The sequence below is a fragment of the Streptoalloteichus hindustanus genome, assembly GCF_900129375.1.
GTDB lineage: Bacteria > Actinomycetota > Actinomycetes > Mycobacteriales > Pseudonocardiaceae > Streptoalloteichus > Streptoalloteichus hindustanus.
Map to the genome: position 1 here is coordinate 1 of NZ_FQVN01000005.1, position 55,675 is coordinate 55,675.

Genomic DNA, 55,675 nt, shown 5'->3' on the forward strand with positions numbered 1-55,675 from the left:
GGTCGGAGCCGGAGGAGCGTCCGACGATGGGTCAGGCGCGGGAGGCGTTGGCGGCGGTGGCCGCGGGTAAGCCGCTTCCGGCCGGGTTGGGTGAGGCGGTGGCGGTGGTGCCGCCGTGGCAGTCGGGTGCGCCGACCCAGGCCGTGGTCACCAAGGCGGTGCCGTCCCTCGCGTCGCCGGCCGAACCCCGGCCGGCCACCGCGCGACCGACCCCACCGCCGACCAGCGTGTCGCCGCTGCCCGCCACCGGCGCGGAGGAGCGGCCCGAGTCCCGGCCCTGGTACCGGCGCGCCGGCCTGCTCTACGGCACCTCGGTCGTGCTCGCCGTGGCCACCGGCATCGTCGTGACCAACCTGATCATGGCGCACAACCGGCAGACCGGCGACGCCAGCGCGTTCCCGACGTCCTCGGACGCGCGGCACACCGCCAGCGCGCCCGGCGGCCCGCCCGAGCAGTCGGCCGACGGACGGCCGCAGGCCCCGCCGAGGATCTCCTCGACCGGCCCGTCGTCGACTCCCACCTCGTCCTCGCCGAGCCCCACCCCCACCACCACGCCGAAGCACGACGGCGACGGCCAGGAGGACCGGGTCGAGGCGGTCAGCGACTACTACGAGCTGCTGCCCGGCAACACCGACGCCGCGTGGTCGCGGCTCACGCCGAACGCGCGGAACAAGACGCAGGGCCTCGCGAGCTACCGCTCGTGGTGGGCCGGGGTGAAGTCGATCGACGTGGCCGAGCACGCCGCAGCGGGCGGGGGCGTGCGGGCCAAGCTGGTCTACCACATGCGCGACGGCAGGGTCGTGGAGGACGACATGACCTTCACGCTGGTCCAGCAGGGCGAGTCCTACCTGATCGACGACTGGCAGCTCCTGGGCAGCCGGAAGGTGGGCTGAGCCCGCGAGGGTTACCCGGAGCGCGCCCGGGGTAGATCCAGGAACGTCACTGTTCGGACGCCCTGGCGTCGGGGAGCGCACGCCGCCGGCAGTGGGCGAACAGCGGGAGTACGCCGTGCCGGAGATGCGCGCACTGCTACGGACGGTCACCAGGGTGGCGGTGACACTGCGAGTCAGCGGTGTCCGGTTCGCCCTGACCGGCGGCTGCGCGATCTTCGCCAGGGGCGGCCCCGGCACCGAGCACGACGTCGACGTCCTGCTCCGGGAGCAGGACGGGCACCAGGCGCTGCAGGCGTTGGTCCAGGCGGACCTGCGGGCGGACAAGCCCCTGGTGGGCGACTGGCTGCTCAAGGCCTACGACGAGGGTCGCCTGGTCGACCTGTTGTTCCGCTCGGCCGGTCGGCCGGTGGACGACGAGATGCTGAACAGCGCCGAGGAGCTGCGCGTCGGCGCGGTGACCATGCCGGTGATGCCGGCCACCTTCCTCGTGGTGGAGAAGTTGCTGGTGCTCGACCTGCACTACTGCGACTTCGCCCAACTGCTGCCCGTGGTGCGGGCGCTGCGGGAACAGGTGGACTGGCGGCGCGTGCGGGCGGAGACGGCGCACTCGCCGTACGCCCAGTCGTTCCTGTTCCTCACCGAACGGCTGGGCATCACGCCCCCGCCCGAGGACGTCGCGGCGTAGGAGGGACGAGATGTCGAGCAGGACTCCCCAGTACGCGGCGGCCCGGCTGACCCAGGCGCTCGCGGAGGACCCGCGGACCGCGGAGCTCGGGGTGCGGGTGCAGCTGCGCGGCGACCACGTGTACCTCGTGGGCGAGGTCGCCAGCGAGGAGCGCCGACAGCACCTCACCGAGGTCGTGCGCGAGCTGGAGCCCGAGCTGACCGTGCACAACGAGGTCGGGGTGGTGGAGTGCCGGGAGCCCTCCACCGCCGAGGAACTGGACTGAGCTGGACGAACTGGGCTGCACCAACTGGGGTGCACCAACTGGGCTGGACCAACTGAGCTGGACCAGTTGGGTGGACCAGCTGGACTGGACCGGGCGAAGACGGACCCGGGTCGGCGACGGCCGGGGTCGACGAGGCGAGGAGGGGAGGACCGCCCCGTGATCCGGATCGCCGCCGTCGGGGACGTGCACCTCGGCGAGGACGCCAGGGGCCGGCTGCGGCCGGCCCTCGAACACCTGCCCGACCACGCCGACCTGCTGCTGCTCGCCGGCGACCTGACCAAGCACGGGACGTTGGCCGAGGCGAGGGTGGTCGCCGAGGAGTTCGCCGGGCTGCCGGTGCCGGTGGTCGCGGTGCTGGGCAACCACGACCACCACGCCGACGTGCCCGAGCAGATCGCCGCGCTGCTCACCGACCACGGCATCCACGTCCTGGAGGGCGAGTCCACGGTCCTGCGGCTCGACGGCGCCGCCGTGGGCGTGGCCGGGGTCAAGGGCTTCGGCGGCGGCTTCGCCGGCAAGTGCGGCAGCGCCTTCGGCGAGCCCGAGATGAAGTCCTTCGTCCGGCACACCGAGAAGGTCGCCGCCCGGCTGGCCGACGCGCTGCACGCGATCGACGTCCCGGTGCGCGTCGCGCTGACCCACTACTCCCCGGTCACCGACACCCTGCGCGGGGAGCCGCTGGAGATCTACCCGTTCCTGGGCTCCTACCTGCTGGCCGAGGCGATCGACGACGCCGGCGCGGCCCTGGCCGTGCACGGGCACGCGCACTTCGGCACCGAGCACGGCACCACACCCGGCGGGGTGCGCGTCCGCAACGTCGCCCAGCCCGTGATCAGGTGCGCCTACAAGGTCTACAACCTGCACGGCCCCGACGAGCGGGGCGATCAGTCCGCGTCGGCCACCGGCGGCCAGGCGTCGCCCCACTCCACGTCCCGCGCCTGACGGTAGAGCTCGCCGTGGCGCCGGGACACCGTCTCGGCCGTCAGCTCGCCCGCGGCCCCGCACACCCGAAGGGACACCAGGCCCTTGCGGCGCACCGGGTGGCGCACCACGCGACCGCCGGCCGGCGGCCACGGGTGCCGCGACGCCACGACGTAGGAGAACTTCTCGTCCTCGTACCCGAGCGAGCCCGCCTTCACCTGCCGGTGCAGCACGCTCCTGGTGACCCTGGCCGCGAAGTGGCACCAGTCCTGGCCCTCGGCGATCGGGCAAACGTTGTTGTGCGGGCAGGGCGCGAGGACGGTCATGCCCTGGCTGAGGAGCACGTCCCTGGCCGCCAGAACGCGCTGGTGCCCGGCGGGCGTGCCGGGCTCGAACACCGCCACCACCGCGCCCCGCGCGGCCATCTCCCGCACGATGCCGGCGCGGTGGGTCTCGGGCAGCTCGCCGAGCACGTAGGACATGGTGACCAGGTCCGCCTCCGGGAGCACCGGGCCGGCGCCCACCACGAACCGCCGCCACCGCGCGCCCCGCACCACGGGGGCGGCCGCGCCCTCGGCGAGCCGCCGGCCCAGCGCCATCACCTCGGGCACCTGTTCCAGGACCTCGGCGGACTCCAGCGACGGCCAGGTCTCGGCGGCGGCCCACACCGCGGCGCCGGTGCCGCCGCCGACGTCCACGTGGGTCCGGGGCAGGAAGTCCGGCGCGACCTCGGCGGAGCGGGCCAGCGCCGCCCGCACGGCCGCGAACGTGGCGGGCATCCGGTAGGCGGCGTAGGCGGCGACGTCGGTGGCCGATCGCAGGATGGGCTCGGTCGCGGCCGCGCCACCGCGGTAGCGCTCGATCAGCCGCTCGACCGACCGCGCGATCTCCTGGGTCGACGCCGGGCGGAGCACGTGCTCCAGGGAGGACCGGAGATCGTCGGGAAGGGCGGCCACGCATCCTCCGAGGGCTGACGGCGGGTGGGGAGATCCGGCCGCGCACGGGGAGCGACCGGCAGGCAGAATACCGGCCCGTCTCGGGCACCCGCCGCGCGAGCACCCCTGTGACCTGCGGCAACCCGTGTTCGAAGGTCGACGGGGTGTGACCTCGCCTGGTCCCGGGTCACTTCTCGGCCGCGCCCACCTGTTCTTCCAGCTTCCGCACGCGGCGCAGCGTCGACTCCCGCGCACGCCGGGCCTCCCGGAGAGCCCGGTCGCACGCTGCCATCGCGTCCTGGGCGACACGCAGTGCGTTCTCGGCGACATGCAGCGCGTCCTGGCGTCGACGCAGCTCGTCCTGGGCCGCCTGGTGGTCCCGCTGGGCGACGTCCCGGGCGCTCCTGGCGCCTTCGTGCTCGTGTTCGACGCGTTCCAGGTCGGCGGTGGCCTGATCGTGTTCGCGGCGTGCTTTCGTCAGCTCCGCGCGCAGCCGCTCCTGCTCCCGCTCCCGCGCCCGACGCGCGGCGGCGTCCGCGGCGTCGGTTCTGGGGCGGCGCGGGGCTGGGGCCGGCGCGTGCTCGGCACGCGGCCGGGCGACGGAGGGCACGGAAGGCAGCGGACCGAACCCGGAGTAGGCGGGCAGGGCCGAGGTGAGGCGACCGGAGCAGACCTGTGCGGCCGCCTCGGGGTCGGCCAGCGCGGCGGAGAGCGTCTCCTCCACCTGCCGCTCGGCCGTGCCGCCGAGCCGGTGCCCCTGCTCGGCGGCGAGGTCGCGCGCCCGGCGGGTGAGCGCCGCGAGCACCTGGTGCCGTTGCCGGTTGAGCTGCCGCAGCGCCTCACCCCGCAACTGCTCCTGCGCGGCGCGCAGCTCCGCGCCCACCGTGAGCAGCCGGTCGAGCAGCCCCCGCTCCTGACGGACCAGCAGGTTCACCGCCCACGCGGCGAGCGTGGGCCGGCGCAGGCGGCGGACGGCGCGGGCGAGCACGCGGTCACCCGCCTTCTCGACCGCGCCCGCCCGCGCGTCCCGCGTCGCCACGAACTCCGGCGGCGGCACCGCGTACAACTCGGCCGCGATCTCGGACACGGCCTCGGCAGCCTTGTCGGCTCCATCCGCATCGTCGGCAGCGCTGGCCTTCTTGGTCCGGCTCCTGTTCATCACGCGCACCGCCCGGCAGGTCAGCGGGACCAGTGCCCGACAGTGTGCGTCGCCGGTCGGCCCGGTGCCGGTCGACGCGACACCGCGCCGGTGGTCGGGCTCAGGAGCAGCGCGGCGCCGGGCCGAGATCCGGTGCGATCTCCCGCCACTCCTCCTCGCGTGCGCCGCGTCCGACCACCGCGCACAACCGCTTCCTGGCGGCTTCGGGTCGCGCCGTCCACAGGAACGCGAGCTTGTCGGCGCCGACGCTGGCCACCAGCCCGTCCGGGCCGAACGCCACCCGGTTCACGCTCATGCTGTGCCGGTGGAGGTTGGCCGCGATCTCCCGGCGGCCCACGTCGAGCAGCCGGACCGTGTTGTCCTCGCTGGCGGCGGCCAGCAGCGCGCCGTCGGGGCTGAACGCGAGGTCCCGCACGGCGGCGGTGAGCCGGAGCGTGCCGGAGACCTGTCGCGAGGCCAGGTCGGCGAAGGCCACCGTGTTGTCGCTGCCGCCGAAGGCGAGCACCCGGCCGTCCGGGCTGTAGGCCGTGGTGTAGACGGCCTGCCGCGGCCCCTGGATCTCGCCGTCCGGTCGCAGGTCGGCCGTGCGCCACAGCCGGACGCGACCGTCGACCAGGCCGGTCGCCAGGGTGCGCCCGTCGGGGGAGAACGCGAGCGACTCCGGCCCCTCCCCGCCGCCGGCGAGCCGGCCCCGCACCTGCCCGGAACCCACGTCCCAGACCACCGGCTCCGCGTCCTTGCCCGTGAGCGCGGTGCCGTCGGCGGTGATCCGGAACCGCAGGGCGACCAGCAGCCGGCCGTCCGGGCTGAACGCGACCCGGCCCAGCCCCCGGTTGTCCGGATCGCGCAACACCGCGCGCAGCGCGCCGGTTCTGGTGTCCCACAGGCGAACCGTGGCATCGGCCGAACTGGACGCGAGCAGCGAGCCGTCGGGGGTGAGGTCGAGCGCGTGCACCGCCGAGGTGTGCCCGCTCAGCACCCGGACGGGATCGCGCCGCTGGGCGTCCCAGAGCCGCACGGTGCGATCCGTGCTGCCGGTCGCCACGAGCTTGCCCTGCCCGTCGACGACGACGTCGGTGACCGCCTCGGTGTGCTCGGCGAGCACGACCTGCCGGAACTGCCACAGCTTCACCAGGCCGTCGCCGCCCGCGGTGGCGACGCGGTGCCCCGAGCGGGCGAAGGCCACCTGGAACTCGGCGTTGACCTGGGTGGCCAACTCCCCGAGCTGTTGCCGGGTCCCCAGGTCCCACACCTGGATGGACCGGATCGCGCCGCCGATCACCAGCCGACGGCTGTCGGGGCTCAACGCGATCCCGCCCGGGCGCGTCTGGGCGGCGAAGGTGATCGTGTCCTTGGCGGCCCCGGCCGCGGCGTCCCAGATCCGCACCGTGTTGTCCTTGGCTCCCGTGCTGACGACGGTGGAGCCGTCCTGGCTGTAGGCCACGTACCGCACGGCCCCCTTGTGACCGGTCAGCACGGCCGCCTGCCGCTGTCCGGCGACGTCCCAGAGCCGGACCGTGCCGTCCTCCCCGGCGGTGGCGACGCGGCGCCCGTCCCCGCTGAAGGCCACGTCCCAGATGTAGTTCTCGTGCCCGGACAGCGTCGCGCGGAGCTGACGGGTCGCCACGTCCCACAACTGCACGGTGTGGTCGGGAGCGGTCGCGACGAGCGTGGCTCCGTCCGGGCTGAACGCCACCGCCGTCGCGGGGGTGGGGAACACCGCGATCTGCTGTCGGGAGGCGACGTCCCAGAGCCGGAACCCGTCCACGGAGAACGCGGCGCTGGCCAACGTCCTGCCGTCGGGGCTGAACGCCACCTTGTTCACGGAGAGGATGCCCGGGTTGTCGCCGTCGGTGCGCGGCGTGCCCGCGGGCAGTTCGGCGAGCTGGTGGCCGGAGGCGGCGTCCCAGAGCCGGACCGTGCCGTCGGTGCCCCCGCCGCTGGCCACCAGCGACTCGTCGGGACTGAACGCCACGCTCTGCACCAGGCCGCGGTGGCCGCGCAACTCGCCGTCGTAGTTCTCCATCTGCGTGGTGAGCAGGCTGCCCCGTGACTCCGTGGTCTGCCCCGCCTCCCACGCCTTGAGCGCCAGCAGCATCGCCCGCCGGGGGTTGCTCGCCCGGCTCGCCTCCGCCTCCGCGGCCAGTTGCCGCGAGGTGGCGGTCTGCCGCTCGCGCTCGGCGACGCTCCGCTGCTCGTCGGCGGTCGCCCGCTGCTGCACGGCCACCAGGGTGGCCACCAGCGAGGCCACCAGGAACACGGTGAGCACGCCGATGAGCTGGCGCAGCCGCCGGGCGCGCTGCCGGGCCGCGGTGGCCTCCGCCTCCTCGGCGGCCGCGCTCGCGGTCAGGAAGTCCCGCTCCAGCGGGTTCAGGTCGGCCCAGTGCCGGCCGGCCCACTCGCGGCTGACCGCCAGCCGGGCGCCCCGGTAGAGGCTGCCGGCCTCGCGGTCCAGCGCCTGCCACGCCTGCGCGGCCTCGGTGAGCCGCCGGTGCACGAGCAGCCCCGCCCGGTCCTCGGCCAGCCAGTCGCGCAGCCGGGGCCACTCCCGCAGCAACGCCTCGTGGGTGATCTCCACCGTGTCGGCGTCGGCGGTCACCAGGCGATCCCGCACCAGCGCCTGCAACACGACGGACGCGGGTTCGCCGAGCTCGTCCAGTTCGCCCGCGCGCGCCCGGCGTCGGGTGTCGCCGGCGGCGTCTCCCGGCGTGACCAGGCGCAACAGGATGCGCCGTGCCGCGGCGCGCTGTTCCGAGTCGAACCGCGCGAAGACGCGTTCCGCCGTGGTGCGCAGCGCGTCGTGGATGCCGCCGGAGTCGCGGTAGGCGGCGACGGTCAGCCGCCACCCGTCGCTCTGCTTCCAGGTCTCCCGCAACGCGTGGGCGAGCAGGGGCAGGGCGCCCGCGTCGTGGCCGGCGTCGCCGCGCACCCGCAGGTCGCCGAGCAGCCGCTCGACCAGCTCGGGCTCGATGGTCAGGCCGACGGCCCCGGCCGGCCCCCGGATCGCCAGCCGCAGCTCCGCCTCGCTCATCGGCCCGACCAGCACCTGGTTGCCGTTGAGCAACTCGGCCAGCTCGGGCAGGGCCGCGCACATCGGGTAGAAGTCGGCGCGCACGGCGGCGACGACCGGGGTGCCCTCGGCGGCGACCCGCGTCAGCTCCGCGACGAAGGAGCGGCGTTGCCGCTGGTCGGCGGACTGCGTGAACAACTCCTCGAACTGGTCCACCACGAGCAGGGCGGGCTCGTCGACGTCCCGGAGCGCCGCGTCCAACGCCGCCGCCGGCGCCGTGCCCGGCGTGAACCGCACGCAGCGCCGCGCGGTCCCGCTGGGCAGCAGGCCGTGGGCGACGGCCGGCTGGAGCCCGGCCGCGAGCACCGAGGACTTGCCCGCGCCCGACGCGCCGACCAGGAACAGCGGCGGCCCGCCGCGTTCCCGCTTGCCCACCTCGCCCAACAGGTCGTTGACCAGCGCGGCGCGCCCGAAGAACAGGCCGGCCGTGGCGGCGGTGAACGAGGCCAGGCCGGGGTAGGGGCACGGGGGCGGCGTCCCGTCGCGCGGAGCGTCCGGCGGGTGCTCCTCGCGCGTGGTGACCTGCTGCCGGAGCTCGATCACCTCCAGGAGGGTGCGGCGCAGCAGGTGCGACTGGTGGTGCTGCTCGCGTTCCTGGTCGGACAGCCGTCGGTGCAGCGCGACGAGGGTGGCGTCCAGGTGGTGCGCCAGGCCGTGGAACTCGGTGAACCGGTCGCCCAGGGCGTGCAGGCCCTCGGTGATCTCCTTCGCCAACTCCCCGTGCGACACGGCGACGGCCTCGGTGAGGGCGGTCTCGGCGGCGCCCACCGCCTCCAGCAACCGGGCGACCTCGGCGCGCAGCGCCGGATCGTCCATGCGTTCCGCCAGGGCGTCGGCCAGCAGGTCGCGCAGCTGGTCCGCGTCCACCTCCCCGTCGCCCTCCCGGCGGAGCCGGTCCGCTGTGGTGGACAGGAAGTCGGCGACGAAGTTGCTGCCCATGCCGCCGAGCTGGGCGAACAGCGGGCCGAGCTCGGGGGAGCCCGCGCCGAGGAACGGCGCCGCGATCGGGGCGACCGCGGACGCGGTGAGGAAGGCGACGATCCCGACCGGGGTCAGCTTCCGCGCGCCGAACCCGGCAGCGCGCACCCAGCCGCGAATGCCGCGCCGGGCGCGTTCGGCCGGTTGTTGAAGCGATTCAGATCGTGGGATCGATTCAGTCGACGCCTCGGCGGGATCCTCGTTCGCCACCATCCCCCTGCCCCCCTGGTTCGCCCCTCCCCCAGGTGAGTGAACAGCCTCGCGGGACGCCATCTCGCGGGGCAATCCACTGCTCGGGTCACGGCGTTGGGCCGAAAAGGTGCGACCTGACCGGCCGGGGCGGGCGGACCCGCGCTCTGGGCGCCGCCGCACCGGTCCTCCCGGGGACGTCGTCCTGGACGCGCCCGCCACCCTCCCTCGACTGCGCCGGGAGGAACACCACCTGCTCGGCGGCGCGGAAGCACCTGGTCAGCCGCTGTCCGATTGGCGGGGCCGGGCCGACCATCGTGATCATGATGGGACGCTCGCACGCGGCGACCGGCTGGTGCGCCGGGCTCGCGCTGTCCGCGGTGGCGGACCGCCCGGCCCTGCCGGTGGTCGTGCTCATGGCCTGCGCGACCGCCGGGTTCGCGTTGCTGCCCGACCTGGACCACCGCTCGTCCACCGCGTCCCGCCTGCTCGGGCCGTTCACCCGGCTCGTGTCGTGGCTGCTGCGGCGGACCTCCTCGGCCGTCTACGAGTGGAGCCGCGCGCCCGGCGACCGACGCCGGGACGGGGAGCACCGCCACCTGGCGCACACGGCGCTCTTCGCCGTCGGCCTCGGCCTCGCCGTGACCGCGCTCGTCGCCGTGGGCGGCCCACCGGTGGCGGTCGCCGTCCTCGGCTTCGGGGTACTCCTCGCCGCGGCAGCGCTGGGGGCCTGGGTGCTGGGTGTGGTCGCCGCCGCGCTCGCGCTGGCCGTGCTGGCCGGCGGGGCGGTCCTCGTCCCCGTCGACTCCGGGCGGACGGCGCTCGTGGTGGGCGGGCTGGTGGCGGTCGGCTGCCTGGTGCACGACCTGGGCGACATGGTCACGCACTCCGGAGTGCCCCTGCTCTGGCCACTGCGTGTCCACGGACAGGCGTGGTACCGGGTCCGGCCGCCGGCGGCGCTCAGGTTCCGCGCCGGCGGCCCGTTCGAGTCCCTGTTGGTGTTTCCGGCTCTGGTCGTGGCGGGCGCGCTGCTCCTGTTCGGCGCGGTGTCCTCGGGCTCGACCGGATGACTCACGTCGAGGAGGCGGAAGTACCGGCAGGACACGGAAGTCGGGGAGAACTTCCGGTGACGGGACGGTGTTCTGGCTCTGCGCCCGGGAGACTGGCGGGATAGCGCCGCGATTCGGGGCGAAGCGGATGTCGGAACCGGACTGGGAAGAGGTGGTCTGTGGTGCGAAAAAAGATTGCTGTAGAGCGGTTTCCGGGCGATAGTTGACGCGACGACGACAGCGGTGGTGAGGAGATCACGATGGCGGGCACGGAGAAGCGGTCGATGTGGCGCCGCGGTTGCGGTGCCCCCGCCCGACTGTCGCTGTCGGCGCACTTCTCGCTCCGACCGCACGCGGCACACCGGGTTCTGCCGGACGGTGCGGACTCTACTCGATGACGCGGAAGCGACACGTGGGGAGCCGCCCGTCGGAGAAGCCGACCAGGGCGGCTTTTCTTTTGTCCCAACGCGTTAGTCGTCCTCTTCGGGAAACCGACGGTCATGCCCGGGATCTCGGGGTGAGCGACGCGGACCGGGTAACCGCGGCCTTCGCGCGAGAAGACGAGCGATCCTTTCCAAGTCCACAGTGGAGTGTGAAGATCCGTCGAGGGCGACGGCCGCCGTTCCGCGGTGGGAGCGGAGCGGATCTCGTGTCCTCGACGGGCACGGTGAGGAGGGGCTCGGGAGCCCGACCCGGTGGCGGACCGGGCGCCACGACCGGCACCGACGGTTCGACTCCGTCCCTCACCGCGGACCCCCGATGGCACCCGCTCGCCGGCCTCTCTCCCCGGCGACCAGGAACTCCGCGGGGGTTGGTCGGCGCGGCCCGGCGGACAACGGGCCGTGCCGGAGGGGGAAACGGCGAACCCGGCGTGGCGAACCGGGTTCGCCGCCCCGGCCCGTCGACGGCGGGGACCTCGACCCGGTGGCGGGCGGGGATCTCCCGCGCGGCGGACCGGCCCCGCCCGCCACCACACGCGGCCGTGGCCCAACTGGCAGAGGCGGCTGGTCGAGAGCCAGTCCACGTCGGGGTTCGACTCCCCGCGGCCGCACCGGTCCTCGCTCCGGCGAGGACGCCAGCCCTCGTAGCCCAACGGCAGAGGCACCGGATTCAGGATCCGGCCAGTGCGCGTTCGACTCGCGCCGAGGGCACCGGGCGGGGCCGATCCGGCTCCGCCGTCCGGTTCGGACACAGAAACCCCGATCACCACGAGGAAGGGAGGACCCGGTGGGTGTGCTCGTACTCAACGCTTCCTACGAGCCGTTGCACACGGTCAGCGTTCGGCACGCGATCCGCATGCTGGTCCGCCAGGTGGCGGTCGTGGAGGAGGCGATCGAGGGGCACACCCTCGGCGACTTCCCCGTGCCCCGCGTCCTGCGGCTGCTCCGCTACATCTCGATGCGCTGGCGCTACGGCAGGGCGCCCGGCTGGAGCCGGCGGGGCGTCCTGGTCCGCGACGGGAAGCGCTGCGCCTACTGCGGTCGGCCCGGCGACACCGTCGACCACGTCCTCCCGGTCTCCCGGGGCGGGCGCTCCGAGTGGTTGAACACCGTGTGCGCCTGCGCGCCGTGCAACGGCCGCAAGCGGGACCGCACGCCGCAGGAGGCGGGCATGCGGCTCCTGCGGCACCCGAAGGTCCCGAACTGGCAGGACCTGGTGCCCGCGTTGACGGGCACGGCGTGAGCGCGTCGTCAGAGTGAGCACGGGCCGATCGGGCGCTGGGGCGGGGAAATCGCCTCGGCGCCCGGTCGGCCCGTGTCCTACGGTGCCCGTCATGCCCGCGGAGACTCTCCTGCCAGCGGCCGACACGGTCGAGCGGTACGACGCCGTGCGCTCCGACGAGTCGCTTCTGCTGCCCGGTGTGACCGCGCTGTGCGATCGGCTCGGCCTTCTGGGTGCCACGCTCGAACGCTTCGAGGACGGCTCCCTGCCTGTCTACGCGGTGGGCGGGAACCAGGTGCTGAAGCTCTACCCCGCCGTGCACCGGCACGAAGCGGACGTCGAGAGCGGCGTCCTGCGCGCGGTGGAGGGCCGGCTTCCCGTTCCCACGCCGCGGGTTGACGCGGTCGGGGAGTTCGAGGGCTGGGGCTACGTCCTGATGGAGCGGCTGCGGGGGGAGAGCCTGACCTCGGTTTGGCCGCGGACCTCGCCCCGGCAACGGGATCGGCTGGCCGCGGAGCTCGGCGCCGCGCTCGCCGCGTTGCACGCCGTCGAGGACCCCGTTCTGGACCGGTTGGAGCCGGCGGACTGGGGGCGGTTCCTCGCCGAGCAGCGCGCCGGTTGCGTCGACCGGCAGCGCCGGGCGGGTCTCGGCGCGCCGTGGCTGGAGCAGATCCCGGCGTTCCTGAACGCTGTGCCGCTCGACCCGTCGCCTCGGCCGGTGCTCCTGCACACCGAGGTGATGAGCGACCACCTGCTCGTGACGCCGACCGACGACGGGTGGGCGCTGTCCGGGTTGTTCGACTTCGAGCCCGCGATGCGGGGAGCGAACGAGTACGAGTTCGTCGCGGTCGGCTTGTTCGTGGCGCGTGGTGACGCCGTGGTTCTGCGTCGCGTGCTCACGAGCTACGGCTTCGCGGCTGACGCGCTCGACGAGGAGCTGTCCCGCAGGTTCCTCGCCTACACCTTGCTGCACGTCTACAGCAATCTTCCGTGGTACCTGCGCGAGATGCCGAAGCCTCCGGAGTCGTCTCTCGATGCGCTCGCTACTGCGTGGTGGGGCCTCGACTGAATCTTCTCTGTTGTACGGGGAAAACTCGTGCTCGATGTCGCTCCACAGTGGACTGTCCTCTGGAGGTCCTCTGTGGACGAACGCTCTGTTGTGCCCGCACCGGGCCGGGCCGCTGTGGCTCCGGCCAGCCGCTGGTGTCGCTTCCTGCTGAGCGGGGGTTCGTTGGTCGACGCGGTGATGACCCCGCCGTGGGCTTCTGGCGGGTGAAATCAGGACCACCGACGGGTGAGAACGTCCGAGTTGTCCACAGTCACCCGAATTCCTCCACAGGGCGGCGCTGTTCACTTTGCCGGCGCTGGGTGGGCCGATAGGCTGGAGCAGGGCTCGCCCCCCAGGGCGGGTGGGGGTGTACCCCGAGGGCGGGGATCGTCGGCGGGGCAAGGGTTTCCGGTGGCGCGGCTCGTTCCGGTGCTAAGGCTCGGCGGGTGGGGGCCGCGCCGGCGCGGCCCCCACCGCCACGTCATGCCGCCGTCGGCGGGCGGCTGCCCAGGACGAACTCGCCCACGCTCGACTCCGCGTAGTAGTCCAGGCCCGTGGCTTCCGCGAAGAGGTCGGAGTCGCCGCCGCCCACCCCGCACGGCGCGAGGCCCATCGCGGTCGCGACCAGGTACATCGTCGTGTACAGCGCGCCCACGTTCTTCAGCGTCGCCGCGTAGGCCATGCTCTCGTACTTCCACATCATGCGGCCGAAGCGCGCCGTGATCACGATGAGCACCTGCGGGTCGCCCGGCATGAGCGTGATCCGCCGGGCCCACGACAGCAACCGGGGCGCGGCGTCGACCCGGTCCGGGACGCGCTCCAGCCGGTGGCCGAACGGGTCGTAGTGGTAGATCCCCGACGCGAGACCGTCCACATGGGACACCACGGGGTAGAGCTCCAGCTCGTAGATCGACCCGCCGGAGGGGTACGGCCGGTAGGTCAGCTCCTGGGTGTGCCCTGGGCGGTCCCCGCGCACCCGCGCGCAGCGGTAGAGGAACTCGCCGAGCTGCTCGGCGGTGATCGGGCGCGTGTCGTCGTGCTCGCGCACCGACTGCCGGCGCTCCAGGACGTCCGTGAAGGCGGGCGTTGGGGCGGCGGCCTGGCCGCCGTCCGGCCGCGCCAGGGGCACGGCGGGCCCGGGGAAGGGCTCGCGCGCCGAGGGCAGCGCCGGGAAGCGGTCCCGCGCCCAGTGCGTGCCCCCGTACGGGAGGTCGTGTCGCCCCAGCCGCGTCCGGCTGTGGAACCACAGCTCGTGCGGCCGCCACTGGCGCAGGGCGAAGTCGCGCTCCTCCTCGTCGCCGGGGACGACGAGGGAGTGCGCCCGCAGGATCTCCAGGACCGCCGCGGTCGCCTCGGCGGACAGCGGTCCGGTCAGGGAGGCTGCGGGACGCGGGATCCGGAGGCCGGTCAGGAGCGCGACGACCGCGTCGTCGTGCACCGCCACGACCGCCTTCGCCCGGGGCGACTCCAGCAGGATCCGGTCGCCGTCGCGCCGCAGGATCGCGAACCGGGACAGCACGAGCACGTCGGACTCGGCGACGGGTGTCCGCGCCCGGACCGGCGACCCGGTCGGGGTGACGGTGACGAGGGGGCGGTCGCCGTCGACGAGCGTGCTCTCCACCCACCCGTCCCGGTGGAGGCGGGTGAGCAGGTCGGACAGGCGGGCCGGGCTGTGCTCGCCGTCGTGCGCGCGGACCGCCCGCAGCAGTTCGGGCTCCGTCCGGGGCTCGCCGAGGAGGTTGTCCAGGGCGGCGAGTTGGCCTTCGCTGAGTCCGGCGAACCGTGCGACGTGCCCGTTCTCCGTCAGCTCGACCTCGTCCTCGGCGGCTCGTCGCACCGTGACCTGGGAACGGAGGTGGATCAGCTCGCGGTGCGGCGAGGACAGGTGTGCCATCAACGGGGCTCCTCGGGTTCGGAATGATCTTCCTTGCGGAAAGTAAGAGACCGGTTACTCCCCGCTCAAGTCGGGGGGTGGTTCGTCCCTCGTCTGGCGGACAGGGGCGAGTGTTCGCCCGTCGGGCCGCGCCCACCGGATCGACCGCGAGTGCCACCAGGAGTACTACGTCCCTCGGCGGTGTGTCCTCGCGGGAAAGGGGGGCGGCGACGGCGACGCTCCCGACGCGGGTCAGCGGCGACTCCGCCGTCGGGCACGGGCGGTGCGCGGTCCGCCTGGTGGGCGAACGGGCACGTCCGGCGCCGCTGGTGGCGGTCGGCGACGCCGCGTTGCTCGGGGCCGGCGGCGTGTCACGTCAGCAAGGGTCGCAAGCCCGGTCCCCAGAACGCCACCGAGATTTCCCCAGCCATCCCGCGGCGGCGCCCGCCACGACGACGAAGTGGACTGTCTACTGGGGAGAATTCCGGGAAGAACAGCGGCCGTGCGCGCGGACGGTCAGGTCCGCGCGCACGGCCGGCTTTCGGTTTTTCGCTCGCCTCAGGAGAAACGCGCTGGCTACCGTCCTTCGTGGAGGAAGTCGACCACGAGCGCGGAGACCTCTTCGGGCCGTTCCACGCTCGGCAGGTGGCCAGCCCACGGCAGCGTGACGTGTCGCGCGTTCGGGACGCGTTCGGCCAGAACTCCGGCGATGGCCCCGAAGTAGTCCAGGTCGTGCGCGCCCGAGACGACGAGGGTGGGCGCCGTGATCGCGGCCAGATCGACGTCCGCGAAGCGGCGGTCCATCGTGCCGTCGAGGGCGAACGCGACCTCGGCGGACCGGCGTCGCATCGTCCTCAGGGCGGCGCGTGCCCGCTCGTCGGCCTCCGGCCCCAACCACGTCCCCGTGTCGAGCTCGACCAGCGCGTCGAGATCCCGGGCCGCGACCAGCTTCTCCTTCCGCTCCCGGTAGGCGGTCGCGTCCGGTGTCTCGGCGGCGCCTCTCATACCGGCGCACAGCAGGACGAGCTTGGTGACGCGGTCCGGCCACCGGGCGGCGAACTCCTGCGCGACCGACCCGCCGAACGAGGCGCCCACCACCGCTGCCGGGCCGACACCCAGCTCGTCCAGGAGATCCCGCACGTCCTCGGCGTCGCTGAACGCCGGCGCCGGCGGCGTGTCGCCGAACCCGCGGAAGTCCGGACGCACCACCCGGTGTCCGGCGGCGACCAGCGCGTCCACCTGGGGGTCCCACATCCGCCGGTCGGCCGCCGAGGAGTGCAGCAACACCACGGGCCGACCGGAACCGGTCACGTCATGGGCGAGTGTCATGGGCCGAGCCTAGGTTCAGGTCGCGACGCTCACGCCGACCGCTCGCCGGGCGGGGAGACCTCGGCCCTCGGCGTCCGGTCCCCGTCGGCGCGGCGGGCGTCCGCGCGCCGGTTCGCCCACAGGCTGGTGAGGGTGACGGTCAGCAGGATCAGCACGACGCCCGCGAGCGAGAGCAGCGTGGGAATCTCGGGAACCCACGGCCAGACGTCGTGCGCCCAGTGCAGCACGAGCTTGCCGCCGATGAGGAGGAGGATCATCGCGAGGCCGAAGTCCAGGTGCGCCAACTTGGTCAGCGCCGCCTGCAGCACGAAGTACAGCGCCCTGAGCCCGAGCAGGGCGAAGGCGTTGGTGGCGAAGACGAGGAACGGGTCCTCGGTGATCCCGTAGACGGCCGGCACCGAGTCGACGGCGAAGACGATGTCGGTGGCGAAGACCGCGACCACGGCCAGCGCCAGCGGGGTCAGCGTGCGGCGGCCGGCCACCCGCACCACCATGCGCGTGCCGTGGTACTCGCGGGTCACCGGCATCAGTCGGCGGAGCAGCCGGACCGAGCGCATCTGGGTGATGTCGACCTCGTGCTCCCGCCCGGCGACCGTGTCGCGGAGCAGACGTGCCGCCGTCACCAGCAGGACCGCCCCGAACACCAGGAAGGCCCAGGTGCCCGCCTGGAGCATGGCGGCGCCGAGCGCGATGAACACGCCCCTGAGCACCAGGGCGCCGACGATGCCGTACAGCAGCACGCGTTGGGCGAGCGCGGGTGGGACGGCGAAGGTGGACAGCAGCAGGATGAAGACGAACAGGTTGTCCACCGACAGCGACTTCTCCACCAGGTAGCCGGTGAGGAACTCGACCGACTGGCCGGAGCCGAAGGAGAACCACAGGTACGCCCCGAAGGCGAGGGGCAGCACGAGGTAGAAGGCGGACCAGGCCACGGCCTCGCGCATCGACACCTCGTGCGGGCGGTGCGTCAGCGCGAAGTCCAGCGCCAGCAGGAGAACCAGGCCGAGGATCGTGACGGCCCACAACAGGGGAGAGGCCACCGACTGTGGACCGGTCAGCGCGACGGGTTGGGCCAACGCGGGTTCGGCCATCGGGGCCAGCGGGGAGGCCAGGGGGAGGACGAAGGGCACGGGACTCCTCGAACACGTCGAAACGGTTCGAGGTCTCCTTCACCCGGCTGTCCTGCCGAGCGGCCGCCCGAGAACGCCTCCGGTGCGTTCGTACTGACCGGTACGACCCGTGGGAAGTACTCCCCTCGTTTGGTCAGGGTAGGCGATCGGTCCGGAGCAGAGCCAGGCGGTGGTCGTGTGCGGCCCCGTCGCCCCGGCACTTGCCGGCGTCCGGCCCAATCAGGTGATCACGGGGCTGGCGGACCTCGCGCGGGCTCCGTGCCCGGTCAGGCGTGGGTTTCGATTTTGTACCTACTAGTATGTACGCTGCGGTCATGACCACTGCGGACCGCCTCGTGGAGAGCACCAGGGAACTGCTCTGGGAACGGGGCTACGTGGGCACCAGCCCGAAGGCGATCCAACGCCGCGCCGGCGTCGGCCAGGGCAGCATGTACCACCACTTCGCCGGCAAGGCCGAGCTCGCGCTGGCCGCCGTGCGCGCCACCGCCGAGGACATGCGCGCGAAGGCGGACGCCCAGCTCTCGGCCCCGGGCACCGCGTACGAGCGGATCTCGGCCTACCTGCTCCGCGAGCGGGACGTGCTGCGGGGCTGCCCCATCGGTCGGCTGACGCAGGACCCCGACGTCGTGTCCGACCCGGGCCTGCGGCAGCCGCTGGACGAGACCTTCGCGTGGCTGCGGGGCCGGCTGGCCGAGGTCCTCGCCGAGGGGCGGGCCCGGGGCGAGCTGGCCGAGGACCTGGACGTCACCACGACCGCGGCCACGCTCGTCGCCGTGTTGCAGGGCGGCTACGTGCTGGCGCGGTCGGCGGAGTCCGTCGAGCCGTTCCAACACGCCGTCCGGGGCGTCCTCGGCCTGCTGGCGGCCCAGCGGCGGGACGTCTCCGACGAGGAGCGTGCCTGAGCGTGTGGACCAGCAGGGAACACCAGGACGCCGAGCCCGCGCCGCCGGGCTGGGTCACCGGAGACGTGTGGCTGCACGAGGTGGTGGTGGCCGAACCGCCGTCCCGGCTCCGCGCGCACAGCGTCCGCTTCGCGCCCGGCGCCCGCACCTGCTGGCACCGCCATCCGCACGGCCAGCTTCTCCACGTCACCGAGGGCGTCGGCCTGGTGCAGCGGGCGGGCGGCCCGGTCGAGGAGATCCACGCGGGACACACCGTGTGGATCGAGCCCGGCGAGTGGCACTGGCACGGTGCGACGCCCCACTCGTCCATGACGCACCTCGCGGTGCAGGAGGCCGGTGACGACGGCGTCGAGGCCGAGCGGGGCGCACCCGTCGGCGACGCCGAGTACCCAGCCCACGAACTCTGAGAACCCCGAACGGAGAACAGTCCCGTGCACGCGATGCAGTACGAGATCTCCCTGCCCACCGACTACGACATGGACATCATTCGTCGTCGGGTGGAGACCAAGGGCCACCTCCTCGACTCCTTCCCCGGGATGGGGCTCAAGGCGTACCTGATCCGGGAGGCGGGGGTCGCCGGGTCGACCGTCAACCAGTACGCGCCGTTCTACCTGTGGCAGTCCCTGAGCGGCATGAACCACTTCCTGTGGGGCGGCGGCGGTTTCCGCAACATCCTCGGTTCCTTCGGCCGGCCCGCCGTGCGGAACTGGACCGGCGTGGCGTTCGAACCGGGGCCGGCCCGGGCCGCCATCCCGCGTGCCGCGACCCGGCACACTGAGCCGCTGCCCGCCGAGGTGGACCCGACCGATTTCGTCGCCCAGGCGCTGGACGAGCTGCGTCAGCACGCGGGACGCGAGGGGGTGCACTCCACGGCCCTCGCCGTTGACCCGCGACACTGGGAAATGGTGCGCTTCACGCTGTGGGCCGACGTCGAGCCCGACGCCACCGGAATCCGTTACCAGGTGCTCCACCTGTCCACGCCGCACCTGGACGACGTCCGCCAGGGCCGTCAGTGGTGACCGCGCCTCTTGCTGTCCACTGAGGACGTTCTCGACTGTCGGGTCGGGTCGCGTCCAACAGTCAAATATGTCCACTGTGGACGGTCGGGTTCGCTCCAACGATGGCGGCCCCGGCCGTCCGCGTGGAGGGGGTCACGGCACCGTGACGACGCTCGGCCGGGGCGGGGCGGGAGTCGACCGCTGCCGCCGGGCGCGGTAGATGGCGTAGCCGATCACCATGAGGAGCTGGGTCATCGGGCCGGGCAGCCCGAGCCCGTGGTCCACGAACGGCAACACGAGCACGACGGCCAGCAGTCGGGGATCGGGCTGCGGCTCGGCCTCGCGGCCGACCCGTCCGCCCTGCCGGATGCGGCCGCCAGGCTTGGCGACCGACAACCACGTGGAGACCACCAACGCCGTGAGCACGAACACCGTGCCGATGATCAGATTGCCCGTCGGAGCCTCGCCGCCGTGCCTCGCCGCGGCCAGGGAGGCGTCCAGCCACGAGCCGAGGGCGCTGACGCCGAGCACGATGGACGCCACGGTGAGGACGAACTTCCAGGTCACCCACCAGAACCGGAAGTACCCCCAGCGCGTCAGCGCCGACAGCATGAACCCGGTGTAGGCGGCCGTCTCGGCCAGCGGGACCAGGACCTGGTCGTCCAGGTGGTTGGCGCTGAGCAGGAACGACGTGCGGATCTCACCGTCGCTCACGACCGCCCCGCTGATGAGCGTGAGCAGCACGAGCGACAACCCCCACCAGCCGACCGAGGTCAGCACGTGGAGCACCACCAGAACGCGCTTGAGGTGATGCGAAGCAGTTCGAGGCATGCTGCGATGGTGCGGACCGACGCGGTCGGAGGCATCAGGGCGAATCCCCGGAATCCGATGTGCATGGTTCCGGGAAACCCTTACGGGCAGCGGGAGTCGGCGGAGCGGAGACGATCTCGTCGAGGACGTCTCCGCCCCCGGCCGGCGGCGCGCTGGCACCGCCCGTGACCGGGGTTCCACTGTGGACAGGCTACGCCGCCGATCACACTGGCGGCCGGAGGTCATCCCCGCGCCCGCGGTCGCACCAGCGAGTCGAGGATCTCCCGCGCGTGGGTCCAGAGCAGCGAACCACCGGCCTCGGGCACGACGTGCCGCCGCGCGTCCGGCAGACGGCCGGCGAGGGTCGCGCCCAGGTCGGGGGAGTGCACCGGGCTGGTGTCCCGCCCGCCGTACCAGAGGTCCACAGGGACGGTGATCTCCGCCGGGTCGAACGGCCACGGCGCCATCACCAGCACCGTGTCCCTGGCGTACCCGGCCGGTCCCCTGGCGAACGCCTCGGTCAGCGCGCGGCGGAAGGCCGAGGCGAAGGCCGGCTGCCGGTAGACCGCGCCGTCGGTCCCGGAGCTCCGCTCGACCGCGATCTCCCACAGGGTCTCGACGGAGCCGAAGTCGGCGAACACCTCTTCGGCGCGGGCCGGGTCAGTCGTCGCCAGCGCCACCAGGTCCCGCACCTCGGGGGTCAGGAGTCCGGTGAACGCGGGCGACGCCAGCTCGTCGCCGGAGACGACCGCCGCCGCCACCGCGACGCCGGCCGCCGCGCAGACCAGGGCGAACGGCACGCCCGCCGACATCCCGACGACGGCGAGGTCGACCAGTCCGCGCTCGGCCGCGAGATGCCGGACATCAGCCGCCCAGTCGGACAGGGTGCGGCCCGGCGCCGGATCGGACGCGCCGAGCCCGGGGCGGTCGACCGAGACCAGCCGCACCCCCAGCTCGTCCACCACGTCCGTCCCGAACCCCAGCCAGCGGCTCGTCGCCGCGCCGGGGCACAGCAGCACCGGAACGCCCTCCGCCGGACCCCACTCAGCCCAACCGAGTCGTCGGCCGTCGGGAAGCGTGCTCTGGCCCAGTCGTGCCGGATCGGCGACACCTACGTCCATAACCCCCGATGCTGACCGACCGCCGCTGGTGATCTCCACCCTTTTTCCACCCCGGAGCCCGCCCCCACAAGGTGACCGACATCAGCGGCACCATCAACTGTGGACGGTCCACTTTGGACGACGGGTCGCCGGGCGCGGAGGCGGGCGTGCGCACCCCTGTCACCCGGATGTGGGATGTGGGGTGGCTGGCCGCGTGCGGAGGGGGTAGGGCACAGATATGCGCAACCACGCCCGAGCCCTCATCCCGGCCGCCGTCGTGCTCCTGGCCGCGCTGATCACCGGCTGCGGAGAGGGGCCAACGCCCGAACAGGCCCAGATCCCGACGGCCCCGCCGAAACCCCACCGGAACACCACCGGGAAGGACACCCGTCCAGGAGCCTCCCCGTCACCGAACGTCAGCGACGGGGTCCGGGACGCCGTCAACGCCCTGCGCACCGCGACCGGCACCGTGCCCGACAGCCGCGCGTTCGACCTGGAGCACGAGACCAGGGGCGGTGACCGGCTGTGGGAGGTGAAGGTCGTCGCCCACGACCGCGAGACCAAGCTCGACGTGTCCGAGGACGGGAGCCGCGTCCTGGCCAGGAGCGACCACGGTCGACCCGACGACGACATCCGCAAGCTCGACGCCGCCAAGATCGACGCGGCCCGCGCCGCCGAGATCGCCGGCCAGCGGGAGAACGGCCGGCTGACCGAGCTGGAGATCGACACGCTGCACGACGGCACGGTCGTCTGGGAGATCCACTTCGCCCGCCCCGACGGCGCGCGGACCGAGCTGAAGATCGACGCCAGGACCGGGGAGATCGCCAGGGAGCGGTGACCGGCCCGGCGCGCGGCGGCCGACCGCGCCCCCCTGGTTGCCCGGGCTCGGACGGGGTAGCCGAGCACCAGGGCATCCGCCGAGGAAAGGGGGAGCCATGCGAAGCCGCGCCCGGATGGCCGGCCACGCCATCCACCCGATGCTCATCGCGTTCCCGATCGGGCTGCTGGTCACGGCGGTCCTGTTCGACGTGCTCTTCTACTCCACCAGCCGGGACAGCTTCGCGACCGCCGCCGCGCACACCACCGCCGCCGGCGTGGTGGGCGGCGCGGTCGCCGGCCTGTTCGGCTGGATCGACTGGTTCGCCGTCCCCAAAGGCACCCGGGCCAAGCGCATCGGCCTCGTCCACGGCCTCAGCAACGTCGCCGTGCTCGTGCTGTTCGCGGTGAGCTGGCTGCTGCGCCTCAACCAGGCAACCTGGCAGCCACCAACCCTCGCCTTCGTCCTGGCCCTGGTCGGCCTCGCGGTGGCGACCGTCGCCGCCTGGCTGGGCGGCGAACTGGTGGAACGCCTGGGCATGAGCGTGGACGAAGGCGCCAACCTCAACGCCCCCAGCTCCCTGACCCACCCAACCCACTGACAACCCACTGACCCCACCCACTCCTCCAGCGGCCCGCCGACCACCCGACGCCGCCGGGCCAGCCCCGCTGCCCTCAGGACACGGCTCAACCCACCCTCAGTCGTCGGTCCGGCCCGACACCGGAGCGGGCGACACATCAGCCCCGCAACGACGAGGACACCCCCGCCTGCGCGGGGCCGACCAGCTGTGGCGCTCAAGTGCCCTGAGAGGGATGTCGAGCCATCCCCGCGCACGCGGGGCCGATGAACGAAGAGGCCCTCGTTCACTGGGGCCTCCTCAAGGCGTCTCGGGTTCGACGGTCTCAGGTTGCGGCCTTACCCGCGCCAGTGCATGCCTCACGAGAGCCGGGCTTCTGGTGTGGCCCTACGGTCTGGCCGGGTTCTTGTGCTGCTACGGCCCCGCAGTCTGGACAATGACCGGATGCCATGTGTCACCTCACTTGTTTGTCGTATTTTGTCACAATTTTCTCGGGCTGGGTCGCGTCGTCGCCACTGTCGGGGGCTCCATTGACGATACGGAAATCGATCTCAATGCCGTCGGTAAATGTCACCCGTTGGACGGCGCCCTCTTTGCCAAGCTCGACACGCTCGTACTTGACAACCTCCGGCCATGCGGACACGATTTGCTCGAAAAGGTCGATAAAGCGAGGATTGCGCATCAGAACGCCTCCGCCGGCGGGCTGTAGGGGGCGTGCTTCGGGATCCCTGGGCCACGAACGACGTGTGCCATGATGACCGAGTTAGCGCCGCTCGCATAGCGCACCCGGATTTGGTTGTGCACTTTGTGCTTGTCGTTCGGGTCGTCCGATGTCCCGGGTGGCACCGCGATGTCGTCTACCCCTACGATCTCCGGATGGTCGAGGGCTTCCAACTCGGACTTCAGACGCTGTCGGAACTCATTGAGCTTCAAGTTTCTAATCTCCATGGTTTCAGTTTTCTCGTCGATCTCCGGTCGAGTAGTCCGGCTATCGGCGTCAGGAGCCATCCCCGCGTGTGTTGGGGCGATGAGCCCTATGTTGGGACACTCCTTAGCCTCGGAGTCATCCCCATGTAGTTGGGGTCGGCTCGACTAGCGCTCCAAGCTTGCTCGGCGGTGGGCCCAGGCCCGCCGATCGGGCCATCCCCGCGTGCGCGGGGACGATGTCTTTCGGTCATTACTGCAGCCTATGCAACTTGAGCCATCCGCACGAGTGCGGGGCTGACGCCGGTGTGGCGTTCCTGGCGGCGAAGGAACCATCCTCGCGTGTGTTGGCTGGCCACTTACTGAGCGTCATGAGATACATCCACAGCGGAGCCATCCTCGCGCGCCTGCACCTGAACTGACGGGACCATCCCCGCGTGCGCGGGGCCGACTCGCCAGTCGGCGAACACCAGGAGGTGTCCCCCGAACCATCCCCGCGTGCGCGGGGCCGACACCGGTACCGCCCCAGCGCCCGGCACCACCGCAGAACCATCCCCGCGTGCGCGGGGCCGACTCCGAGATGGTGATGTCGCCGATGTCGTGGACCGAACCATCCCCGCGTGCGCGGGGCCGACGCTATCCGGTATCGGTGAGCGCTACGGCCTGGAGAACCATCCCCGCGTGCGCGGGGTCGACGTGCGTGGCCCATGCGAATGATCTCCTTGACATGAACCATCCCCGCGTGCGCGGGGCCGACCGCCGAATCATCCGCCGGCTGAGGCCCGTGAGCGAACCATCCCCGCGTGCGCGGGGCCGACGAGAACTCCGCACACCAGGAGCGGCACGAGCGGGAACCATCCCCGCGTGCGCGGGGCCGACACTTCTTGAGCTGGGGCTTTAGCTCGCGGTGTCCTCTGTTTTGACCATTTGCGGAAGCATAGGTGGGTTGTTGGGGTCTTCGTTGGCTTCGGCGGCGTTCTCCATCTTTCACGATCAGACCGGGACGTCAGAGGGGGAGTACCGCGCCGGCGCGTTTCACGGTGCGCATGACCGGGGCTGACTCCAGCGTGGTGACGGCTTTCAGGGTGCCGACCCGTTGCGTCAGACAGCGGTAGAGGTCGCGGGTGTCGCGGCAGACGATGGAGGCGACCAGGTTCGTGGGGCCCGTGGTGGCGGCGACGAAGGAGACCTCTGGGTGCTGGGCCAGCGTTTGCGCCACGGGGACGAGCGCGGCGGGTCGGACCGACATCCACAGGCGGGCTTCGGCGTGGTAGCCCAGCGCCGGCGGCGCGATGTCGAGTGGGAAGGAGAGGACTCCGGCTCGGCGGAGGAGGTCCAGGCGGCGGCGCACGGTGGACTCGGACCAGCCCGTCGCGGTGGCGAGGTCGGCGTGGCTTGTTCGCCCGTCCTTGGCCAGGGTGGCCAGGAGGGCGTGGTCGCTCTCGGTGAGCGTTGGTGGGTTCTCCGGTGGGGATTCGGGCGGCGTCAGTCGCTCGACCTGGGCTGGGTCCAGCGCGTGCAGGCCGGCCCAGCCGTTCGGCAGGGCGAAGCCGCGCAGGATCGCGTGGGCGGATATGCCGTGCACCCGGCTGGTGCGGGGGAGCTTGTCCAGCAGGAGCGCGTCGCGGTCGGCCGGGGTGGCGACCTGGAGGTGGCAGGAGATCTCCGTGCCGCCGGAGAGCAGGTGCACCCAGAAGGTGTCCGGCCGGCGGGCGAGGGCGGTGGCGATCGCGGTGGCGGCCTCCGGGGCGCACCGCACGCGGATCGTCCAGGAGTCCTGGCCGAGCAGGGAGCCGTCCACGGCGCCGACGACGCGGAGCACGCCGGCCGACCGGAGTCGGCGGTAGCGGCGGGCGACGGTGTTCTCGGAGACGCCGAGCACCGCCGCGACCCGGTTGAAGGGCGCTCGCCCGTCGATCGCCAGGGCGTGGGCGAGCTGCCGGTCGACAGCGTCCAGCGTGACGGTTTCCACCTCCTCATCGTCTCCCATGACGGTTTCCACAACCAGACGCCGGTCTGCTGCCGGCGGCGTGGTGGGAGCGGCCACGCTGTCGGCGACCGGAAGCGAGGCGCCACACGGGGTGTCTCGGACTCGACAAGGAGATGACGGATGACGAGCAGTGGCCCCGACGCGGCCCACTCCCTCGACTTCGACGCGCTCTACGGCGGCGGCGAGCTGGTGGCGGGGGTGGCGTTCGCCGGAGTGCCCTGGGACATCGGCGGTCCGCAGCCGGCGGTGGTGGAGCTCGAACAGGCGGGGCATGTCGCTGGCGAGGTGCTCGACGTGGGTTGTGGGTTGGGGGACAACGCGATCCACCTCGCGACGCGCGGTTACCGGGTGACCGGGGTCGACGGTTCGCCCCGGGCAGTCGAGCAGGCCGGGGTGCGGGCGGCCGAGCGCGGCGTCGACGTGGCGTTCGCGGTCGCCGACGCGACCAGCCTGGCCGGGTACGAGGACCGGTTCGACACCGTGGTGGACTCCGCGCTCTACCACTGCCTCGACGAGGACGGGCAGCGTTCCTACGTCGAGGCGCTGGGCCGGGTCACGAAACCGGGCGCGCGGCTCAACATCGTGTGCTTCTCCGACCGGACCGTGGACGGCCTGCCGTCCCCGATCCCCGTCTCGGAGGAGAACCTGCGGTCCACGCTGGGGAACGCGGGCTGGGAGGTCGCGGAGCTGCGCGAGACCACCTTGCTGGCCGTGGCGCAGTCCGCCCCCAACTTCCTCGAACAACACGGCGAGCGGGTGGTGGTCGACGACCGGGGACGCGTCAGGTTCCCCGCGTGGCTCCTGCGGGCCCGTCGGAACTGAGTGCCGCCGGCCGGCCGCGCCCTCGTCTGTCCACAGTGGATGGATGAGGGCGCGGTCACCGCTCACTCGCCGCGCGGTGGCAGCGGGATCGGGAGCGCGGGCAGGCCGTCGATGCTCGTCGCGTTGTGCTCCTTGGTCGCGCAGTACGCGGCGAACTCCTCGTCCGTCTTGCGGCCGAAGTGCTCCGCGTGCAGCGTCCGCTCCTCCCGGTAGTCCAGGAACGGGACGGCGAACCCGCAGCTGTCGCTGACCCGCCGGACGGCGACCAGGACCACCGCCCGCAGCCCGGCCGCCCTGGCGTGCTCCGGGGCGAAGTGCCGCAGCAGGTCGGGAAAGCGCGGATCGTCCCGGAAGACGGGTTCGCCGTGGCCGTGCACCCGCAGGACCTTCGGCGGACCGGTGAAGGCGCACCACATGAGCGTGATCCGCCCGTTCTCCCGCAGGTGGGCGATGGTCTCGGCGTGGCTGCCACCGAAGTCCAGGTAGGCGACGGTGAGGTCGTCGAGCACCGCCAGCGTGCCCGACCGGCCCTTGGGGGAGAGGTTGACGTGCCCGTCCGCGTCCAGCGGCGCGGTCGCCACGAAGAAGACCTTCTGCTCCTCGATGAACGCCCGGAGGCGGCCCTCGATCCGCTCGTAGAGCTTTCCCATCCCGGCATTATCGGCGCGGGGCGGCGGGGCGGGCTGTGAGCTCGGCCGCTGTTCCGTTCCGCCATGTCCTTTGTGGACGGTGGAAGGAGGTGTCGTGCCTCCGTCCGGCCTACCCGTGCAACGGGTAGTCGTAGCGGATGAAGCCGTGGAAGCGGGCGATCCGGTCGTACAGCGCGCGGGCGCGCGTGTTGTTCTGCTCGGTGGTCCAGTACAGGCGGTCGGCTCCCCGCGCCCTGGCCGCCTCGGCGACCCGCTCGACCAGCGCCTGGGCCGCGCCCCGGCCGCGCGCCGCCTCGGAGACGAACAGGTCCTGGAGGTAGCAGGAGTCCGGCAGCCAGAGGGTGACGTGGAACAGGTAGTGGGCGATGCCGACCAGCTTCCCGTCCAGCCACGCGCCGAGGCCGTGCAGGTCGGCCTCGCCCAGCAGCCGGCGCCAGGTCTCCTCGTACCCCTCGTCGGGCACTGTCGTGCGGTAGAACGCCTTGTAACCTCGGGCCAGCACTTCCCAGTCGGCGCGGTCCTCCGGGCGCAACGGGCCGATATCGATCACGGTCAGGCATCCTCGCACGAGTTCGCCGGCCCTGTCCGCCCCCGCGGGCGCCGTCGACGAGCCGGCGCCCGTCCGGCCTCCGCCGGCTCCGGCGTGGGGTGGAACCCGTTGGTCGAGCAGGACGTTTGCTTAAACCGAGCGCGCGGTCTGATAATGCCGCGCATGGGGGCGAAGGTCGCGGAGGCGCAGATGTCCGGGTACGAGCCGACGGTGGTGGCGGAGTCGGCGGTGGTGCGCTACGGGGTGTGGGGCGTGTGCCCGGCACTGGGCGCGGGAGTCCTCTGGGGACTGAAGTCGCTCTCGGGCTGGTTCGCGTCCCTGGAGTGGTTTCCGGCCCAGGGCGTCTTCCGCCTGGTCTCGACGATCGCCGAGCCCTACGCGACGGTCGGCGCGCTCGTCCTGGGCGGGATCGCCGGTCTGGTGCTCGCGGCGATCATCGCCTCGGAGCAACTCGCCGTCACGGTCTCGCCGCAGGAGGTCACCTGGGTCCGGGACAACAAGCGGGGCAGCGTCGAGCGGTCGCGGGTCGGCACGGTGTTCATGGACGGCAAGAAGCTCGTGCTGCTCGACCACACGGGCTCCGAGCTGGCCAGGGAGACCTCGGACCTGAGCGCGGCGCGGCTGCGGGACGCCTTCCGCGCCCACGGCTACCCCTGGAACGACGAGGGCGACCCCTACACCGAGGACTACCAGCTCTGGGTGGACGGTGTCGACGGGCTGTCCGCCACCGCCAACGCCCTGCTGCGCGAGCGGCAGCGGGCCCTGCGCGAGGACGAGGACGACGAGGCGCGCACCCTGCGGGCGGAGCTGGTCCGGCACGGCGTCTTCGTGCGTGAGGAGAACAAGCGGCAGTACTTCCGGACGGCCAGGGACGTCACGTCCGGGTCGGCCCGCTGACCGCGGACGACCGTGCGCACCGTCGATCCCGTCCGGCACGAGGCCAAGCGCCGGCACATCCTCAACGCGGCGGCGGTCTGCTTCGCCCGCAAGGGTTTCGAGCGGACCACCGTCGCCGAGATCTGCGCCGAGGCGGGCATCAGCTCGGGCAGCCTGTTCCACTACTTCCCGACGAAGCGGTCGGTCTTCGTCGCGATCTTCGAACAGGACGGCCGGGACAACGCGGAGCGGCTGGCCCTGGCGGCCGAGGCCGACGACCCGTGGCAGGCGGTCCTCGACCTGGTCGACTCCCTCGCCGAGCCGCTGGCGGAGCCCAGGATGGCCCGGCTCGCCATCGAGGTCGCCGCGCACGCCAGCCGGGACGACGACTTCGCCGCGCTGCTGTTCCACAACGACCGGGAACTCGCCGCCGGCCTGGCCGACCTGCTCCGCCGGGCGGCGGCCGAGGGCCGGATCGACGGCTCGGTCGACCCGGCCCTCGCCGCGTCCTGGATCGTGAACCTCGTGGACTCCCTGTACGGGCGCGCCTCCTTCACCGCGGACTTCGCGCTGGAGGACGAGGTGGCGATGCTGCGCCTGATCCTCACGAGGTTCCTGCTCGTCGAACCCCGGAAGGACTGACGACCCGCGCCCACCAGACACGGTCCACTGTGGACAGAGGCGGTGGCGGTGGCTCCCGGGAGCGGCGGGGCGGTCAGCCCTCGTCGGAGTCGGACGGCCCGGTCGCGCCCGCTGCCTTCTTGCCCACGTCGTAAGCCAGTTGCAGGGCGTCGGAGACCGCGACCGCGCCGAGCCCCGCGCAGACCAGCCGGGTCAGCCGGGGCGCGAACACCGTGCCCGCCGACAACGCCGTGGACACCCAGATCGCCGTGCAGAACGGGCAGCTCAGCAACTCGCCGACCCGCCGGCGGAGCCCGTCGCCCCTGGGCGACTCGTTGACCTCGCTCGCGCCGGCCCGACCCTCGAAGCGGGTGAACGGCGCGCGCAGCGGACTGGTCACCGAGTCCTTGGTGAGCAGGCGGCTGAGCTTGTGCGTGGCCAGGGACAGCAGGGCGAAGTCGTCGAACCGGACGCGGTCGGGGAGGGGGCGGCCCAGGAGGCGGGCCGCTCCGGCCAACCCGCCGGCGGTCGCCGCGTACACCCCGAGGAGGAGCAGGTAGCCGCGCAGCGGTTGCCGTTGGTCGCCCTCGTACGCCTGTTGCACGTCCGCGCCGGTCTCCGAGAGGGCCTTGTTCCCGCCCTTGGCCACGTCGTCACCGTCCCTGGCGTCCGGATGCCGTCGCCACCCCCGGTCGGGGTGGTGGTTGGTGACGGGTTACCCCGGAGGCCGGGCGGCTAACGGGACGGTCCGCGCCGGCGCTCGTTCGGGGACGTGCCTGCCGGGCCGTGGTCGCCGTCCGCGGGGTCGGCACATGATCGGAAAGGGCTGGCGACCGGGTCCTAGGCTCACTGGCATGCGGTTCGACGACGAGGCGTTCGCCGAAGAGATCACGCGACGACTTGCCGGCCTGCCCGGGGTGGAGGCGGTCTCCCTGGGCGGCTCCCGCGCCACCGGGACGCACCGCCCGGACAGCGACTGGGACTTCGCGATCTACTACCGGGGCGGGTTCACCCCCGACAGCCTGCGCGCGCTCGGCTGGTCCGGCGTGGTCTCGGAAATCGGTGAGTGGGGCGGCGGGGTGTTCAACGGCGGCGCCTGGCTGGAGATCGACGGCCGGCACGTCGACGTCCACTACCGGGACCTGCGCGAGGTCGAGCACCAGCTCGCCGAGGCCCGGGCGGGGCGGTTCCACGTCGAGCGGCTGATGTTCCACTTGGCGGGCATCCCGAGCTACCTCGTGGTCGCCGAGCTGGCCCTCAACCGGGTGTTGCGCGGCACGCTTCCCCGGCCCGACTACCCCGAGGTGTTGCGGGAGAACGCGCGGCGTCGCTGGTGGGGCGACGCGAGCCTGACCCTGGGGTACGCCAGGGCGGCGCACGCCGAGCGGGGGCACCTCGCCGAGTGCGTCGGGGCGATCGCGACGGCGGCCTGCCAGGCGGGTCACGCGGTGCTGGCGGCCAGAGCCGAGTGGATCACCAACGAGAAGACCCTGGTGGACCGCGCTGGCCTGCGGGCCGATCTGGACGAGGTCCTCGCCGGCCTGACCGCCGAGCCGTCGGCGCTCGTGGCCGCGGTCGACGACGCGACGGCCCGGCTGTCCAGCGCGGTCCTCTCCGCCTGAGCGCCCGGTCGCGCCGGACGCCGGCGCCGTTCGCCGTGGGCGGACGGCGCGCGGTGCGGGCGGGCTTGATCTCGACCTTGGTGGAGGTCCGAGACTGCTCCTCGTCGGAACGAGCGAGGGAGCGGGACATGCGGGTCGTGCGGGTGACGGGGTTCGGCGGGCCGGAGGTGCTGGTGCCGGGCGAGGCCCCGGAGCCGGTTGCCGGACCGGGCCAGGTCGTGGTCGAGGCGTCGGCGATCGACGTGATCTTCGTGGAGACGCAGATCCGGTCCGGGTGGGGCGGCGAGTACTTCACGGTCGAGCCCCCGTACGTGCCGGGTGGCGGGGTCGCCGGGCAGGTGGTGGCCGTGGGCGCGGACGTCGACCCCACGTGGCTCGGCCGGCGGGTGCTCGCCAGGGCCGAGGGCGGCGGCTACGCGGAGCGCGTCGTGGCCTCGGCCGCCGGACTGGTCCCGGTGCCCGACGAGCTGGACCTGCGGGACGCGGCGGCGTTGCTGCACGACGGCCCGACCGCGATGGGGCTGATGGACGTGGTCGGCGTCCGGCGCGGGGAGACGGTGCTGGTCAACGCGGCCGCGGGCGGCATGGGCATCCTGCTCGTGCAGCTCGCCCGCGCCGCCGGCGCCCGTGTGATCGGCGCCGCGCGGGGCGAGCGCAAGCTGGCCCTGGTCCGCGAGCTGGGCGCCGAGGCCGTGGACTACACCGAGCCGGGCTGGGTGGAACGGGTGCGCGAGCTGGCCGGGGGCGACGGGGTCGACGTCGTGCTGGACGGCGCCGGCGGGGAGATCGGCCGGGCCGCGTTCGACGTGGTGGCGCCCGGGGGCCGCTTCTCCGCGCACGGCGCGCCCAGCGGCGGCTTCGCGCCGATCGACCAGGAGCAGGCGCGGCGGCGGAACGTGCGCCTGACCGGGATCGAGAAGGTGCAGTTCTCGCCGGAGGAGATCACCCGGCTCGCCACGCGGGCGGTGGACGCGGCGGCGGCCGGCCGGATCAGGCCGGTGATCGGCCGGACCTTCCCGCTGGCCGAAGCGGCCGAGGCGCACGCGGTCGTCGAGGCCCGGGCGGTGGTCGGGAAGACCCTGCTGCTGACCGGTTCCACGACCAGCTGACGAGAGTCCGCAGAGGGCCGTCCTCAATGGACATTCTCTCGCAGTGTGGTCCACAGAGGACGGACGAGCGACGTGGCGCGTGACAGGGGGAGGGGAAGAGGGGTGGCGGGGTCAGGCTGGGGAGGTTGTGCCGGAGCACAACGCCTGGCCCCGCCACCCCGGTGCCCCGGCGGGAGCGGGAGGGGGCGCTCGCGCCCTCGCCGGAGGTCAGCGCGGCCCCGTCGACCCGACTCCGTCGCGGAGGGCGAACCGCTCGGCGAACGCGGACAGCTCGTCGAGCCGCTGGGCGGGGTCGGTGGCGGTGGCGTTCACGACGAGACGGGTCACGCCCTGCGCGGCGAGCGCCTCGACCTTCTCGGGGGTCATGTCGATCGACCCCCACCGCGTGTACTCCAGCGCCGCCGGGTCGCGGCCGGCCTCGGCGGCGCTCTGCCGCGCCAGGTTCATCTGGATCTCGCGCTCGTGCGGGGCCAGCGCGCCGCCGGGGAAGTAGCCGTCGCCCCGCTGCCCGGCCCGCCGGGCCGCCGCCCGGCTCGACCCCCCGACGTGGATCGGCAGGCTCGTGCTCCCGTGCGGCTTGGGGAAGCTGACCAGCCTGTCGAGGGTGAAGAACTCCCCGTCGTAGCTGACGCCCTCCTCGCCGCCGGCCCAGAGCAGCCGGAGCACGTCGATCGCCTCGTCGGTCCGCCGGCCCCGGGTGCCGAAGTCCACCCCCACCGCCCGGGCCTCGCCGGGCAGACTGCCCACACCCACGGTCAGCAGCCGCATCCGCCCCTTCGACAGCACGTCGACGGTCGCCAGGCGCTTGGCGAGCACCACGGGGTGGTGGTACGGCAGCAACAGCACGCCGGTGCCGAGCAGGATGCGGTCGGTGGCCGCCGCGACGAAGCTCAGGCAGTCCAGCGGGTCGACGTAGGGCAGGGTCGGCGGCAGCTCGAAGGACCCGACCGCCGCTCCCGGGTACAGCACGACGTGCTCCGGCAGGTAGAACGCCTCGAAGCCGCACTCCTCGGCGTGCCGCGCGTAGGCCGCGATCTGGTCCGGATCGGCCCCGAAGTAGGCCGTGTTGTAGCTCGTCGCGAATCGCATCGTCGTTCCCCCGGGAGTCGGCGGCCGGTCGGTCCGGCCCGTGGTGTCAGTGGTGGGAGAGACCGCCGTCGCTTCTCGCGGCGGCGCACCCGCGGCTCGTGACCGCCTCGTCGAGCTGGGCGTGCAGCCGCCGCCGCACCGCGTCGAGCTGCTCGATGCAGCCGTTCACCTCGGCGATCTTGTGCCGCAGCACGGCCACCGCGTCCGGGCAGACCGCGCCGGAGGTGTGGCCGGCCCGGAGGCAGGCGACGAACGGCCGGATGTCGTCGAGGCTGAAGCCCACGGCGATCAGGGAGCGGATCTCCCGGACGACCCGGAGCTCGGCCTCGTCGTAGACGCGGTAGCCGTTGGCGGAGCGCTGGGGCCGGACCAGCCCGTGCGCCTCGTAGTAGCGCAACGTGCGGGTGCTCGTGCCCGCGAGCTGCGCCAGTTCCCCGATCAGCATCCGGACCTCCTCACCTGGCTGTCCGACCGACGCTAGACGTTGACGTCGGCGTCAAGGCAAGGCCCGACCGCCGCGCTCCGGTCCGTGGGTGGCGTGTGGTAGTTCTCCTGCGGGGCCGGGGACCGGAGGTCAGGAGGGGTGTGATGGCGGCGGAGCCGGGTCGCGGGTCCGTGCTGGACGCGGTGCTGGAGCGGGTCACCTTCGCCAACGAGGAGACCGGCTACACCGTCGCCAGGGTCGACGCGGGCCGGGGCGAGCTGGTGACCGTCGTCGGCGCGCTGCTGGGCGCGCAGCCGGGGGAGTCGCTGCGGATGCGCGGCCGGTGGGGCTCGCACCCCCAGTACGGCAAGCAGTTCCACGTCGACGACTACACGACCGTCCTGCCGGCGACGGTGCAGGGCATCCGCCGCTACCTCGGCTCCGGGCTGATCAAGGGGATCGGCCCGAAGCTGGCCGAGCGGATCGTGGACCACTTCGGCGTCGACGCGCTGGACGTGATCGAGCAGACCCCGGAGCGCCTGGTCGAGGTGCCCAAGCTCGGCCCGAAGCGGACGAAGATGATCGCGGACGCGTGGGAGGAGCAGAAGGCCATCAAGGAGGTGATGGTCTTCCTCCAGGGCGTCGGCGTCTCCACCTCGCTGGCCGTGAAGATCTACAAGCAGTACGCCGACGACGCGGTCCGCGTGGTGCGCGAGGAGCCGTACCGGCTGGCGACCGACGTGTGGGGGATCGGGTTCAAGACCGCCGACACCATCGCGAAGGCGGTGGGCATCCCGCACGACTCGCCGCAGCGGATCAAGGCCGGGCTGTTGTTCACCCTGTCCGAGGCCACCGGCGACGGCCACTGCTACCTGCCGGAGCAGAGCCTGGTCGCCGAGGCGATCACGATCCTCCAGGTCGACGCCGGCGCGGTGATCGAGTGCCTGGCCGAGCTGGTCGCCGAGGAGGGCGTGGTCCGGGAGGAGCTGCCCGGCCCCGACCCGGCCGAGCCCGAGGCCGCGATCTACCTGGTGCCGTTCCACCGCGCCGAGATCGCCCTGGCCAACCAGGTGCGGCGGCTGCTGGACACCTCGGCCGACCGGATGCCGGCCTTCGCCGAGGTGGACTGGGACCGCGCCCTGGCCTGGCTGCGCCGGCACACCGACGCCGACCTGGCGCCGGAGCAGCAGATGGCGGTCAAGCTCGCGCTGACCCGCAAGGTCGCCGTCCTGACCGGCGGTCCCGGCTGCGGCAAGAGCTTCACCGTGCGCTCGGTCGTTGCGCTGGCCAGGGCCAAGAAGGCCAAGATCGTGCTCGCCGCGCCCACCGGCCGGGCCGCCAAGCGCCTGGCGGAGCTGACCGGGCACGAGGCGAGCACCGTGCACCGGTTGCTGCGGTTGCAGCCCGGCGGGGACGCCGCCTACGACCGCGACAACCCGCTGGACGCCGACCTGGTCGTGGTCGACGAGGTCTCCATGCTCGACCTGTTGCTGGCGAACAAGCTGGTCAAGGCGATCGCGCCGGGCGCGCACCTGCTGCTGGTCGGCGACGTCGACCAGTTGCCGTCGGTCGGGCCGGGCGAGGTGCTGCGGGACCTGCTGGCCGAGGACACCCCGGTCCCGCACGTGCGGCTGACCCAGGTGTTCCGCCAGGCCGCCGAGTCCGGGGTGGTGACCAACGCGCACCGCATCAACGCCGGGGACTACCCGTTGGTCAGGGGGCTGCCCGACTTCTTCCTCTTCCCGGTGGAGGAGGCCGAGGACGCCGCGCGGATGACCGTCGACGTCGTGGCCCGGCGCGTGCCGAAGAAGTTCGGCCTCAACCCCCGGCGCGACATCCAGGTGCTGGCGCCGATGCACCGCGGCCCCGCCGGCGCCGGCGCGTTGAACGCCCTGCTCCAGGAGGCGCTGACCCCGGCCCGGCCGGACGCGCCGGAACGCCGGTTCGGGGCCAGGGTGTTCCGGGTCGGTGACAAGGTCACCCAGATCCGCAACAACTACGACAAGGGCGCGAACGGCGTCTTCAACGGCACGCTGGGCGTGGTCACCGCGTTGGACGTCGACGAGCAGACGTTGGTGGTGCGCACCGACGAGGACGAGGACGTCGAGTACGACTTCGCCGAGCTGGACGAGCTGACCCACGCCTACGCCATGACCATCCACCGCTCGCAGGGCAGCGAGTACCCGGCCGTGGTCATCCCGATCACGACCAGCGCGTGGATGATGTTGCAGCGCAACCTGCTCTACACCGCCGTGACGCGGGCCAAGAAGCTGGTCGTCCTGGTCGGCTCGCGCAAGGCGATCGGGCAGGCCGTGCGCGCGGTCAGCACCGGTCGGCGGCACACCGCGCTGGCGCATCGGCTTCGGCGAGGGGCCTGAGCCCGAGCGGCGGCCCCTGATCTCCCGCTGCGGAGGGAGATCCGGGGTCCGGAGGAGGGATGCTGCCGCCGCTCGCCGACGGCACGCTCGTGGACATGAGTTCGGACAGCGACTCCGTCGTCGGTTCGGCCCGCGCGGCCGCCCCCGAGCCGGGCTTGGCGGCGGTCCGCTGGGCGTACGCGGCCGTCGCGTGGATGGTCGTGTCGTTCCTCTGGCACGTCTGGATGGGGATCGACTACGAGAGTGCCATGGGGGCCGACCCGGGCGGGCCCGTGTGGGTTTTCCTCGCCTACGACGGGCTCATCACCGTGCTGTCCGCCGTGGGCGCGGTCTGCGCGCTGGCCACCGTGCGGCCATGGGGCCAGAAGATTCCACAGTGGACAGTGCGGGTCCCGTTGCTCTGCGGCAGCGCGCTCCTGGTCGTGCGGGGCGTGCCGGGGATGGTCGAGAACCTGTCGATGCTCGTGGGCCTCACCCCGGCCGGGCTGTTCGCCGGTCCGGACGCCACGCTGCCGCCGGCGGAGTTCGTCAGGACCCTGGTCATCAACGGGTACTTCTTCCTCGGCGCGGTGGTCCTGGTCCCGGTCGCGGTGCTGCACGGCCGTCGGCTGCGGGCCGTGCGCGCCCGGCACGCCTGACCGCGCCGGGCGGAACGGGGGTAAGAGGATTCAGGGAGCGAGGAGGGGACCGCCTCGCTCGACGAGCCGTTCGAGCAGGGACACGGCGTGCTCCGGCCCGGGCAGGGTGGCGATCTCGGAGCGGAGCCGGTCGGCCGCCTGGCGGTACGAGGGGTTCGCCAGGACGGCCGACACCGCGTTCCCGACCTCCTCCGGCGTCGCGGCGACGGCGTCGAGCACCTCCGCGACACCGAGGTCCGCGCAGCGGTCGGCGTTGTGCGGCTGGTCGGCGCCCATCGGGATCAGGACCATCGGGAGACCGTGCGCCAGCGCGCCCATCACGCTGCCCGACCCGCCGTGCGAGACGACCGCCGAGCACCGGGGAAGGACCAGCGACTGCGGGACGAACCGTTCGATGTGGACGTGGGGCGGCTGGGGGCCGAACTCGGCGGGGTCGATGTGGCGGCCCACCGTGACGACCAGGTTGACCGGCAGCTCGCGCAGCCCGGTGATCACCCGTGAGAACAGGTCGCCGGACTCCATGTTGAAGATCGTGCCGAGGGTGAAGTAGACGGTCGGGGCGTCGGACAGGGTGTCGAGCCAGTCCGGGGTGCTCTCGGAGCCGTTCTTCGGGCTGTTCTCGGGGTTGGTCTCTCGGTTGTTCTCCGGGCCGGCCGCCGGCCCGGCGTCGAGGACGTGCGGGCGCAGGGCGTGCGCCGTCGGCGGCAACGGGAAGTCGGGGTGGCGGTACCCGGGTGGGAACGGCGCCAGCACGAGGTTCCGGTCCAGCATCGCGAGGTCGGGGTCGGGCGGCAGGCCGTGCTCGGCGCGCAGCGCGTGCAGCGGCTCGGCGACCAGCTCCGCGCGCACGAACGAGCCGGAGGCGATGACGAGCACGGTCGCGTGCGGCAGGCCGAGGCGTTCGGCGACGACCGCCGCGCCGAAGTCCATCTCCTCGCGGACCAGGAGATCCGGCCGCCACTCGGCGCAGAGCGGGAGCAGCTCGGCGGCCCGCTTCCGCGCGCGGCTGCCGGCGAAGTTGTCCCGCACCACCCGGTCCTCCCGCTCCCGGTCCAGTTCCAGCAGCGGAAGGCGTTCCGGGACGGCGTTTCCGTCCACGCCCGCCGGGAACACGGGGAAGCCGGCCTGCTCGACGGTCAGGGCGATCCACGGTTCGGCCGTGAAGGCGACGGTGTGGCCGGCCGCCCGCGCGGCGCGGGCGATCGGGACGAGCGGGGCGAAATGCCCGGTGCCGCCAACGAAGGTGAAGAGGATGCGCACCGTCTCGTCCCTTTCCCGCCCGTGGCGGCGATGTCCGCCGAAACGCGTCACCCTAGTCCGGATGGCCTCGGCCCTCACGTGGTTTTGGGCCCACGCCTCCCCTTCGCCCGCGCGGCGCCAGTTCCCGTCGCCACCTGGGAGATGCGACGGCCCAGCGCGTCCAGGTGGTCGAGCACCTCGGCCGGACCGTCGAGGGTGACCTCGACCCCGAGGGCGAGCAGGGACACCACCCGCTGGGCGACGATCTCCAGGGAGTCGGCCCCGAGCCGGACCCGGCACCGGCGCTCGCCCAGCGCCTCGATCCGGCTGGGGGAGGACGCGATCATCCGGGCCAGCACGACCTCCGCCGGAGCGTCCACAGTGGCCTCCGCGTCGTACCGGTACGGCGCGGCGGCCAGGGTGCGGTCCAGGTAGGCGGCGGGGTCCCCGCCCGGGACCGGGCGCGGGGTGAACCGCCGGTGGGTGGGCGCGGGCGCGGTGATCCGGTCGACCCGGAACGTGCGCCAGTCGGCGCGCTCGGGGTCGTGGGCGATGAGGTACCAGCGGCCGTGCACGGTGACCACGTGGTGCGGCTCGACCCGGCGCGCGGTCGACGCGCCGTCCCGGCTCGCGTAGTCGAAGGACAGCACCTCGTGGTCGCGGCAGGCGGCGGCGACCACCGCCAGGGTCGCCGGATCGGCCCGCGGCCCGTCCCACAGGACCACCGACGAGGTGGCCTGGGTGACCGCGGCGACCCGCTGCCGCAGCCGCGTGGGCAGCACCTGCTCCAGCTTGGCCAACGCCCGCACCGAGGTCTCCCTGATGCCGCTCAGCCCGCCGCCCGCCGCGGTGAGCAGCCCGGCCGCGACCGCCACCGCCTCGTCGTCGTCCAGGACCAGCGGCGGCAGGTCCCTGCCCGAGGCGAGCCGGTAGCCGCCCCCGGTGCCGGGGCTGGCGTCGACCGGGTAGCCCAGCTCGCGGAGCCGGTCGACGTCGCGGCGGACCGTGCGGTCGGTGACGCCGAGCCGCGCGGCCAGTTCGGCGCCCGACCACTCGCGCCTGCTCTGCAACAGCGACAGCAGGCGCAGCATCCGGGCGGGCATGGTCATCGTCACACCGACCAGACTGCCACGACTTCCGGACAGGAGCTGTCCGGAAGGCTCCCTACGGTTGAGGCATCGCGAGGGACAACCGCCAAGACACGCAGAGCACGGGCCCACCGGTTCCCGCTCCGCCGAGCACATCCCCTTGTGTCCTCAGTGGACAGAACTGTCGCGGGCGGTCGTACCTCCTCGCGCTGGTGACGACCTGATCCCAGGAGGCAGGACCATGACGACGTTCGTTCTCGTTCCCGGCGCGTGGCACGGCGGCTGGTGGTTCGAACCGTTCGCCAGGGAGCTGCGTCGGCACGGCCACGAGGCGTACGCGCTGACCCTGACCGGGGTTGGCGACCGGAGCCACCTGATGTCCGCCTCGGTCAACCTCGACACCCACATCCAGGACGTCGTGAACGTGTTGGAGATCGAGGGCATCGAGGACGCAGTCCTCTGTGGACACAGCTACGGCGGCATGGTGGTCAGCGGAGTGGCCGACCGCGTCCCGGAGCGCCTGCGGGCGCTGGTCTACGCCGACGCCTTCGTGCCGGCCGACGGCGAGTCCGTCTGGGACCAGGTGGACGACACGTGGCGTCAGATCTACCTCAGCGGGATCGGCGCGGACGGCTACGCCATGCGCGTGCCGGACTTCGGTCTCGATCCCCGGGCCAGCGCGCACCCGCTGGCGACGGTGCTCCAGCGGATCCGGCTCACCGGCGCCTGGGAGCGGGTCCCGCGCCGGCACTACATCCACCTGTCGGGTTTCCATGGCACCCCGCTCATCCCGACCTACGAGCGCCTCCGCCAGGACCCGGCGTGGACCGTGCACAACCTGCCCGTCGGGCACAACATCCTGGCCACCGCGCCGGAGGAGTTCCTGAAGATCATGCTCGCCGCCGCGGAGTGACCCCGGTGCCTGGCGCATTCCCAGTGGAGAACGGAAAGAAGGAGACCATGGACCACGCCCACACTCCGGAGACGGCCCAGCCCGACGCCGCGCTCACCGGTGCCGTGCTCGCCGACGTCGCCGCCCTGCGCGGCCGCGTGCGGGGGCCGGTGTTCCTGCCGGACGAGGACGGATATGCCGATGATTGCGCGGGATTCCAGACCGCCTACCAGCAACGTCCATCCATTGTGGTCGGTGCGGTCGACGCGGCGGACGTGCGCGCGGCGGTGGAGTTCGCCCGTGCGCACGGTCTTTCGGTCGCCGTCCAGGCCACCGGCCACGGGTTGGCGGACAGCACCGAGGGCGGTCTGTTGATCTCGACCCGGCGGATGGCCGGTGTCCGCGTGGACCCCGCCACCCGCACCGCCCTGGTCGACGCGGGAACCCGGTGGGCGCAGGTGATCGAGGCGGCTGCGCCGCACGGGCTGGCGCCCCTGAGCGGCAGTTCTCCGACTGTGGGGGCCGTCTCCTACGTCCTCGGCGGCGGAGTCGGGCTGCTGGCGCGCCGCTACGGCCACGCCGCCGACCACGTGCGCCGCATCGACGTCGTCACGGCGGACGGCCAGCTTCGCCAGGTCACGGCCGAGCGGGACGCGGACCTGTTCTGGGCGCTGCGCGGCGGCCAGGGCAACTTCGGCGTGGTGACCGGCATGGAGATCGACCTCGTGCCGGTGGCCCGGCTCTACGGCGGAGGACTGGTCTTCGACACCCCCCTGATTCCCGAGGTTCTGCGCACCTGGCTGGAGTGGACCACCACCCTGCCCGACGCGCTGACCTCCTCGGTGGGGCTGATCCCGTTCCCGGACGTCCCCGACGTGCCCGAGCCGATGCGCGGCCGGTTCGTCGCCCAGGTCAGCGTCGCGTACGCCGGGGACGCGGCGGAGGGGGAACGCCTGGTGGCTCCGCTGCGGGCGATCGGCCCCCGCCTGGCCGACACCCTGACCGACATGCCGTACAGCGACAGCGCCGCCGTCCACAACGACCCGACCCACCCGCACGCCTACCACAGCACCAATGTCCTGCTGCGGGACCTCGACGCGTCGGCGGTGCCGGCGATCCTCGCCGTGGCCGCGCCCGACTCGCCCGCCCCGTGCGTCGTCCAGCTCCGCCATCTCGGCGGCGCCCTCGGTCGTCCGCCCGCCGTGCCCAACGCGGTGAGCCACCGGGAGGCGCGGTACGCGGTGGGAGCCCTGACCTTCGCCGTCGCTCCGGGCGCGCCGATCGACCAGAAGGCCCACCAGCGCCTGGCCGAGTCGCTGGGCGGCGCGGCCCTCGGCCACGCGCCGAACTTCCTGCTCGGCGGGAACCCGACGGCCGAGGAGATCCGCGCCGGTTTCGACGCCGCGACCTACCAGCGACTCGCCGCCGTCAAGGCCACCTACGACCCGCGGAACATGTTCCGCCACAACCAGAACATCCCGCCCGCCGTCCGATGAACCCGCACCGGCGGTGAATCCGAGAGAACAGAAGGAGAGCACGAGGCTGACGACGCCACGTGCTCTCCTTCTGTTGTGCCGAACGGAACTAACGCGATCAACTTCCCGACTTCGTCCCACGGGGCCGTTCGGGGATGCCCCACAGCAGGTCGGCCAGCTCGTCCAGGTCCTCGATCCGCGTGAGGTCGTGCGGAACCTGGTCCAGGACGTCGAAGTCGTGCAGGAAGGTGAGGACCAGCATCTCGCGGGCGAAGGTCGGTGAGACCGGCCAGCGCGCGCCGGCCAGGGCGGCCGCGAGCAGCTCGCGGTCGGCGCGGAAGGCGTTGAGGTGCAACTGGACCAGGCTGTAGCGGGCGTCGCCGACGTAGGTGTCGTTGAAGTCGATCAGTCCGCTGACCTCGCGCCGTTCGCTGTCCACGAACACGTTGCCGCCGTGCAGGTCGCCGTGCACGAAGACCCGGGGTCGGCCGGCCAGCACCGCGTCGACGTCCGGCAGGAAGCCCTCGACCTGGTCGAGCAGCCGTGGGGAGAGGTAGCCCCGCCTCCGGTGGTCGTCGACGGTGGCGGCCCGGCGTTCGCGCAACATCTCGGTGAACGTGTCCGCTCGGCGCAGCACGTCCGTTCCGGCGAGGGGAAGCTCGTGCAGTCGGCGGACCAGCTCGCCGATCCGCCCGGCGAGCGCGACGCGGGTCCATTGGTCCACAGTGGACGAAGCATCGCGCCAGGGTCGTCCGGACACTGTGGACATCACGACGTACGGCCACGGCCATCCCGGCCCGCTGGGGCGAAGCTCACCGCGCCCGAGCACCCGGGGCACCGGGAGGTCGTGTCCGTCCAGCAGATCGAGGGCGGCCCGTTCGGACTCGTGGCTGTCCGGCCCGCACCAGTGCTCCCCGTACAGCTTGACGACCAGGCCGGTGTCGCTCACCAGAACGGGATTGGTGCTCTCTCCCGGGACCCTGAGCGATCCGGGCTGCGGCAGGCCCAGGTCGCGCAGGGCCACGCGAACCCAGGGTTCCCAGAACGTCCCGTCGTTGCGGAGCGCCGCGTAGCTCTCGTCCGACGTGATCACATCGAGGTCCGGGAGCACCGCGCCAGGATAGCCACGCCCCGTCCGTGCGGTGTGGTCCTGCGCCCGGGCGCGGATGGCGTGACGATGGCGGCATGCCACTGACCGCGTGACACCGCGAGGCGGGTCGCACCCGGGAGGAACACCGTGATCAGGATCGCCGTGACCAGTCTGTACGTCGACGACCAGGACGAGGCGCTCCGGTTCTACACCGACGTCCTCGGTTTCGTGAAGAAGAACGACATCCTGGCCGGGGACGGGCGGTGGCTGACCGTGGCCTCGCCCGACGGGCCCGAGGGGGTGGAGTTGCTGTTGGAGCCCAACGGCAACCCGGTCGCGCGGAGCTACCAGCGCGCGATGTTCGAGGCGGGCGTGCCCGCCACCCTGTTCGCCGTCGACGACCTGCCGGCCGAGTACGAGCGGATGCGGGGGCTGGGCGCGGTCTTCCCCGTCGAGCCGACGAGGGAGGGGTTGGTCCTCCAGGCCGTTCTCGACGACACCTGCGGCAACCTCGTCCTGCTCGCCCAGGTCGACTGAGCTCCGGTTGTCCACTCTGGACAAGAGCTCGGCGGTGTCGCGGCCAGGGCTGTCAGCTCGACGCGACGAGTCGAGATTGACATGTCTGGCAGGACGTGTCAGTCTCGGAGTATGGACGACGTCGAGGTGCTGATCGCGGGCGCCGGCCCGACCGGGCTGACCCTGGCCTGCGACCTGCTCCGCAGGGGGATCGGCTGCCGCGTGGTGGACCGGGCCGCCGAGCCGTCGCGGGGCTCCCGGGGCTTCGGCGTCAAGCCCAGGACGATGGAGGTGTTCCACGACCTCGGCGTCGCGGACCGCGTCCTGGCGGGCGGCCGGACCGACAGCCACCTCCGCTTCCACCTGGGCCACCCGCCCCTGTTCGACCTGCGGACGCCGGCCGAGCCGGCCAGCGCCCGGAGCGCCTACCCCAACTCGGTCTCGCTTCCCCAGTGGCGCACGGAGGCCATCCTGCGCGCCCGGCTCGCGGAACTGGGCGGCGAGGTCGACTTCGGCTGCGAGCTCACCGACTTCGCCGCCGACGAGGACGGGGTGACCGCGACCCTCCGCCAGGACGACGGCACGGCGCCAGCGACGACCGAAACCGTGCGCGCCCGCTACCTGGTCGGGGCGGACGGGGGACGCAGCTTCGTCCGCCACCGACTCGGCCTGGCCTTCCGCGGCTCCACCGACGAGGAGGCCCGCGCGCTCCTCGCCGACGCGCGGGTGCGCGGACTGGCCGACGACGCCGTCCACCTGTGGCTGGGCGACTCCGGGCTGCTCGTCCTCCGGCCCACCCCGCACGCCGACACCTGGCAGGTCGTCGCGTCGCTCCACCCGGACGCGGCGGGGGAGTGGCCCGAGGCGACCGTGGAGACCCTGCGGCGCGCCGTGGTCGAGCGGACGGGGCGCGACGACATCGAGCTGGGCGAGCCCGAGTGGCTCTCCGTCTGGCGGTACAACCTGCGGATGGTGGACCAGTACCGCGCGGGGCGGGTCTTCCTGGCCGGCGACGCCGCCCACGTCCACAGCCCGTTCGGCGCGTTCGGCATGAACACCGGCATCCAGGACGCCTACAACCTCGGCTGGAAACTCGCGCTGGTGATGCGGGGCAGGGCGGAGGAGTCCCTTTTGGACACTTACGAGGCCGAGCGGCTGCCCGTCGCCCGTGCGGTGCTGGCCGAGAGCGACCGGCGCTTCTCCGCGGCCACGCCGCCGGCGGCGTTGCGGCCCCTCCTCCGGTTCCTGATCAAGCCGTTCCTGGCGCGACAGCAACGCCAGGACCGCGAGGACCGGCCCCGCTACCGCGACAGCTCGCTGAGCCTGCACCTCGGAAGTCCCCGCGCCCGCGTGCGCGCCGGCGACCCGGCACCCGGCGGGGTCGGGCGAATCCCCGGTGAAAGTCGGCCCGTCCTGTTGCTGGATCTGATGCGGGGCAAGCACTTCACGCTGCTCGCCTTCGGCGCGGGCAGTGCGGAGGCGGCCGAGCGGGTGGTGCGCGGGCATGAGGAAACCTTGCGGGTCTACGCGGTGACCTCCACCGACCGTCCTGCTTCTGGTGGCGTCAGGACGATCGCGGACACCAGCGGTGGCATCCGACGCGCCTACGGCGCCCGCGAGAACAGCCTCGTCGTCATCCGCCCAGACGGCCACATTGGACTGATCACCCACACCGAGCCCGAGCGGGCGTTGCGGGAGTACCTGCGCCGCCTGGGAATGCGGCCCGCGCGGGAGACCCTGGCGGCGGCGACGTCCGTCGCGTCGTCGCCGACCGACGTCGCGGAGCGCGGCGCGAACTCCGCCTGAGCGTTGTCCCGGGTCAGGTGATTTCGAAGCGCACCAGGGGAACGCGTCGCCCGATGTCCTCCGGCAACGGCTCGGCCGAGGTCAGTTCGGGCAGGCCGAGCGCCGACGCGACGATCCTCGCCTGACCCGGGTGCTCGTGGCGGTACCGGTCCAACCGGCGTCGGGACTCCTCGGGGGCGAGGACGTGCGCCCGCCCGGCCACGCCGCGGTTCCGGCCCCACCACAACCGAACCCTCGGCGTGGCCTCGACGTTGCGCAACCACTGCGACGCCCGCCCGTAGCCGGACGCGACCACGACCGCGTCGGGCTCGCGGAGCAGGACCTCCAGCACGACGTGGCGTGCCTGGCCGCTCTTCCGGCCGGTGTGTTCGACCATGACGAACCGTCGGCCGAGCAGGATGCCGAGGCCGGCTCGGAAGAGCGGGATCGGTGCTCGCGCCAACCAACGCGGGATCTTCCGCATGCCCGTGGATGCTAGCCCTCGGTGGATTCCCGACCGAGGCGGTGTCCGACGGTCGCCTGTCCTCGCCGATTTCGATTGGGGTGAAAACCCTCGACGGCGCAAGGGGATCGCGGCGACCGCGCGTGGGCCGCCTCCCGATCACCTGGACGATCTTCACCCGAACAGATCTGTGCCGGCTGGGCCGTCTGCCCTAGCGTGATCACCGGGCGGAGCGAACCGATCACCCAAGGTCACCCGAGGGCCCGAGGTGGGTGTCGAGGCGACGCGACGGGGCGACGGACCTGGACCCGGCTCCGGGTGTTCCCGACGCCGAATCTCCGCCCGACCGGTATCCCACACGGAAGGCATGAAGCCATGCGCCGATTCCGCAGTTCCCTGCTGGCTGCCATCGCGTGCCTCACGATGCTCACCCTGACCTCGCCCGGTGTGGCCGCGGAACCGTCCGCGCGCGGCGCGGGAACCGCCGTCGGCCCGGCGGTGGCGGAGCGCACCGCCCCGGCCGACGGGATCGTGCCCGGCACCCGCTACTACCTGGAGCTGAACGAGGACCCCACCAGGGGAGTCACCTTCGAGCCCTACATGAACTGGGACTACGTCCTGCTGACCAACGACAGGGGCCGGCACGGCACCCCCGTGGTCTTCCACCGCAAGGGCGAGGGCTACGTCGTCGAGTCGACGTCCGCGAACTGGGGCGGCTACCGGTACTGGCAGGTCGTCGGGAACGGCGTCCGACTGAACACCGAGAGCTCGGCGACGGTCTTCGCCGTGCGGCATTCGAACCGGGGATTCCTGTTGGAGGCGTACGGGAACTACGCGACCTACCCGGTGGGCGGGAAGGGGTGGCTGGTGTTCTACGCCAGTGTCCTCCCGAACTTCCGCGAGTTCGCCTACTGGCGGGCCGTCGAGGCCGACTGACCAGGCGGGACAACACGGTTCACCCGGCCCGACCCCGAGCGACCGCGGTCCGCGTCGGGTTGTGCCTGACATCCGAGCCGCCACCCGGTGCCCTGTGGTTCGTCGGCAGAACGGCGGACCACAGGGCTCGCCGTCGTCCTCGGCGATCCCGGGAAGTGGGAAGAACGGGCTCGGGAACGCCGCCGTTCGTGGGGGTGTCCGCCGACGAACGGGTGGATCTCGGCGCGGGCGGGTGGGGGACGCCTTGTCACGTCACGGTGATCGTTGAACGCTGGGGTCACGGCGGCACCGGAGGCGGGAGCGTCGACAGGGACCCCGGCGGAGCGGCCGCCGTGAGGAGGAGCTCATGGCCCACACGCCGCACGGCACCAGCGATCCCACCTTCTACCGCAGCCCGGCCGAGGCCGTCGCCGCCCCGGTCGAGGAGATCGCCTACGTCGTCGCCTTCGACCGTGCGGGAGAGCGACCCGACGCACTGGCCACTGTGGACGTCGATCCGAACTCGGCCGAGTACGGCCGGGTCGTGGGGTGGGTGGACATGCCCACGCTCGGCGACGAGCTGCACCACTTCGGCTGGAACGCCTGCAGCAGCGCCTTCGCGCACGCGTGCCACGACGTCACCGACCTGCGGCGCCGTTATCTGCTCCTGCCCGGCCTGCGCTCGTCGAACATCCACGTGCTCGACACCCACCCCGACCCGCGCCGGCCCGCGTTGGCCAAGACCATCACCGCCGAGGAACTGGCCGAGCGGGCGGGGTACTCGCGCCCGCACACGCTGCACTGCGGCCCCACCGGGATCTACCTGTCCTGCCTCGGCGGGGCGAACGGGTCGGAGGGGCCGGGCGGGATCGCGTTGCTGGACCACGACACCTTCGAGGTCCTGCGCGCGTGGGAGACCGACCGCGGGCCGCAGCACCTCGCCTACGACGCCTGGTGGCACCTCAACCAGAACACCCTCGTGACCAGCGAGTGGGGCACGCCGGGCATGATCGAGGACGGTCTGGTGCCCGATCTGCTGCTGGCCAACAAGTACGGGCACGCGCTGCACTTCTGGGACCTGGCCGAGGGGCGGCACGTGCAGCGGGTCGACCTCGGGGAGCAGCACCAGATGGCGCTGGAGCTGCGCCCGGCGCACGATCCCGACGCCACGTGGGGGTTCGTCGGCGTCGTGGTGTCCACAGAGGACCTGTCGGCGTCGGTGTGGCGCTGGCGCCGGGACGGCGACCGGTGGGCGGCGGACAAGGTGATCACCATCCCGGCCGAGCCGGCCGACCCCGACCTGCTGCCGCCGGCCCTCAAACCCTTCGGCGCGGTGCCGCCACTGGTGACCGACATCAACCTGTCCGTCGACGACAGGTTCCTCTACGTCTCGTGCTGGGGAACTGGGGAGCTCAAGCAGTACGACGTGAGCGACCCGGCCGCGCCGCGCGAGGTCGGCTCCGTGCGGTTGGGCGGCATCACCGCGAGGGCCGCGCACCCGGCCGACCCCGAACGGCGTCTGGCCGGCGGTCCGCAGATGGTCGAGGTGAGCAGGGACGGCCGGCGGATCTACCTGACCAACTCCCTGTACGGCTCCTGGGACGACCAGTTCTACCCGGACGGCGTGGGAGCCTGGCTGGCCAAGATCGACACCGACCCGGACGCCGGCGGCGGCCTCCGGCTCGACGAGCGGTTCTTCCCGCGCGGCGACGAGTTCCGGGGCCTGCGCGTCCACCAGGTCCGGTTGCAGGGCGGGGATTCCTCCTCCGACTCCTACTGCTTCCGGCGGTAGTACGGCGGGGGCGCGGGCCGCGTCCTGTCAACGCTTTCTGTCAGTTCCTTCTCTTGACGCCTTCTGCCACTGCCTTTTGTCAGCGCCTTCCGTCGGGGCCGGGCCGGGCAAGCACGGCCCGGCCCCGACGGCGAGGTGCGCTCGGCGCTCGGCTCCTGGCTCAGACCTGGGAGTCGGCGAGCAGCTTGAGCGCCAGCGCCCGCAGCTCGGGGTCGGCCTTGTCCGGGCTGCCCGTGTCGAACGGCGGGTGCGGGTCGTACTCGATGCCGAGCTGCACGGCCTGCGCCGTGCGGTCGTCGGTCAGGAGCGAGGCCAGGTACAGCGCCATGTCCTGGCCGGCGGACACCCCGGCCGAGGTGATGATCTTCCCGTCCCGGACGTAGCGCGCCTTCACGAACGTCGCGCCGAGCGTCTCCAAATAGTCCTTGCCGGCCCAGTAGGTCGTGGCCCGGAGTCCGTTGAGCAGCCCGGCCTTGCCCAGGATCATCGAGCCGGTGCACACCGACGTCGTCCACCGCGTCCGTTGGTGGACCCGGCGGATCCAGTCCAGCAGCCGCGGGTTCTCGAACACCCGCAGCACGGCCTTCTCGCTGCCGCCCGGCACCAGCAGGACGTCCAGGTCCCGCACCTGGGCGATCGAGCGCTCGGCGAGCAACGCGATGTCGCCGGTGTCGGTCCGCACCAGGCCCGGCCGTTCGGCGATCATCGTCACGGTCGCGCCCGGCAGCCGGGACAGCACCTCGGCGGGGCCGGTCGGGTCCAGCACGCTGAACCCCTCGTAGAGCAGGATTCCGATCCGCGGCCCCTTGCCCCGCTGGTCCTGGCGCGGTGGCTCGGCGCCCTCCGCGTGGGCCGGTGCGCCCAGGGCGGTCAGGCCCAGCCCGACTCCGCCCACCGCCGCGGCGCGCAACACGTCCCGTCGACTGCTGCCCATGGAGCGTTCCTCCCCAGGATGTTGATCACTCTCGGCCCAGGTTCTCATAGGTAGTGCGGCTACGTACAGGGCTCGGGGCGCGCTCCGGCCGCCGGGCGCGGGTGAGATCGCCCACCGCGCCCGACGGGGTGGTGAGGACGGCGGCGAACGGCCGGTGACGTCGCGTGATCGGCTCAGTCCATTGAGTGGTGAACCGGCGTTCCCCGGGCGAACGAGCGACGTTCACCTCGGAGTCTTCGATATGCGGTGGACTCCGCCGCGGACCGAGGACAGGAGGCAGCACAGGTGACAACTCGGGCGAGATCGGTACTGGCCGCGGCGACCGCCGCGCTGGCCGCGTTGGCGGCGGTGGTCGGGGTGGGCGCGCCGACGGCCGCCGCCGCGACGCCGAAGGTGTTGGTCGTGGGCATGGACGGCCTGCGGTGGGACCGGGTGGCCGCGGCGGACGCGCCCACCCTGGACGCCCTCGCGGCCGGCGGGACCCTGGGGGAGAGCCTGCTCTACTGCTCCCCGATGGCCGGCACCTGGAGCGGGGCCGGCTGGTCCACCATCGCGACCGGCGTCTGGCCGGACAAGCACGGCGTCAAGGACAACTCGTTCGCCGGCAAGCGCTACGACCAGTACCCGGACTTCCTGACCCGGTTGGAGAAGCGCGACCCCCGCTACTCCACGCTGTCCATTGTGGACTGGGCGGCGCTGCACCGGCAGGGCACCTTCTCCGACGCCGTCGACACCCGGATCACCTACGACGGCGACCGGGACGGCTACGCCGAACTGGACGAGAAGGTGACCGCCGACGCGGAGCGCTTGCTGCGCACCGGAAACCCCGACGCGTCCTTCGTCTACCTGGGCCACACCGACGAGGTGGCGCACAGCAAGGGCGCGGCGAGCGCGGAGTACCTGTCGGCCATCGCGAAGCAGGACCAGCAGCTCGCCCGCATCCTCGCGGCGGTCCGGTCCCGCTCCACCTACTCCGCCGAGAACTGGCTGGTCGTCGTGACCACCGACCACGGGCACACCGACCGGGGCGGGCACGGCGGTTGCGGTGTCGCCGAGCGCAGCACGTTCCTGCTCGGCTCCGGGGCCGGCCTCGCCGCCGGCGCCCGCCCGATCGACACGCGCCTGGTCGACGTCGCGTCGACCGTCTTCCGGCACCTCGGGGTCCCGGCCGACGCCGGGTGGAAGCTCGATGGCAAGCCGCTGGGTGAGCGGAGCGCCGACCCGTTCGACACCTTGGCGGGACAGTTGAAGCCGAGGGTCGACGAGACGGAGATCCCCGCGTCCGTGCGCGGGTGGACCCACACCGCGCCCAGCGGATGGTCGGTCGACCGGTCGGGGATGCCCGGCGGCGGCGTGACCGAGTGGCGCGGCTGGTCCTTCACCAACGACCAGTTCTGGAGTCGCACGCAGTCCGGGCAGTGGCGGGAGAACAACGTGCGGGCGCGCGGTGTCTTCGCCGTCGCCGACTCCGACGAGTTCGCCGACCGGTCCGGCGGCGGTAGCTTCGACTCGACCCTGGTCTCCGCGCCCTACGCGGTGAGCGGGAAGTCGGCGCTGACCCTGCGCTTCGTCAACCACTACCGGCAGGAGGGCGCGCAGAAGGCGGACGTCCTGGTGTCCTTCGACGGCGGACCCGACCAGCTCGTCAAGCGCTACGACACCGACGTCGTCTCGTCGGTGGAGGCGTTGCCGGTCGCGGTTCCGGCCGGCGCGGGCACGGTGAAGGTCAAGTTCCGCTACCACGACGCCAGCAACAACTGGTACTGGGCGATCGACGATCTCCGGGTCGACTGACGACCCGTTCCCGGGCAGTGCCCGCGCCACCCTCCCTCCCGGCGCGGGCACTGCCCCTTTCGGTACTGCCTCTTTCGAGCACTGTCTCTTTCGAGCACTGCCTCTTTCGAAGACTGCCCCTTTCGGACGCCCGCCGTTGTGCGCGCACCGTCGCGCCGGGATGGCGGAGGCGAACTCCGCGTTGTTGGTGGCGTCCCCCGGCGGGGAGGGGGAGAATGGGCGGTCCCGCCGTAGCTCAGGGGGCAGAGTGCCTGGCCCTGGGGCCAGGAGGACGCCGGTTCGAACCCGGCCGGCGGGTCGTCGTCCCGGCGGTCCCCGGCGCTGACCGACAGCCGGGGACCGCCGGCCCGTCCGGGGGGCGCCCCGCCGGCCGACGGGAAATCCACTGTGGACAGTGAGCCCGGTGGGGGCGGAAGTCGGGACGCGTCGGTCCTGGCGGCCCTGACCACGGGCTCGCGTCGGAATCCCGCTCGTCGAGCGTCGGCCGCGCCGCCCGCTTCTCGTTCGCAGCCGCGGGGCGAAGCTGTCAGAGTTTTTTCCTTCGACACCACCGGGATGCCCTGCCAGGCCTTGGTTCTGCCGGCTTCTCTGTCGGCTTCTCTGTCGACTCGGTATCAGTGCCGGGTGGACGGTCGCGACCCGACGGTGAGCCCGTGTGTCGGCGTCGCGGGCGCTTCTCCCCGGTGTCGCGAAGGCGCGCCGATAGTCCACTTCGGGGCGTCCTCGTGTAGTCGTACGGCCGTACGAACTTTGGCATTCGGCGGGCCTCACGGCCTTCTTCTCCGCGTACCGTCGTGCCTGTTTTGTCCGGACGCCGAGAAACGACGGGAAGCGTGATGGAGTCCGAGGACTGGCGCGGCAAGGTCGGCCCGTTGGACGACAGGGAACTCGCGGAGTTCCTGACCGAACCGCACATCGCCAGGGTGGCCTGTCTCGACGACGACGGCTGGCCCTACGTGGTCCCCTGTTGGCACGAGTGGGACGGCAACGCCTTCTGGGTCGTGCCACGAGCAGGATCGGCGTGGGCGTCCTACCTCGCGGTCGAGCCGAGGTGCGCCATCACCGTCGACGAGGAGGGGCGGCAGCGCAAGGTGGTGGCCCGGTGCCTGGCGGCCCTGGTCGAGGAGCCGAACGTCGGCGGGCGGTGGGTGTCCATCGCGAGGCGGATGAGCACGCGGTACCTGGGCGAGCACGGGGTGAGCTACCTCTGGCCGACCCTGGAGCGGCCCCGGTGGCTGTTCCGGTTGGACCCGGTCTCCCTGCGCACGTGGCAGGGACAGGACTGGGCGCAGCGCTACCGGTGACGGAACGCGCCGACCGCCGAATGTCCGAGAACGGTTGGGACACAAGGCGGTTGGCGGCCCACCGCGGCGGGTGCCACGGTGGGCGCGAGGTCGAACGGGACTGTGGCTCGCCCTGGGGAGGAACCACCGCCGTGTTCCAGGCCACCAGAAGAACGCGCCGGCTCGCCGCCGTGGTCGGCGCGGTCCTGGCCGTCACCGCGACCGGTGTGCCCGCCACGGGGGCGGAGCCCCGTCAGGAGAGCAAACCACCTGAGTGCGAAGAGGGATGGTGCCCGGTCTCCCTGCCGCGGGACCCCGCTCCCGAGGACATCACCGGCCTGGCCGCCGTCGCGGACGAGGAGGTCTGGGCGGTGGGCCGCTCCGCGGCCGGCGCGCTCACCCTCCGCTGGGACGGACGCGCGTGGCAGAACGTCCCGACGCCCTCGGTGGAGGACGTGAAACTGCGGGCTGTCGCCGGGTCGGCGAGGAACGACGTGTGGGCCGTCGGCGAGCAGAGAGATCCGACAACCCGGATCCGCACTCTCACGCAGCACTGGGACGGTCGGGAGTGGACGGTCGTACCCAGCCCCAGCCCCGCTGACCAGAAGAACTCGCTGTCGGCGGTGGCCGTCGCCGGCCCCGACGACGTGTGGGCGGTCGGTGAGACCGAGAGCACGGGCGACGGCAGATGGCCGGAGAACCGTCCTCTTCTCCAGCGGTGGAACGGCCGGCACTGGACCGTGGTGCCGACTCCGCTGTCCGAGGTCAGGGCGAGCTTCCACACCGTCGTCGTCCGCTCGCCCGACGACGTCTGGATCGGGGCGCTCGTCGGGAGCCCGTTCGAGAAGCGGATCGCGACCGCCCTGCGTTGGGACGGCCGGTCGTGGCACCGGTGCGACGTGCCCGACAAGGACGGCGTCGACAGGGTGGGGTTGGGAGCCGCCCCGGACGGGAGACCTCTTCTCGTCGGGGTGCACCGCTACAGCCGCAACAGCGCCCGAACCCGGGTGTGGCACTGGACCGGTTCGGAGTGGACGAAGGTGACCGTTAGCTACCTGGAGAACTACAACGGGGACTTCGGTGCGCCGGCGGCCGACGGATCAGGTCGGGTGTGGCTTGTCGGAGGGCCGGGTGGCGGCACGGGAGGGCTCTTCGAGTGGGATGGTCGACGGTGGACTGCGATCGAGCCGAAGACCGGTGGGCGTGGCAGGTTCGCCGCTGTGACGGCCTTGCCGGGTGGCCGGGTCTGGGTGGGCGGCAAGTTCGGGCGAACAGACCACAACGGACTCGTCTACGCCCGACGTGACGGCTCGCCGTCAGCACCCTGACGGCCGGGCTGGTGAGCATCCGGGACCGTTCGCGGGTCCCGGGGTGGGGGAGGATCGGGAACGACCACGAATCCCCCAGCGTGGTCGTTCCCGCCCTCACCGTCCACAGGGGACACTCAGGGGCGGTCGCCCGTCGACAGCGCCGCCTTGGCCCGCGTGATGGCGGCCGACCGGGCCACCTGGTTCTGCCACAGGATGATCACCGGCGGGAAGACCAGCTCGGCGATGGTGAACGCGACGAGCAGCGCGTGCGGGGCGCCGACCGCCAGGAGTGAGACCAGGCGGGCGACGCCACCGAGGAAGAAGGCGGCGAACACGGCGCGCACCGCCGACGTGGCGTGCTCGACCCGGGGGACGGCCCACAGGACGACGACCCCCAGGGACAGCCAGAGCGAGGCGAAGAACCGGTAGTGGTTGTCGACGTTCACGCTGGCCTGGATCGGCTCGGGCAGCAGCGACGGGCCGACCACGATGTCGGCGGCGCCGCTGCCGACCGCGAACAGACCGAACAGCGCCAGGAACACCTGGAGCGCTCGACGAGATGACATGATCACGACCTCCCTGCGGGGAGCGTAGCTCTCCTGACCGGCCCGGACCTGGGTTCGGTGACGGGGAACGCGTTGTGGGTCAACCGGAGTCACTCCGGCCGGGTGCGGGGTTGGCGCGCGGCGACCAGGGCGAGCACCCCGATGACGAGCAGCGCCCATGCTCCGGTCGCCGGGAACGAGACCAGGCACAGCGGCACGCCCATCGCCAGGAGCAGCCAGCCGACCCGGGCGGGGAGCCGGCCGGTGGTCCGCACCACGTGCTGGGTGAGCAGGGCGATGGCGAACAGCGCGAGACCGCCCACCAGGAACCAGACGGTGGCCTTGCGGGCGAAGTAGTCGCCCGCCGGCTCCACCACGGTGCCGACGAACCCCTCCCGGAGGATGTCGGCCCAGGAGTTGGGTTCGACCAGGGCCACGGCGGCGTGGCCCACCGCGGTCACGACGAGCAGCCGGGGCACCCACCGGGCCAGGGGATTCACGGGTTACTCCTCGGTTCGTCCGGCAACAGCCGCATGGCGAGGGCGTAGACGGGACGCATCTCCTCGGGGGAGACCGGTGGCAGCACCTGGTGGGCGCCCACGAGCACCAGGTACAGCAGGCGGGCGATCGGCGTGACCTCCTCCGCCGGCACCCCCGACCCGGCGGCCAGCGACCGCAGGTACTCGGTGCGCAGGTGGTCGACGCGTTCCTGGGTCGCCCTGGCCTCCTCGTCCTGCAGCGCCCACGCCCGGACGGCGACCTCCAGGTCGGTCGGGTGGTGCTCGTCGGTCAGGACCAGGTCGAGCAGCCGGCCGAACCGCGCCCTCGGCGAGCCGCCGGCCCGCTCCACCAGGTCGATGTAGCCGGTGGTGCACCGGGCCTCGAAGTACTCCAGCAGGGCGGACCGGAACACTCCGATGTTCTTGAAGTGGTGGTAGAAGGACCCCTTGGTCAGCCCGAGCCGTCCCGCCAGGCGCTCGATGGTCAGCGCCGGAGCGCCCTCCTCGGCGAGCGTCGCGAGACCCGCCTCCAACCAGTCCGGCCTGCCCGCCATGCGTCTCCCTCCGCCGTTCGGATCAACGCTCCATACCGTACAGTACGGTACGGCCCCATCCGGCGAGTCCCTGATCACGTCCACGCCCGGGCTGGTCGGGGCTCCCTTCAGTCCCGTTCGTGGCCCAGGAAGGCGCGATCGAGACCACCATCCTCCGTGGAGTGTCCGATGTGGACATCCGAGGTACGGCCGAGTCGCCACAGTGAGGTCACCTCGGCGGCGCGGGCGAAGTGCAGCGGGTCGGCGGGGTCGGTGGCTCGGGAGTGCCGGGGGCGGACCTCGGTTCGGCCGAGGACGCGCAGCCCCGCGTCCGTGACGGAGCGGAGGAGGGCGGCCCTGGTCCGCAGACCCAGGTGTTCGGCGAGGTCGGACAGGATGAGCCATCCTTCGCCGCCGGGCACGAGATGGTCGGCGAGCCCGTGGAGGAAGCCGTCGAGCATGCCGCCTCCCGCGTCGTACACGCCCCGTTCCAGAGCGGAGGACGGCGCGACGGGAAGCCAGGGCGGGTTGCACACCACCAGTGCCGCGCGCCCAGGGGGAAACAGGTTGGCCGACACCACGTCGACCCGGTCGGCGAGCCCCAGACGGGCGATGTTCTCCCGCGCACAAGCGACGGCGCGCGGGTTGAGGTCGGTGGCCACCACCCGCTCGACACCGCGCCGCGCGAGGATCGCGGCCAGCACCCCGGTGCCCGTGCCCACGTCGAACGCGGTGAGCCGTTCTAGCCCGGACCCGTAGTGATCAGTCCGAAGTGGAGGGACCTGGGGGAGCGGAGCCGTCGCCACGAGGTCGGCGTACTCGCTGCGCACGGGGGAGAAGACCCCGTAGTGCGGGTGGATGCGCCCGCCCAGAGCGGGAACCTCGACGCCCCTGCGCCGCCACTCGTGGGCGCCGATCACCCCGAGCAGCTCGCGCAGCGAGGTCACCGAGGGACCGTCGGCCGGGCCGTACGCCTCCAGGCACGCCTGCCGCACGTCGGGCGCTCTGCGCAACGGCACGCTGTGGTCGTGGTCCAGCGGCACCAGCACCATGCCCAGCACGCGGGCGCGGTGCCGACGGGCCTGGCGGAGGCGGTGGAACGTCTCCTCGGGGGTGGCGCCGGGGCGGGGCGGCCGGCGGTCCACCCGACGCGCCAGGGCGCGGAGGAGTTGGCGCGCGTTGGAGAAGTCGCCCCGCCACAACAGGGCTGTTCCCGCGCGGGCGAGGCGGTGGGCGGCGTCGGCCCGCATGCGGTCGTCGGCGGCGACGACCCGACGGGGCGGGGGAAGGCTGTTCTCGGAGCGCCAGCGGGCGGAACGCGTCGCGCCGGCCTCGAACCAGCTGATCTCGGGCACACGGGCTCCTCGTGATCACACGTCGACAGGGCAACGAAGATCACTTCGACCGCGAGGAGCGAGGCGCCCGAACGGGCGTGAAC

52 protein-coding genes, 3 tRNA genes, 1 pseudogene and 1 CRISPR repeat array are annotated in these 55,675 nt (G+C 72.7%); of the genes and pseudogenes, 31 read left to right on the forward strand and 25 right to left on the reverse strand.

Going from position 1 to position 55,675, the window contains the following annotated elements:
* The 4 genes and pseudogenes from BUE43_RS15975 to BUE43_RS15990 all read left to right on the forward strand — a co-directional run.
* Positions 1-893 (forward strand): annotated as a pseudogene (locus BUE43_RS15975) (hypothetical protein); the annotation flags it as partial.
* Between the two features lie 91 nt (positions 894-984).
* On the forward strand, positions 985-1,578 hold the full coding sequence (locus BUE43_RS15980; RefSeq protein ID WP_234995753.1) for a nucleotidyltransferase: 594 nt from the start codon (positions 985-987) through the stop codon (positions 1,576-1,578).
* A gap of 10 nt (positions 1,579-1,588) precedes the next feature.
* Positions 1,589-1,843: a BON domain-containing protein gene (locus BUE43_RS15985; protein ID WP_073483961.1), complete on the forward strand. Its 255-nt coding sequence runs from the start codon at positions 1,589-1,591 to the stop codon at positions 1,841-1,843.
* A gap of 156 nt (positions 1,844-1,999) precedes the next feature.
* A complete protein-coding gene (locus BUE43_RS15990; protein ID WP_073483963.1) occupies positions 2,000-2,785 on the forward strand; it encodes a metallophosphoesterase family protein in 786 nt (261 codons plus the stop codon).
* Here the strand turns inward: BUE43_RS15990 and BUE43_RS15995 are convergent.
* The 3 genes from BUE43_RS15995 to BUE43_RS16005 form a co-directional block, all read right to left on the reverse strand.
* Complete coding sequence (locus BUE43_RS15995; protein ID WP_073483966.1) at positions 2,728-3,720, reverse strand: small ribosomal subunit Rsm22 family protein; 993 nt, start codon at positions 3,718-3,720, stop codon at positions 2,728-2,730. The genes BUE43_RS15990 and BUE43_RS15995 overlap by 58 nt on opposite strands.
* 166 nt (positions 3,721-3,886) lie before the next feature.
* Positions 3,887-4,858, reverse strand: coding sequence for a hypothetical protein (locus BUE43_RS35170; protein ID WP_234995754.1), 972 nt, complete (start codon positions 4,856-4,858; stop codon positions 3,887-3,889).
* A gap of 100 nt (positions 4,859-4,958) precedes the next feature.
* On the reverse strand, positions 4,959-9,014 hold the full coding sequence (locus tag BUE43_RS16005) for a WD40 repeat domain-containing protein (RefSeq protein WP_073483970.1): 4,056 nt from the start codon (positions 9,012-9,014) through the stop codon (positions 4,959-4,961).
* 404 nt (positions 9,015-9,418) lie between these two features.
* Here BUE43_RS16005 and BUE43_RS16015 point away from each other — a divergent pair, with 404 nt between their 5' ends.
* The 5 genes from BUE43_RS16015 (at position 9,419) to BUE43_RS16035 (ending at position 12,875) form a co-directional block, all read left to right on the forward strand.
* Positions 9,419-10,165, forward strand: coding sequence for a metal-dependent hydrolase (locus tag BUE43_RS16015; protein ID WP_073484873.1), 747 nt, complete (start codon positions 9,419-9,421; stop codon positions 10,163-10,165).
* A gap of 955 nt (positions 10,166-11,120) precedes the next feature.
* Positions 11,121-11,195, forward strand: a tRNA-Leu gene (locus BUE43_RS16020).
* A 27-nt stretch (positions 11,196-11,222) separates the two neighbouring features.
* Positions 11,223-11,295 (forward strand) — tRNA-Leu (locus tag BUE43_RS16025).
* 76 nt (positions 11,296-11,371) lie between these two features.
* Entirely contained in the window at positions 11,372-11,827 is a 456-nt protein-coding gene (locus tag BUE43_RS16030; RefSeq protein ID WP_073483974.1) for an HNH endonuclease, read from the forward strand.
* 91 nt (positions 11,828-11,918) lie between these two features.
* Entirely contained in the window at positions 11,919-12,875 is a 957-nt protein-coding gene (locus BUE43_RS16035) for an aminoglycoside phosphotransferase family protein (protein WP_073484875.1), read from the forward strand.
* Positions 12,876-13,335: 460 nt separating this feature from the next.
* Here BUE43_RS16035 and BUE43_RS16040 read toward each other — a convergent pair whose 3' ends face one another.
* From BUE43_RS16040 to BUE43_RS16050, 3 genes are all read right to left on the reverse strand, one after another.
* A complete protein-coding gene (locus BUE43_RS16040; protein WP_083959735.1) occupies positions 13,336-14,748 on the reverse strand; it encodes a SagB family peptide dehydrogenase in 1,413 nt (470 codons plus the stop codon).
* 555 nt (positions 14,749-15,303) lie between these two features.
* Positions 15,304-16,056 carry an alpha/beta fold hydrolase gene (locus tag BUE43_RS16045; protein WP_073483976.1) on the reverse strand — a complete coding sequence of 251 codons (753 nt, stop codon included), beginning with the start codon at positions 16,054-16,056 and terminating at the stop codon, positions 15,304-15,306.
* Between the two features lie 29 nt (positions 16,057-16,085).
* Positions 16,086-17,147 carry a TerC/Alx family metal homeostasis membrane protein gene (locus BUE43_RS16050; protein WP_073484880.1) on the reverse strand — a complete coding sequence of 354 codons (1,062 nt, stop codon included), beginning with the start codon at positions 17,145-17,147 and terminating at the stop codon, positions 16,086-16,088.
* A gap of 353 nt (positions 17,148-17,500) precedes the next feature.
* Between BUE43_RS16050 and BUE43_RS16055 the strand changes: the two genes are divergently transcribed.
* Genes BUE43_RS16055 through BUE43_RS16065 form a run of 3 tightly spaced genes read left to right on the forward strand, consistent with a single transcriptional unit; the run spans position 17,501 to position 19,107 of the window.
* A complete protein-coding gene (locus BUE43_RS16055; RefSeq protein ID WP_073483978.1) occupies positions 17,501-18,088 on the forward strand; it encodes a TetR/AcrR family transcriptional regulator in 588 nt (195 codons plus the stop codon).
* Between the two features lie 2 nt (positions 18,089-18,090).
* Positions 18,091-18,495, forward strand: coding sequence for a (R)-mandelonitrile lyase (locus BUE43_RS16060; RefSeq protein WP_073483980.1), 405 nt, complete (start codon positions 18,091-18,093; stop codon positions 18,493-18,495).
* A 33-nt stretch (positions 18,496-18,528) separates the two neighbouring features.
* Positions 18,529-19,107, forward strand: a complete 579-nt coding sequence (locus tag BUE43_RS16065; RefSeq protein ID WP_234995791.1) for a DUF4865 family protein — start codon at positions 18,529-18,531, stop codon at positions 19,105-19,107.
* 132 nt (positions 19,108-19,239) lie between these two features.
* On the opposite strand, the gene BUE43_RS16070 is transcribed toward BUE43_RS16065, so the two are convergent.
* Together BUE43_RS16070 and BUE43_RS16075 are read right to left on the reverse strand one after the other, a co-directional pair.
* Positions 19,240-19,917, reverse strand: coding sequence for a hypothetical protein (locus BUE43_RS16070; RefSeq protein ID WP_143174200.1), 678 nt, complete (start codon positions 19,915-19,917; stop codon positions 19,240-19,242).
* Positions 19,918-20,138: 221 nt separating this feature from the next.
* Positions 20,139-21,017, reverse strand: coding sequence for an alpha/beta fold hydrolase (locus tag BUE43_RS16075; RefSeq protein WP_073483986.1), 879 nt, complete (start codon positions 21,015-21,017; stop codon positions 20,139-20,141).
* 217 nt (positions 21,018-21,234) lie between these two features.
* Here BUE43_RS16075 and BUE43_RS16080 point away from each other — a divergent pair, with 217 nt between their 5' ends.
* The gene (locus BUE43_RS16080; protein WP_073483988.1) at positions 21,235-21,834 is read left to right on the forward strand and encodes a PepSY domain-containing protein; all 600 of its coding nucleotides are present in this window, start codon (positions 21,235-21,237) and stop codon (positions 21,832-21,834) included.
* A 97-nt stretch (positions 21,835-21,931) separates the two neighbouring features.
* Positions 21,932-22,414, forward strand: coding sequence for a DUF2231 domain-containing protein (locus BUE43_RS16085; protein ID WP_073483990.1), 483 nt, complete (start codon positions 21,932-21,934; stop codon positions 22,412-22,414).
* 430 nt (positions 22,415-22,844) lie between these two features.
* Here BUE43_RS16085 and BUE43_RS16090 read toward each other — a convergent pair whose 3' ends face one another.
* The 3 genes from BUE43_RS16090 to BUE43_RS16100 all read right to left on the reverse strand — a co-directional run bounded on the left by BUE43_RS16090 (position 22,845) and on the right by BUE43_RS16100 (position 25,304).
* Positions 22,845-23,072 carry a hypothetical protein gene (locus tag BUE43_RS16090; RefSeq protein ID WP_073483992.1) on the reverse strand — a complete coding sequence of 76 codons (228 nt, stop codon included), beginning with the start codon at positions 23,070-23,072 and terminating at the stop codon, positions 22,845-22,847.
* A complete protein-coding gene (locus tag BUE43_RS16095; RefSeq protein ID WP_143174201.1) occupies positions 23,072-23,398 on the reverse strand; it encodes a hypothetical protein in 327 nt (108 codons plus the stop codon). The genes BUE43_RS16090 and BUE43_RS16095 overlap by 1 nt, the downstream gene beginning before the upstream one ends.
* Positions 23,399-23,738: 340 nt before the next feature.
* Positions 23,739-24,193: a CRISPR direct-repeat array (repeat unit 28 nt; unit sequence GAACCATCCCCGCGTGCGCGGGGCCGAC).
* Between the two features lie 127 nt (positions 24,194-24,320).
* The gene (locus BUE43_RS16100) at positions 24,321-25,304 is read right to left on the reverse strand and encodes an Lrp/AsnC family transcriptional regulator (RefSeq protein WP_143174202.1); all 984 of its coding nucleotides are present in this window, start codon (positions 25,302-25,304) and stop codon (positions 24,321-24,323) included.
* 120 nt (positions 25,305-25,424) lie between these two features.
* On the opposite strand from BUE43_RS16100, the gene BUE43_RS16105 reads away from it, so the two are divergent.
* Positions 25,425-26,126: a class I SAM-dependent methyltransferase gene (locus BUE43_RS16105; RefSeq protein WP_073483996.1), complete on the forward strand. Its 702-nt coding sequence runs from the start codon at positions 25,425-25,427 to the stop codon at positions 26,124-26,126.
* 62 nt (positions 26,127-26,188) lie between these two features.
* Here BUE43_RS16105 and BUE43_RS16110 read toward each other — a convergent pair whose 3' ends face one another.
* Complete coding sequence (locus tag BUE43_RS16110; protein WP_073483998.1) at positions 26,189-26,776, reverse strand: pyridoxamine 5'-phosphate oxidase family protein; 588 nt, start codon at positions 26,774-26,776, stop codon at positions 26,189-26,191.
* Positions 26,777-26,885: 109 nt separating this feature from the next.
* Positions 26,886-27,326, reverse strand: coding sequence for a GNAT family N-acetyltransferase (locus tag BUE43_RS16115; RefSeq protein ID WP_073484000.1), 441 nt, complete (start codon positions 27,324-27,326; stop codon positions 26,886-26,888).
* 162 nt (positions 27,327-27,488) lie between these two features.
* On the opposite strand from BUE43_RS16115, the gene BUE43_RS16120 reads away from it, so the two are divergent.
* On the forward strand, positions 27,489-28,223 hold the full coding sequence (locus tag BUE43_RS16120; protein ID WP_200797555.1) for a YqeB family protein: 735 nt from the start codon (positions 27,489-27,491) through the stop codon (positions 28,221-28,223).
* Positions 28,224-28,235: 12 nt separating this feature from the next.
* Positions 28,236-28,844, forward strand: coding sequence for a TetR/AcrR family transcriptional regulator (locus BUE43_RS16125; protein WP_073484003.1), 609 nt, complete (start codon positions 28,236-28,238; stop codon positions 28,842-28,844).
* 73 nt (positions 28,845-28,917) lie between these two features.
* Here BUE43_RS16125 and BUE43_RS16130 read toward each other — a convergent pair whose 3' ends face one another.
* Complete coding sequence (locus BUE43_RS16130) at positions 28,918-29,472, reverse strand: DUF1360 domain-containing protein (protein ID WP_073484005.1); 555 nt, start codon at positions 29,470-29,472, stop codon at positions 28,918-28,920.
* Positions 29,473-29,677: 205 nt separating this feature from the next.
* Here BUE43_RS16130 and BUE43_RS16135 point away from each other — a divergent pair, with 205 nt between their 5' ends.
* On the forward strand, positions 29,678-30,445 hold the full coding sequence (locus BUE43_RS16135; protein WP_073484007.1) for a nucleotidyltransferase domain-containing protein: 768 nt from the start codon (positions 29,678-29,680) through the stop codon (positions 30,443-30,445).
* A gap of 128 nt (positions 30,446-30,573) precedes the next feature.
* Positions 30,574-31,554: a zinc-binding dehydrogenase gene (locus BUE43_RS16140; protein WP_073484009.1), complete on the forward strand. Its 981-nt coding sequence runs from the start codon at positions 30,574-30,576 to the stop codon at positions 31,552-31,554.
* A 207-nt stretch (positions 31,555-31,761) separates the two neighbouring features.
* Here BUE43_RS16140 and BUE43_RS16145 read toward each other — a convergent pair whose 3' ends face one another.
* Together BUE43_RS16145 and BUE43_RS16150 are read right to left on the reverse strand one after the other, a co-directional pair.
* Positions 31,762-32,643, reverse strand: a complete 882-nt coding sequence (locus BUE43_RS16145; protein ID WP_073484011.1) for a TIGR03619 family F420-dependent LLM class oxidoreductase — start codon at positions 32,641-32,643, stop codon at positions 31,762-31,764.
* Positions 32,644-32,689: 46 nt separating this feature from the next.
* Entirely contained in the window at positions 32,690-33,088 is a 399-nt protein-coding gene (locus BUE43_RS16150) for a MerR family transcriptional regulator (protein WP_073484013.1), read from the reverse strand.
* Positions 33,089-33,231: 143 nt separating this feature from the next.
* On the opposite strand from BUE43_RS16150, the gene recD2 reads away from it, so the two are divergent.
* Together recD2 and BUE43_RS16160 are read left to right on the forward strand one after the other, a co-directional pair.
* Positions 33,232-35,445, forward strand: coding sequence for an SF1B family DNA helicase RecD2 (gene recD2 / locus BUE43_RS16155; protein WP_073484015.1), 2,214 nt, complete (start codon positions 33,232-33,234; stop codon positions 35,443-35,445).
* Positions 35,446-35,504: 59 nt separating this feature from the next.
* Positions 35,505-36,083: a DUF3995 domain-containing protein gene (locus BUE43_RS16160; RefSeq protein ID WP_073484016.1), complete on the forward strand. Its 579-nt coding sequence runs from the start codon at positions 35,505-35,507 to the stop codon at positions 36,081-36,083.
* A gap of 30 nt (positions 36,084-36,113) precedes the next feature.
* Here BUE43_RS16160 and BUE43_RS16165 read toward each other — a convergent pair whose 3' ends face one another.
* Complete coding sequence (locus tag BUE43_RS16165) at positions 36,114-37,343, reverse strand: glycosyltransferase (protein WP_073484018.1); 1,230 nt, start codon at positions 37,341-37,343, stop codon at positions 36,114-36,116.
* 74 nt (positions 37,344-37,417) lie between these two features.
* Positions 37,418-38,431 carry a helix-turn-helix transcriptional regulator gene (locus BUE43_RS16170; RefSeq protein WP_073484020.1) on the reverse strand — a complete coding sequence of 338 codons (1,014 nt, stop codon included), beginning with the start codon at positions 38,429-38,431 and terminating at the stop codon, positions 37,418-37,420.
* Positions 38,432-38,651: 220 nt separating this feature from the next.
* Between BUE43_RS16170 and BUE43_RS16175 the strand changes: the two genes are divergently transcribed.
* Together BUE43_RS16175 and BUE43_RS16180 are read left to right on the forward strand one after the other, a co-directional pair.
* Positions 38,652-39,323 carry an alpha/beta fold hydrolase gene (locus tag BUE43_RS16175; protein ID WP_073484022.1) on the forward strand — a complete coding sequence of 224 codons (672 nt, stop codon included), beginning with the start codon at positions 38,652-38,654 and terminating at the stop codon, positions 39,321-39,323.
* A gap of 47 nt (positions 39,324-39,370) precedes the next feature.
* On the forward strand, positions 39,371-40,798 hold the full coding sequence (locus BUE43_RS16180; protein ID WP_083959809.1) for an FAD-binding oxidoreductase: 1,428 nt from the start codon (positions 39,371-39,373) through the stop codon (positions 40,796-40,798).
* A 97-nt stretch (positions 40,799-40,895) separates the two neighbouring features.
* Here BUE43_RS16180 and BUE43_RS16185 read toward each other — a convergent pair whose 3' ends face one another.
* Entirely contained in the window at positions 40,896-41,888 is a 993-nt protein-coding gene (locus tag BUE43_RS16185; RefSeq protein WP_073484024.1) for a phosphotransferase family protein, read from the reverse strand.
* A gap of 126 nt (positions 41,889-42,014) precedes the next feature.
* Here BUE43_RS16185 and BUE43_RS16190 point away from each other — a divergent pair, with 126 nt between their 5' ends.
* Together BUE43_RS16190 and BUE43_RS16195 are read left to right on the forward strand one after the other, a co-directional pair.
* Positions 42,015-42,404, forward strand: a complete 390-nt coding sequence (locus BUE43_RS16190; protein ID WP_327083457.1) for a VOC family protein — start codon at positions 42,015-42,017, stop codon at positions 42,402-42,404.
* Positions 42,405-42,515: 111 nt separating this feature from the next.
* Entirely contained in the window at positions 42,516-44,189 is a 1,674-nt protein-coding gene (locus BUE43_RS16195; RefSeq protein ID WP_073484026.1) for an FAD-dependent monooxygenase, read from the forward strand.
* A gap of 13 nt (positions 44,190-44,202) precedes the next feature.
* Here BUE43_RS16195 and BUE43_RS16200 read toward each other — a convergent pair whose 3' ends face one another.
* Entirely contained in the window at positions 44,203-44,652 is a 450-nt protein-coding gene (locus tag BUE43_RS16200) for a nitroreductase family deazaflavin-dependent oxidoreductase (RefSeq protein ID WP_073484028.1), read from the reverse strand.
* A gap of 354 nt (positions 44,653-45,006) precedes the next feature.
* Between BUE43_RS16200 and BUE43_RS16205 the strand changes: the two genes are divergently transcribed.
* Together BUE43_RS16205 and BUE43_RS16210 are read left to right on the forward strand one after the other, a co-directional pair.
* Positions 45,007-45,567, forward strand: coding sequence for a hypothetical protein (locus tag BUE43_RS16205; protein WP_073484030.1), 561 nt, complete (start codon positions 45,007-45,009; stop codon positions 45,565-45,567).
* A gap of 346 nt (positions 45,568-45,913) precedes the next feature.
* Entirely contained in the window at positions 45,914-47,338 is a 1,425-nt protein-coding gene (locus tag BUE43_RS16210) for a selenium-binding family protein (RefSeq protein WP_073484032.1), read from the forward strand.
* Between the two features lie 160 nt (positions 47,339-47,498).
* On the opposite strand, the gene BUE43_RS16215 is transcribed toward BUE43_RS16210, so the two are convergent.
* On the reverse strand, positions 47,499-48,272 hold the full coding sequence (locus BUE43_RS16215) for a DJ-1/PfpI family protein (RefSeq protein WP_073484034.1): 774 nt from the start codon (positions 48,270-48,272) through the stop codon (positions 47,499-47,501).
* 285 nt (positions 48,273-48,557) lie between these two features.
* Here BUE43_RS16215 and BUE43_RS16220 point away from each other — a divergent pair, with 285 nt between their 5' ends.
* From BUE43_RS16220 to BUE43_RS16235, 4 genes are all read left to right on the forward strand, one after another.
* Positions 48,558-50,066 (forward strand): alkaline phosphatase family protein, encoded by a 1,509-nt coding sequence (locus tag BUE43_RS16220; protein ID WP_073484036.1) that lies wholly within the window; start codon positions 48,558-48,560, stop codon positions 50,064-50,066.
* A gap of 224 nt (positions 50,067-50,290) precedes the next feature.
* A tRNA-OTHER gene (locus BUE43_RS16225) sits at positions 50,291-50,364 on the forward strand.
* 538 nt (positions 50,365-50,902) lie between these two features.
* Positions 50,903-51,370, forward strand: a complete 468-nt coding sequence (locus BUE43_RS16230; protein WP_073484038.1) for a pyridoxamine 5'-phosphate oxidase family protein — start codon at positions 50,903-50,905, stop codon at positions 51,368-51,370.
* Positions 51,371-51,501: 131 nt separating this feature from the next.
* The gene (locus BUE43_RS16235) at positions 51,502-52,677 is read left to right on the forward strand and encodes a hypothetical protein (RefSeq protein WP_073484040.1); all 1,176 of its coding nucleotides are present in this window, start codon (positions 51,502-51,504) and stop codon (positions 52,675-52,677) included.
* A gap of 116 nt (positions 52,678-52,793) precedes the next feature.
* On the opposite strand, the gene BUE43_RS16240 is transcribed toward BUE43_RS16235, so the two are convergent.
* The 4 genes from BUE43_RS16240 to BUE43_RS16255 all read right to left on the reverse strand — a co-directional run bounded on the left by BUE43_RS16240 (position 52,794) and on the right by BUE43_RS16255 (position 55,592).
* Positions 52,794-53,225, reverse strand: coding sequence for a DUF4345 domain-containing protein (locus BUE43_RS16240; RefSeq protein WP_159447743.1), 432 nt, complete (start codon positions 53,223-53,225; stop codon positions 52,794-52,796).
* Positions 53,226-53,314: 89 nt separating this feature from the next.
* Complete coding sequence (locus BUE43_RS16245) at positions 53,315-53,704, reverse strand: DUF6463 family protein (protein WP_234995756.1); 390 nt, start codon at positions 53,702-53,704, stop codon at positions 53,315-53,317.
* Positions 53,701-54,258, reverse strand: coding sequence for a TetR/AcrR family transcriptional regulator (locus BUE43_RS16250; RefSeq protein WP_073484044.1), 558 nt, complete (start codon positions 54,256-54,258; stop codon positions 53,701-53,703). The genes BUE43_RS16245 and BUE43_RS16250 overlap by 4 nt, the downstream gene beginning before the upstream one ends.
* A 107-nt stretch (positions 54,259-54,365) precedes the next feature.
* Positions 54,366-55,592, reverse strand: a complete 1,227-nt coding sequence (locus tag BUE43_RS16255) for a methyltransferase (protein WP_073484046.1) — start codon at positions 55,590-55,592, stop codon at positions 54,366-54,368.
* Positions 55,593-55,675 lie beyond the last annotated feature (83 nt).

Coding starts and splice junctions, on each gene's coding strand:
- BUE43_RS16215 (WP_073484034.1), bottom strand. CDS start 48,272: ATGGGCAGCAGTCGACGGGACGTGTTGCGCGCCGCGGCGGTGGGCGGA.
- BUE43_RS16140 (WP_073484009.1), top strand. CDS start 30,574: ATGCGGGTCGTGCGGGTGACGGGGTTCGGCGGGCCGGAGGTGCTGGTG.
- BUE43_RS16230 (WP_073484038.1), top strand. CDS start 50,903: ATGGAGTCCGAGGACTGGCGCGGCAAGGTCGGCCCGTTGGACGACAGG.
- BUE43_RS16050 (WP_073484880.1), bottom strand. CDS start 17,147: ATGGCCGAACCCGCGTTGGCCCAACCCGTCGCGCTGACCGGTCCACAG.
- BUE43_RS16160 (WP_073484016.1), top strand. CDS start 35,505: ATGCTGCCGCCGCTCGCCGACGGCACGCTCGTGGACATGAGTTCGGAC.
- BUE43_RS16055 (WP_073483978.1), top strand. CDS start 17,501: ATGACCACTGCGGACCGCCTCGTGGAGAGCACCAGGGAACTGCTCTGG.
- BUE43_RS16175 (WP_073484022.1), top strand. CDS start 38,652: ATGACGACGTTCGTTCTCGTTCCCGGCGCGTGGCACGGCGGCTGGTGG.
- BUE43_RS16170 (WP_073484020.1), bottom strand. CDS start 38,431: ATGACCATGCCCGCCCGGATGCTGCGCCTGCTGTCGCTGTTGCAGAGC.
- BUE43_RS16135 (WP_073484007.1), top strand. CDS start 29,678: ATGCGGTTCGACGACGAGGCGTTCGCCGAAGAGATCACGCGACGACTT.
- BUE43_RS16045 (WP_073483976.1), bottom strand. CDS start 16,056: ATGACACTCGCCCATGACGTGACCGGTTCCGGTCGGCCCGTGGTGTTG.
- BUE43_RS16210 (WP_073484032.1), top strand. CDS start 45,914: ATGGCCCACACGCCGCACGGCACCAGCGATCCCACCTTCTACCGCAGC.
- BUE43_RS16095 (WP_143174201.1), bottom strand. CDS start 23,398: ATGGCTCCTGACGCCGATAGCCGGACTACTCGACCGGAGATCGACGAG.
- BUE43_RS35170 (WP_234995754.1), bottom strand. CDS start 4,858: ATGAACAGGAGCCGGACCAAGAAGGCCAGCGCTGCCGACGATGCGGAT.
- BUE43_RS16080 (WP_073483988.1), top strand. CDS start 21,235: ATGCGCAACCACGCCCGAGCCCTCATCCCGGCCGCCGTCGTGCTCCTG.
- BUE43_RS16195 (WP_073484026.1), top strand. CDS start 42,516: ATGGACGACGTCGAGGTGCTGATCGCGGGCGCCGGCCCGACCGGGCTG.
- BUE43_RS16075 (WP_073483986.1), bottom strand. CDS start 21,017: ATGGACGTAGGTGTCGCCGATCCGGCACGACTGGGCCAGAGCACGCTT.
- recD2 (WP_073484015.1), top strand. CDS start 33,232: ATGGCGGCGGAGCCGGGTCGCGGGTCCGTGCTGGACGCGGTGCTGGAG.
- BUE43_RS16250 (WP_073484044.1), bottom strand. CDS start 54,258: ATGGCGGGCAGGCCGGACTGGTTGGAGGCGGGTCTCGCGACGCTCGCC.
- BUE43_RS16015 (WP_073484873.1), top strand. CDS start 9,419: ATGATGGGACGCTCGCACGCGGCGACCGGCTGGTGCGCCGGGCTCGCG.
- BUE43_RS16035 (WP_073484875.1), top strand. CDS start 11,919: ATGCCCGCGGAGACTCTCCTGCCAGCGGCCGACACGGTCGAGCGGTAC.
- BUE43_RS16205 (WP_073484030.1), top strand. CDS start 45,007: ATGCGCCGATTCCGCAGTTCCCTGCTGGCTGCCATCGCGTGCCTCACG.
- BUE43_RS15985 (WP_073483961.1), top strand. CDS start 1,589: ATGTCGAGCAGGACTCCCCAGTACGCGGCGGCCCGGCTGACCCAGGCG.
- BUE43_RS16200 (WP_073484028.1), bottom strand. CDS start 44,652: ATGCGGAAGATCCCGCGTTGGTTGGCGCGAGCACCGATCCCGCTCTTC.
- BUE43_RS16145 (WP_073484011.1), bottom strand. CDS start 32,643: ATGCGATTCGCGACGAGCTACAACACGGCCTACTTCGGGGCCGATCCG.
- BUE43_RS16180 (WP_083959809.1), top strand. CDS start 39,371: ATGGACCACGCCCACACTCCGGAGACGGCCCAGCCCGACGCCGCGCTC.
- BUE43_RS16100 (WP_143174202.1), bottom strand. CDS start 25,304: ATGGGAGACGATGAGGAGGTGGAAACCGTCACGCTGGACGCTGTCGAC.
- BUE43_RS16070 (WP_143174200.1), bottom strand. CDS start 19,917: ATGCCTCGAACTGCTTCGCATCACCTCAAGCGCGTTCTGGTGGTGCTC.
- BUE43_RS16040 (WP_083959735.1), bottom strand. CDS start 14,748: ATGGCACACCTGTCCTCGCCGCACCGCGAGCTGATCCACCTCCGTTCC.
- BUE43_RS16120 (WP_200797555.1), top strand. CDS start 27,489: ATGGGGGCGAAGGTCGCGGAGGCGCAGATGTCCGGGTACGAGCCGACG.
- BUE43_RS16110 (WP_073483998.1), bottom strand. CDS start 26,776: ATGGGAAAGCTCTACGAGCGGATCGAGGGCCGCCTCCGGGCGTTCATC.
- BUE43_RS16105 (WP_073483996.1), top strand. CDS start 25,425: ATGACGAGCAGTGGCCCCGACGCGGCCCACTCCCTCGACTTCGACGCG.
- BUE43_RS16150 (WP_073484013.1), bottom strand. CDS start 33,088: ATGCTGATCGGGGAACTGGCGCAGCTCGCGGGCACGAGCACCCGCACG.
- BUE43_RS16240 (WP_159447743.1), bottom strand. CDS start 53,225: ATGTCATCTCGTCGAGCGCTCCAGGTGTTCCTGGCGCTGTTCGGTCTG.
- BUE43_RS16085 (WP_073483990.1), top strand. CDS start 21,932: ATGCGAAGCCGCGCCCGGATGGCCGGCCACGCCATCCACCCGATGCTC.
- BUE43_RS16090 (WP_073483992.1), bottom strand. CDS start 23,072: ATGCGCAATCCTCGCTTTATCGACCTTTTCGAGCAAATCGTGTCCGCA.
- BUE43_RS16065 (WP_234995791.1), top strand. CDS start 18,529: ATGCAGTACGAGATCTCCCTGCCCACCGACTACGACATGGACATCATT.